The sequence below is a fragment of the Actinomadura violacea genome, from assembly GCF_017573465.1.
GTDB lineage: Bacteria > Actinomycetota > Actinomycetes > Streptosporangiales > Streptosporangiaceae > Spirillospora > Spirillospora violacea.
Window position 1 is genome coordinate 1 of record NZ_JAGEPF010000058.1, and the last position, 42,132, is coordinate 42,132.

Below are 42,132 nucleotides of genomic sequence, written 5' to 3' on the forward strand. Positions count from 1 at the left end.
CCCCGCGACCGTCGCGAACGCGTCACTTAGAGTGAGCACATGGGGGGAACCGAAGAGGGCCGGCTGATCGAGACCGCGACGCGGATCTTCGCCGAACTCGGGTACGACGGGACGTCGCTGCAGATGATCGCCGACGCGGCGGGCTACGACATCGGCGCCGTCCACGGCATCGCCGCGACCAAGGCGGAGCTGTACCGCGCCGTGATGCGCAACGCCGACGAGGTCGAGGAGGCGGCGCTGCGGGACGCGCTCGCCGGGTTCACGCCGGACCTGGGCGGCGTGATCATGCTCGCGGACGCCTACCTGGACTTCTACGTCTCCCACCCGCAGGTGCTGGCGCTCTGGCAGCACCGGTGGATGGGCGACGCCGCCGACCTGCCCGACCTGGAGGAGATCTACACCAGGCCGCTGTCGCGCGACATCGCCGACACCGTGCGCGGCCTCGTCCCGCCCGACGTCGACCCCGACTACCTGATCTGGTCCGTCGTCTGGTGCGTCTACGGCTTCCTCACCGGCGGCCTGGTCCGCAGCGGGCCGGAACAGGCGCCGCAACGCCACACGCCGAGCAGCGCGCCCTGCCCTCACGACGACGTCGCGGGCTTCCGCGCCTTCCTGCACACCATGCTCGACCACATGTTCACGCCGCTGCCCTGACGCCCCGTCACCCCGTCTCCGCGGCCGCAACGAATCGCCGCCCAGCCACCGGAACGCGCAACGAATCCGCAGGTCAGCGCAAGGTCGACGCATTGGAATGCGGTGCTTTCGTTTCTAGGCTTTCGCTCAGTCGAGTCCCTTTGGAAGCCCAGGAGACGAGCATGACCGTGATGCCGGCGACGGAGCCGACCACCCCGCGGCGCACCGCGCTGCGGCGGCACTACCTGATGTGCCGTCCCGACCACTTCGCCGTGACCTACGCCATCAACCCGTGGATGGACCCGGCCGCCGGCGCGGACGCGGGGCGGGCCGTCGAGCAGTGGGAGGCGCTGCGCGCCGCCTACGCCGCGCTCGGGCACGAGGTCAGCCTCATCGATCCGATCGAGGGCCTTCCGGACATGGTGTTCGCCGCGAACGGCGCCCTCGTCGTCGGCGGGCGCGCCTACGGCGCGAAGTTCACCTTCCCCGAGCGGTCCGCCGAAGGCCCCGCCTACACCGACTGGCTCCGCAAGAACGGCTTCCCGGACGTCCTCCCGCCCGAGCACACCAACGAGGGCGAGGGCGACTTCCTCACGCTCGACCACGTCATCCTCGCCGGGACGGGCTTCCGCACCGACATCGCCGCCCACCAGGAGGCGCAGGAGTTCCTCGGCCGCCCCGTGGTGACCCTGCGGCTGATCGACCCGCGCTTCTACCACCTGGACACCGCGCTGTTCCCGCTCGGCGGCTCGAACGTCGCCTACTACCCGGGCGCCTTCTCCCCCGGCAGCCGCGCGGTCCTCGAACGGCTCTTCCCGGACGCCCTCATCGCCGGCGAGGCCGACGCGGCCGTCCTCGGCCTCAACGCCGTCTGCGACGGCCGCAACGTCGTCATCAACGCCGAGGCCGCGGGCCTGATCGGCACGCTGCGCGAGCACGGGTACGAGCCCGTCCCGGTGGACCTGTCCGAACTCCGCAAGGCCGGCGGCGGCCCCAAGTGCTGCACGCTGGAGCTGCGCGCCTGACTCACCCGCCCGGCGGCGGCTCCTCGTCCCCGCCGCCGGGCCACCACGCCTCGCGCAGCTCGGCCTCCCGCTTGCGCATCCGGGCCCGATCCTTCGGCGAGTCCGGCTCCCACCCGAGGAAGTCCCGGACGGCCGCGTCCACGTCGTGCTCGACGATCTCGCTCTCGTCCTCGAACCCGGTGAGCGGCACCAGAACCGGCTGGTAGAGACTCAGCGACGACCGGGTCCCGGAATCCGCCGTCGCCCCGCCGTAGTGGTAGGAGTGCTGGATCCCGTTGTAGACGAGATCCCAGAGCCGCCGGTTCTTGCCGAACTCTTTCAGCTCGATCTTGACCTCCCGCTCACCCCTGTCCTTGAGCCGCAACTCCTGTCCAAGGGTGACCTCGATCTCGGCCAGCTCGTACAGCTTCACCCACCTCCAGGCGCAGCGAAGCCAGTCGGCCCCGCAGTCGATCCGCCATTCGATGAGGCCGAAAAGCGCCCCCAGGCCCGAGAGCGCGAACAGCAGAACCCACATGCGCCAGTCCAGCGTCCAGCCGAAACCCCGGTTCGCGATCGCGAGGTAGATCGCTCCGATGACGCCGAGAGTGAGGAACGCCCCGAGGACCTTGTGGTCCCGCTGCCGCGGCGTCCATTCCAAGGTGACGCCCCGCCCGCGAGGCGGCCGCGGACGCCGCCTCCTCGGAGCCCTCAATGGCCCGTCCCATTCGCGGAGGTCCGGAGCCTCCGGCGGCCTCGGCAACCCGGTCAGCGCGTCCGGCCTCGGAGGCAGTTTCCCCCTTGTCGGTCCTTTCACCGGAACCTCGGCCAAGAGAGCTCCTTGGCGCCGTCGGCGGCGCCATGGAGCAGCCCGCTTCCCGATTCGGCGAACTTGGAGGCGACCGTCCCGCCCCACTTGTCGACGCCGAAGGCCACGCCCGCCCCGACGATGACGCCGGCGAGCCCGCCGATCACGGCCCCCTCGGGCCCCGTGATCGCCCCGTCCACTGCGCCGGTGACGGCGGAACCGGCCACGGTGCCGCCGATCTCGGCCGCGGCCGACTTCACCGGCTTCTTTCCCTGGCGGATGTCATTCCCGATGGCGAGCCCTGTGACGATCCAGCCGGCGACCGGGATGCCCTTGCTCGCCAGTCCGACCTTCCCCAGGCCCGGGACCTCGGTGAGGCTCCGCGGAATCTGGTCACCGTCGAGCAGCCATTTCCCGCCGGGCACGTGCTCCAGAGCCGTCAAGATCTTGTTGTCCTGGCTCAACTGCCGGTACCGGTTGGCTTCGACGTCGTAGGTGGCCTTCCTGATGATGACGCTCCGCCTGGTGACCGGTGGCAGGTCCTTATCGAGGAGACTGGCTCCTTCGAGCGCCTTCTCCTCCCACGCCTTCGCGAGTTCCGCGAATCTCCGGCTGCGGGCTATGAGGCCCCCGGCGTAGCCGATGCCGAGGTTGGCGACGTTGAAGGGGGTCGTTTCGTTGAAGCCCTCCAGGAACTGCAGCAAGGTCTTCTGGGAGGCCGTCTCCTTCTTGCGGCATGCCGAGACGATGAGTGCGGCGTCGGTGTACGCGCGCACCTTGCCGGCATAAGCCAGGAGTTCGCCTTCGTAGGCCTTCTGGGCACGGGCCACCGGCGTTCCCGGGGCGTAGGGGTAGGGGCCCTGCGCGCCGGCGAGGCCGGTGCGCGGTGGGGGTGGGCCGGGCTCGTGGATGGTGTAGGCGTCGACGCGGAGGCCGGCGCCGGTGGCGATGTCCCGGGCGCGCTTCATGGCGGCCCGGCAGTCGTCGAGGTCGCGGGCGTGCTCGTCGAGGGCCTTGCCGGTGCGGCCGAGGTCGCTGGAGACGCCGTCGATCCTGGTGCCGAAGTTCGCCATGACGTAGCGGTAGCCGCTCGCGGCCGTCCCGCCCCACCCGGGCTGCGACTGCGTGCGGGTGCGCTGGAGCTCGGCGGACGCCTGGCCGGCCGCGCCGGAGGTCCGCTGCAGCCAGGTGCCGGTGGCGCGGAGGGCGGCGGGATCGCCCTTGATCTCGGTGTCGAGGGGCATCTCAGAAGATCCCCCGGACGATCTTGCAGCCTTCGGGGGTGTTCACGTACTTGATGGTCTGCTCGGCCTTGGCGTAAATGCCCTGGTTGTGGACGACGGTGTCGGCGGACACGGAGAACGCGTCCACGACCCCGCCGAGGGACTCGGCGAACAGTTCCAGGACTGAGGCGACCGCCGCGGTGCAGACGCCGGCGTCGGGGGCGTCGGGCGCGGTCGCGGCCTGGCCGTCCAGCTTCGCGCCGGTGGTGTGGAGGCGCTGGGCGAGCTGCCCGAGGGCGCCGTTGTAGAGGAGGTAGCCGCCGCCTCCACCGGGGATGAGGCCGTCGGTCATGGGGCGTCTCCTTCCACCTGGGTGAAGTCGACGTCCCAGAGGACGACGTCGGCTCCGGCGATCTCGGCGAGTTCCTCGATGCCCTCGGGCGCCTGGAGCTGGACGGCGACCCAGGGCTGGTCCTCGCCGCAGCCGGCGACGAGGAGTTCCAGGGAGGAGTACATGGGCAGGACGCGGCGGCCGTCCTCGAAGCGGCTCAGCGCGAATTCGGCGGCGGTGTCGCCCTGCTGGAAACGGCGGGACGGGACGTAGACGACCTGCGTCCAGATGGCCGTGCGGTCACCGTCGTCCGCCATTCTCGCCCCCATCTTGATATGGCACGAAACGGCTCAACTCTACACAGCGTCGTCTACGGGCCGTCAACGCATATCTGACCACCGCCGGAACGGATTTCGGTCGGCGGGAAAAGGGTTTTCCGGCGGCGTCTCAGCCTTCGGAGAGGGCGAGGTGGCGGCGGGTGAGGTGGCGGGTGCGCAGGACGCCGGCGACGCCGACCGTCCAGATGAGGACCTGGACGGTCCAGGCGGCGCGGAACGCGGCCGGGGTGAAGTCCTTGCCGGGCGACAGGGCGTCCAGCACGAAGCCGATCAGCAGGATGGTGATCAGCGCGGCGACGAAGCCGCCGACGTTGACGATGCCGGTGGCGGTGCCCTGCCGGGCGGGCGGGTTGAAGGTGCGGGCGTAGTCGAAGCCGATCATGGCGCCGGGGCCGCCGAGCGCGACGCAGACCACCAGCAGGACCAGTAGCCAGGCCGGGGCGGGCGGCGGGCAGGCGAGGACGGCGGCCCAGGCGCCCGCGTTGACCGCGACGATGCCGAGGACGAGCCGGGAGCGCCGCATCGGGTAGCGGGCGACGAGCCGCCCGACGAACGGCCCGGACACGACGTTGGCCAGCACGAACAGCGTGAGCAGGGTGGACGCGGCGGACGGTCGCATGCCCTGGCCGGACACCAGGTACGGGTAGCCCCACATGAGCGCGAAGGTGTTGGACGAGAACTGGGTGACGAAGTGCGTCCAGAGGCCGAGGCGGGTGCCGGGGTGCCGGAAGGCGGCGCGCAGGTCGTGGCCGACCTGCCGCGGCGACGGGGCGGCGGGGCGGACGGCGCCGGGCGCGGAGTCGCGCAGGACGGCGATCGACAGCACGCCGACGAGGACGCCGAGGGCGGCGGCGGAGCCGAACGCGGTGGTCCAGCCGGGGCCGTGCAGGAGCGCGACGAGCGGGACGGCGCTGAGCACCTGGCCGAGCTGCCCGAGCAGCCCGGTGAGCTGGGTGACGACGGGCGCCTGCCGGCCGGGGAACCAGGTGGCGACGATGGACAGCACGCTGATGAAGGTCATCGCGTCGCCGGCGCCGACCAGGACGCGGGCGGCGACGGCGGCGCCGACGGAGCCGGCGACGGCCATCAGCGCCTGCCCGGCGGCCATCAGCAGCGCGCCGCCGGCGATCATCCGGCGGGGCCCGACGCGGTCCAGCAGGAGGCCGACGGGGATCTGCAGGCCGGCGTAGACGAGGAGCTGGAGGACGGTGAAGGAGGCGAGCATGCCGGCGGACGCGCCGAAGCGGTGGACGGCGTCGATGCCGGCGACGCCGAAGGACGTCCGGTGCAGGACCGCCACGATGTAGGCGAGGACGCCGACTCCCCACAGCGCCCAGGCGAGGGGCGCGGCGCTCTGCTTCTCCAGGGGTTCCAGGGGGTTTTCGGTACTTTGGGCGGTCTGCACGTAAAGTTACTTTAGGTGACGTTCGCCGGTGGCCCGGCGCCGGACCCGGCGGTCCCCGATGGCCTACGGTCGGACGTGATGAACCCTGACGAGGAGCGCTGGCGCGCCGAGCGGGCACTGCTGCACACCGGCCGCGACCGCCTCGGCCGGCTCGCGAGCGGCCTCTACCCCGCCCACCCGCGCGTCGCGGGGACCCGGCTGATGTGCGGCCCGGAGTGGATCCCGGACGCGCCCGTCCCGCTGGAGGACGTCCGGCTCGAATGGGACCCCGCACCCGTCCCGCCCGCCGTGGCCGCGCCGTCCGACGGGCTCCCGGATGGCTACGGCACCTACGCCGAGGCCATGGCCGCGCTCGCGCCGCCGAGGATCTTCGACGACCGGCCGAGCTACCGCCTCCTCGCCGCCGCCCCTCCCGTGCTGCGGTTCGGTCCCGGCCGGTACTTCGAGGGCGTGAACGTCGGCGAGGCCGCCGCGCACGAACTCGCCGCCGGCCGCGACGGCCTGCGCGAACGCGTCGGCGACCCGTGCGACCTGCGCCGCCGGACGGCTCTCTGCGCGATCACGACGCTGACCGTCACGACGTCCGGCTCGTACGTCCTGCACTGGCGCGACCCGGCGAAGGTCGCGCACGCGGGCGGCCTCCACCAGGTGATGCCGGTCGGCGTCTTCCAGCCGCTGAAGGACGAACGGGAAGACCTCGACCTTTGGCGCTGCATGGTCCGCGAATACGCCGAGGAACTGCTCGGAATGGACGAGGACTACGGCGACGACTTCGTCCAGCAGGAATGGCCTTTCCATCAGGCGATGACACGAGCGCGGAACGAGCGCCGCATCCGCGCCCATTTCCTCGGCCTCGGCGTCGACCCGCTGACGTTCGCCCTCGACGTCCTGACCGCCGTAGTGATGGACGACGAAGCGTTCACGGAACTGTTCGGCGGCCTCGTCACCGTCAACGACGAGGGCCGCGTCTCCACGGCGCACCTCGACGCACCGGACCCCGAACCGATCCAACCGGCCGGCGCCGCCGCACTGGCCCTGGCCCGCCGGCACCGCACCGCCCTGGGCGTCAGGTCTCGCCGCGGGCCTACCGGCTGAGCGACCTCAGCTCGTCCAGCGCGTCCTCCAGGTGGTCGATGATCTCGGAGGGGTCGGGCACCAGGTCGCGGCAGGCGACGATGCCGACGTCCACCTTGCCGTCGTAGGAGAAGACCGTGATGTTCATCCCGCCGCTGACGTCCGTGATGACCGAGATCGGGTAGTAGCCGAGCACCCGCGCGCCGCACAGGTACAGCGGGAACTGCGGGCCCGGCACGTTCGACACCACCAGGTTCACCGGGCGCAGCGCCACCGCCGACGCGGCCTGCAGCGCGAACCGGGTGGCGACGGACGCGAGCGGCGCGGGCAGCAGCCCGCTCAGCTCCCGCACCCAGCCGCCCGACGAGGCGCTGAACCGCCGCTTGACCAGGTCCATGTCGCGCCGGACGGCGGCGTACCGCTCCGCCGGGTCGGGGACGTGGGTGGCCAGCGGCGTGCTCATGATCGACACCTGGTTGCCGCCGGGGCCGGCACCGCCCGCGAGCCGCAGCGACACCGGCACGCCCGCGACGAGCGGCCCGTCCGGCAGGTCGCCGCGCTTGTCCAGCCACTGCCGCAGCGCGGTCGCGCACAGCGCCATGACCACGTCGTTCACGCTGCCGCCGAGCCCCCGCCGGATCTCCTTGACGTCCGCGAGCGGCAGCTCGCCGAAGGCGACGGCGCGGCGCCGCCCCACCGGCCGGTTGAACGGGGTCGGCGGCGCGGCGACCCGCGGCACCGGCGGGGCCGCGGGCCGGCCGAGCGCGCCCTGCACCAGCGACGCCATGGACCCGACGCCCGGGATGGACGCGAGGCCCGGGATCTCGTCCAGGTACGGGACGGTGCGCGCGAGCGACAGCGCTGTCCGGACCGGCTGCACCACCGCCCGCACCAGGCCCGCCCCGATCATGCTCGCGGGGCTCGGTGCGCGGTCGGGCTCGGCGTCGTCCGGCGGCAGTTCCCTCGGCTCGGGCGCCAGGTCGAGGAGCGCGGCCAGCGTCTCGGCCGCCAGCACCCCGTCGATCGCCGCGTGGTGCACCTTCACGTACACGGCGACGCGCCCGCCCCGCAGACCCTGGATGAGCGCGATCCCCCACAGCGGGCGGGACCGGTCGAGCGGCTGCTCGTGCAGCATCGCGACCGCGTCCGCGAGCTGCCGGTCGTCGCCCGGCGACGGCAGCCCGATCTCGACGATGTGCTTCTCCGGCGCGAAGTCCGGGTCGTCCTCCCAGTACGGGAAGTCCAGGCCGAACGGCACCTGGACGAGCCGCCGCCGCAGCGGCGCCGCCAGGTGGGCGCGGTCGCGCACCAGCTCCGCCACCATCTCGGCGGTGAGCCGCCCGCCCGGGCAGGACGCGGGATCGAGCACCCCGAGCCCCGCGATGTGCGCCTGCACGTTGCCCACCTCGGCGTTCAGGAAGGTCGCGTCCACGCTGGTCAGCTGCGTCATCCGTTGGTCCCGTCCGCTCGTCCGGCAGTCGCCCGCCCTTCCAGGTTTCGGCGGCGGACGCGGTGGGTCAACGCCCCGCGCCGGAAAGTAACACCGACTTAACGGGACGTTTCACTCGGTTCATCTGCCGATTCGGGCAACCAGGGAACCTTTTCCCGATCCGGCGTCCCGATGCGGTCAGCGAACGGCACAGGCCTGATCAAGAAACGGTTCGCCCTCCGGCCCGGTGATCACCGCACTAGGCTGGGGCGCCATGACGGCACGCCCCCTCACCGAGATCGTCGAAGCCGGCTGGGCGCAGGCCCTCGCCCCCGTCGCCGGGACGATCGCGGCCGCCGGCGACTGGCTGCGCGCCGAGGTCGCCGCCGGACGCCGCTACCTGCCCGCCGGCAACCTCATCCTGCGCGCCTTCACCCAGCCGTTCGACGAGGTCCGGGTGCTGATCGTCGGCCAGGACCCCTATCCCACGCCCGGCCACCCGGTCGGCCTCAGCTTCTCGGTGGCCCCGGACGTCCGGCCGCTGCCCGCCAGCCTGGTCAACATCTTCCGCGAGTACTGCGACGACCTCGGCCACCCGGAGCCGTCCAACGGCGACCTCACGCCCTGGGCCGAGCGCGGCGTCCTGCTGCTGAACAGGTCCCTGACCGTCATGCCGCGCAAGCCCGGCTCGCACCGCGACAAGGGCTGGGAGCAGGTGACCGAGCAGGCCATCCGCGCCCTCGCCGCCCGCGACCGCCCGCTCGTCGCGATCCTGTGGGGCCGCGACGCCCGCAACCTCAAGCCGATGCTCGGGGGCGTCCCCTGCATCGAGTCGCCGCACCCGAGCCCCTACTCCGCCAACAGCGGCTTCTTCGGCTCCCGCCCCTTCACCCGCGCCAACCAGCTCCTGGAGCAGCAAGGCGCCCAGCCTCTCGACTGGAAACTCCCCTAAGAGCCGGCTGAACACGCATACGAAAGAGCAGACCCCAGCCCCCGGCACGGGCGTGCACGCGGAGCGAGTGCAGCGAGCGCAGCGGGCACGCCCGACGACGGACGAGGCGTTTCACGCGGAGCGCCAGCGGAGCGGGAAACGCCTCGTCCGTCGCAACGGGGGTTCCAGGGGGTCGCCCCCCTGGGCTAGCTCGGCAGGCGGCGGAGGAGGGCGGCGAACTCGTCCGAGGCGTGCGCCGGGGCGTCGGCGGGGAGGGGGGTGAGGCGGCGCTCGCCGTGGCTCCAGTAGACGCCGGGGGCGCACGGGTCGTCGGCGGCGGCGTGCATCTCCCGGACGACGTCGGCGAAGACGGGGAGCACCTCGCGGACGGCCTGGGACGTGATCGGGTACAGCAGCAGCGTGCTGTGGCACGGGGCGCCGACGAGCGCGCCGTGCTCGTTCGGCCCCGGGAGGAACTGGTCGACCTCGCTGAGCAGCGCCGACACGTACCGGCTGCCGGGTTTGGTCACCACCCGGACGTCGCGTCCGGGCAGCAGGGGCTGGTCGTGCACGCAGACGTCCGACAGCTCGCGGTCGTGGGTGTTCGTCATCACGTAGCCGAGCTTGTGCAGGCCGAGCAGGCCGGCGCGGGCCTTGGTCAGCGGGCCGCCGTAGCGCGGATGCTCGATCATCACCATCGCGTCGAAGTGGTCGCCGGCGGGGACGACGACGAGGCCCTCCCGGTCGCGCGGCGCGAGCTTCGGCACGATCCGCAGCCGCAGCAGCTCGCGGACGTCGCCGAACAGCTCCATCTCGCCGACGGCGAGGAACGCGCGGTCGCCGACCTCGCGGACCCACTCGTCCACCACCTGCGGCCACGCCGAGCGCGGCTCGCGGCTACAGCGCTCCAGGACCGTCCAGCTGGAGGCGCGCGCCTCGGACCGGCCGAGCGGCAGCACCACCTCCGAGGTCCCGGAGTCGAACCAGGCGCTGGGCGCCAGCGCCGGGAGCACGTCGCGGATGAGCGCGTGCACGTCCGCCGCCGCGTCCAACGGTTCCATGCTCATCCCCCTTCACCATCGGCGGATCACGTCACACCCCCCACCTTCTCAGAGTTCCGGCCGCTTGTGGGATCCATCGCGATCCCGGCGCCGCACTCGCTGATCATGGCGTCGCTCAAGTACGGTGCTGACATGTCCGAACGCGTGTACCCGCCAGTGATCAAGACGGCTCTTGGCGTGTTCAAGGCCCTGAACATCAAGTTCCGCCTGGAGGGGACCGAGCACATTCCCGCCGAGGGCGGTGCCGTGCTCGTCAGCAACCACGTCAGCTACCTCGACTTCATCTTCGCGGGGCTGGCCGCGCACCCGGCCGGGCGGCTGGTGCGGTTCATGGCGAAGAAGGAGATCTTCGACAACCGGGTCGGCGGTCCGCTGATGCGCGGGATGAAGCACATCCCGGTCGACCGGGAGGCGGGCGCCTCGTCGTACGCGGCGGCGCTGAAGGCGCTGCGCGGCGGCGAGATCGTGGGGGTGTTCGCGGAGGCGACGATCAGCCGCTCCTTCACGGTGAAGGACATCAAGAGCGGCGCGGTGCGGATGGCGGTGGCGTCGAAGACCCCGCTGATCCCGGTCGCGCTCTGGGGTCCGCAGCGGCTGTGGACGAAGGGCCGCAAGCGCCGGCTGCTGCAGCGCAACGTGCCGGTGACGATCCTGGTCGGCGAGCCGCTGTACCCCAAGCGCGGCGACGACTACGACCAGGTCACCGAGGACCTGCGGGCCCGGATGTCGGAGCTGCTGGAGAAGGCGCAGCGCGAGTACCCGGACGTCCCGAAGGCGGGCGAGAAGTGGTGGCAGCCCGCCTATCTCGGCGGCTCCGCGCCGACGCCGGAGGAGGCCGAGAAGCTCGACTTCCAGGAGGCGGAGGCGCGCCGGGCGTCCCGGCTGGAGCGCGAGGAGCGCGCGCAGGGCGAGGGCGGCGCCTCCTGAGCGGCGTGTCCCTAATTCGGTGGACGCGCCCGCCCGGCACGCCTGATGATCAGTGATATGACCATGTCGCGGGAGAGGCCGCAGGACGTCCTGCATCTCGTCGGGCCCGGGGAGAACGTGTCCGATCCGGGGCCGGAGTCGACGCTGCCCGTGGTCTTCAACCTCAGCGACAACAACTCCCCCGCCGACGTGATGGACGTGCTGTCGCTGCGCCCGTTCGCGTCCGGCGAGCAGCCCTGGTCGCGGTCGGCGCGGCTGGACCACGTCCGCCCGGAGGCGCCGCTGCGCCCGGACGGCGCGCGCCTGGTCCGGGTGGCCCGCGAGAAGGGCAAGGAGTCGGTGCTCGCCGAGGGCGACGGCTGGACGCTGCTGACCAACCGGTGGAAGAACGGCAGCGCGTACCTCGCGGTGTCGGCGGTGTCGGACGCGCTGGCCGAGTCCGTGCTGGACGCGTCGGTGAAGGACGCGACGGACCCGCCGAAGACCGACGAGACCAGCGTCGAGATGGGCTTCTGGCACATGGGGATGCACGGGCCGTCCCGGGACGAGCGGGCGATCTCCGCCGACACGTGGGAGGAGATCCGCGGCAACTACACCGGCAGCGTCGCGGAGGCCCTCGACCAGGTGATGAGCCTCACCCGCGACGAGGTGGCGGGCCGGCTCCTGCTGCTGCACGGCCCGCCGGGCACCGGCAAGACGACGGCGCTGCGCGCGCTGGCGCGGTCGTGGGGCAAGTGGTGCCAGGCGGACTGCGTGCTCGACCCGGAGGCGCTGTTCGGCACGCCGAGCTACCTCATGGAGGTGGCGGTCGGCGACGACGAGGACGAGAACCGCCGGTGGCGGCTGCTCATCCTGGAGGACTGCGACGAGCTGATCCGCGGGGAGGCGAAGCAGTCGACGGGCCAGGGCCTGTCGCGGCTGCTGAACCTCACCGACGGGATGCTCGGGCAGGGCCGGGACGTCCTGGTGGCGATCACCACGAACGAGGACCTGGCGATGCTGCATCCGGCGGTGGTGCGGCCGGGCCGGTGCCTGGCGCAGATCGAGGTGGGCCGGCTGTCCCGCGAGGAGTCGGTGGCGTGGCTGGACGGCTCGGACGCCGCGGCCGAGATCGGCCCGGACGGCGCGACCCTCGCCGAGCTGGTCGCGCTCCGCAAGGGCGAGCACCGTCCCGAGACCCACGCCGCGCCGTCCACCGCGACCGGCTTCTACCTCTAGGCTCCGCCGGCCTGCGGCGTGCCGTCCTCGTGGCGCTCTTGAGGACGGCACGCGTCGCGATTAATGGGTCAGGTCGCCTTGGCGAGGGCCTGCTCGATGTCGGCCCACAGATCGCCCGGGTCCTCCAGGCCGACGGCCAGTCGCACGGTGCCTTCGCCGATGCCGGCGGCGGCGAGGGACGCGGCGTCCATCTGCCGGTGCGACGTGCTCGCCGGATGCATGACGAGCGTGCCGGTGTCGCCGAGCGACGGGCTGAGCGACACCAGCCGCACCGACTCGCTGAACACCCGCCCGGCCTCGCGCCCGCCGGCCAGCTCGAACGACAGGACGCCGCCCGCGCCGTCCGGCAGCAGCCGCCGCGCGGCCTCGTGCTGCGGGTGGTCGATGAGCCCGGGGTAGTGGACGCGGTCGACGGACGCGTGCCCGGCGAGCCGGCGGGCGAGGTCGAGGGCGTTCGCGCTGTGCCGGGCGACGCGCATCGGCGCGGTCGCGAGGCCGCGCAGGGTCAGCCAGGCGGCGAACGGGTCGGCGGTGGAGCCGAGCTCGACGGCGTGGTCCCAGACGCGGCGGTGCACGTCCGGGTCGGCGAACACGGCGGCGCCGCCGACGACGTCGCCGTGCCCGCTGAGGTACTTGGTGACGGAGTGGACGACGATGTCCGCGCCGTGCTCGATGGGCCGGCACAGCAGCGGCGCAAAGGTGTTGTCGACGACGGTGAGCACGCCCGTCCCGCGGACGGCCTCGGTGAACGCGGGGATGTCGGTGACGTGCGTGGTCGGGTTCGCGACCGTCTCCAGGTAGAGCAGCCGCGTTTCCGGGCGCAGCGCGGCGCGGACCTCGGCGGGGTCGTCGCCCGTGACGTGGGTCAGCTCGATGCCCCACCGGTCGGCGAGGTCGTGCAGCAGCGCGTACGTGCCGCCGTACAGCGACGACTGGGCGATGACGTGGTCGCCGGACTTCAGCAGCGCCATCAGGACGGCGTTGATCGCGCCCATCCCGGCGGCGGTGGCGAGGGCCCCGGCACCGCCCTCGATTCCGGCGAGGGCCTCCTCCAGGGCGCGGACGGTCGGGTTGCTCATCCGCCCGTACAGGAACGCCTGCCCGGGGCCGTGGAACGCGGCGGCGAGGTCGTCGGCGCCGTCGAAGGCGAACAGGTGCCCCTGGTAGATCGGCTGGCCGAGCGGGCGGCTGCCGGACGGCGTGATCACGGGCGGGTGGACGGCTCGGGTCTGCGGATGGTGTCCGGTCATGTGTCCAGCCTGCGGTGCGGCGGCGGGCGGGCGGCAGAGCCAATCGCGGGCAGTGGCCTGGAGCCGGGCCCGCGGTCCCCTGGCCAGTGGTCCGGACCACGCCCCCGGCCTCCGCTCCGCGGCGCCGGACCACCGGCCCGGCCGGGGCCGCCGGCGCCGGATCGCCCGGAACGGTCCCCGTCCGCCGGATCGCCCACCCCGCGAGGGCGAGCCGGCGGCCGGGTGCGTTCCGGGCGGCCGACGGGCGGCGTCCCGCGGCCGGAGACCCGAGCATGTCCCGGCGGGGACGGTCCGCGCCATCCGTGAGATCACGGCCATATGACCGGATACGTCGGTGTTCGTCCCGTACGGGTTACGGGGTCGCGTGCGCGAACAGGTGCCGGTACACCCGGCGCAGGCCGTGGAGATCACTGACCGGCTCACCGAACGTCAACCGCAGATCGAACGTCCCGCCGTCGTCCGGCGACGGCGCGCGGCAGCGCAGCCACATTCCGTACCGGTCCAGCGCGAGCGGCCGGACCTCCGGCAGGCCGCCCGGATCGCCGGTCGGCGACGCCGACACCGGCAGCAGGCCCTTCATCTCGTCGCGGTGGCAGGAGTCCAGATGGGTCAGGATGCCCGCGCCGATGGCGACGAACGGGTCCGGCGCGCCGGCCGCGTACTCCTCCGGTTCGAGGGTCGCGCCGCCCCAGGCGTCCTCGATCTCGACCTGCGCGACGTCCAGCGTGAGGACCGTCCACCCCCCGTCCCGCGGCGGCTCCTCGGCGGCGAGGTCGAGCAGCTCCGGCCGCGGATGCGGACGGGCCAGCCGCAGCGCCGCGCTCCGCAGCCCGGCCGGCGGCAGCTCGGTCAGCCACCCGTGCAGCCAGGCCCGGCCGCGCACCCGGTCGGCGAGCGGGACCGGCGCGACGTCGCACAGCCGCAGCGTGGCGGGCAGGTCGTCCTCCCCGTCCAGCGCCCTGACCAGCGCGGACCCCTTCGGCAGGAGCAGCAGCGGCCGCCCGTCGAGGTCGGTCGCGTACGCCGTGACCGGCGCGTGCGGGACGCCCGGCGCCGCGAGGACCGCGTCCCCCATGCCGTAGGCGAGCGTCCGCGCCCGTTCCGCCGCCGTGGGCCCGCCCACCGGCGTCCCCGTCGTGTCCGCTCGCCCCACCATGGCCTCCCGACATATTAGATTAGGCTCACCTAACTAAGCCTTACCTAACCACCAAGGAGCGCGATGAACAACCGTCCCTAACCAGCGCCCAGAGGGGGTTTGGACCCATGTCCCGGTGCTGCGCGCATCCCGAACGGTGTTGGATGCGCTGGTCGCCCGCGTTCCTCTCGTCCCGGCCGGGAGGCGTGCATCGTGTGCGCGTTCCGTGCCGGGGTGGCGGGGTCCCTCACGCCCGAAGGTGCCCGGTTCGGCCTGGACGGTCCGATGCCCCGCACGATCACTCCGGTCGTGCGGGGGCGGTGCCGTCCGTCGCCGGATCGGGTGCCCTAGGGCGCGTCGCCCGATCGCGATGCTCGCCGCATCGTGCCGGGAAACCCTTCTACTCTTGCTGGTCATCGGCTTCTGCCAGTGTTGTGCACCCCACTTGGAGGTGTAGGCAGGGTCCACGGCCACGACCGCCAACCCGGCCTCGGCGGCCATCGCCACCAGCCGGGCCCTCAACTTCCCCGTCGGCATCCCGGAGATCAGAGCCCGGAACCTTCTGCGACGCCCGTGCTTCTCCCTCGTCTTCTCGGCCGCGAAGTTCAGGTCCTCGATGCCGATCGCGACGACCCCGCGACGGCAGGCCCAGTGCAGCAGGCCGGTGATGGCATGCCGGATCTGGGCGTCACGGTGGGCGGCCGGGCCGGACAGGTCGTAGCCGAACCGCCGGGAGTTGCCGACGGGGTTACCGTGACGGTCCAGTTGCCAGGCAGCCAAATGGTCGACGTTGACGTCCACCCCTACCATGCCCTCGGCACGCGCGGCCGGCAGGGGGATCGTGGGTGCGACGGCGCGCCGCCAGGACGCCGTGACGTACCAGCGGGCTCGGTCGACGTCGAGGTGGATGCGGTAGGCGACCGCCCGATTGCTCTCGATGCGGTCGGCCCACTCACCCTGGTGCTTGAAGGCAACGCAGGCCGACAGGACGTACCGGCCATGTGGCGCGTTGGCCAGATGCGCAAGCGGGGCCGGGAGCCGGATCGACACCACGCCCTGCGGCGTGATGCGGATGGTTTCATTGCCGTACCGCTTGCCCGACTCACCATCGGCATGCAGGAACCATCGCGCGGCCTCCCACCACTCCCGCCACTCCTCCGCTGTGAGCCCGGCGTCCTCCAAGTGGTGCCGGGTATTGAGAAAGCGACGGCCGCCCCGCACCACGTCCACACGGCCGGCGTCCCAGTCGGCCTGCTCGGCGGCCAGCCGGTCCCTCAGTACACCCAGGCGGCGCGACTTGGCGAACCACTCCTTACGGGAGCGGTAGCCGCCGGGTGCCCTTTTGCTGCCCGGCGCGCCGATGGGCTGACCCCATCAATGCGAACAGACTGCGACATAGTCGGTACTTTAAGTTACTTCTCTCGAACGTGCAATCGACATGCGGCCGGCCACGCCCCAGCCGCACGCAATGACGAACCCCCGCCTCAATGTCCCGCCCCGGCCTCCAGGGCCGCCCCTGGGAAGGCACAGCGAGCCGCGGCCGGGGGATCGAGAATCCCTGGCTCAGCGGAGGTCGCCGAGCACTTTGCGGGCGGTGGTGCTGAGGGTTCGGAGGGTCGTGACGAGGGCGCGGCGCTCGTCTTCGGTGAGGGGGCCCGCGAAGTGCTCGCGGAGCGTCTCGGCGTGCACGCGCATCGCCTCGTCGAGCTTCGCGCGGCCCGCGTCGGTGAGCTCTACCAGGTGGCGGCGGCGGTCGCCCACGTGCGCGCGGCGCCGGACGAGACCGGCCTCCTGCATCCGGTCGACCAGCCGGGTCATGCCGCCGCTGGTGAGGATCAGCTCGCCGGCCAGCCCGCCCATGTCCGGGCACTCCGGGGCGGCGTCCGACAGCCGCAGCAGCACCTCGAACACCGCGTGCCGGATGCCGCAGCGGCGCTCCAGCTCGCGGCCCGCGATGCGCTCCAGCAGGGCGGCGGCGCCGAGCAGCGCACCGAACTCGTGGATGACCTCGTCCCGCTCCGTCACCGTCGACATTCTGCCCGCCCCCTGAGACATCCCGCCCCGCACAACGCGCGGCGCCCCGCACGGCTTCCACCGTGCGGGGCGCCGCGACGCGGCGGGCACGTCAGTTCTTCGGCTTGCCGCTGCCGGTCGTGGTCGGGTTCGGGGACGCGGCGCTGCTCCCCGGCACCAGGCCGTTGCCGCCCTGGTTCTGGTTGCTGTCGTTCACCCCGGACGGGTACTGCTTGGTGACCTTCCACTTGCCGTCGACCTTCGCCAGGGCGAGGCGCAGCAGCGTGGACGGCTGGTTGACCTTCCCGTCCTTGGTCTGCAGGCCGATGTCGACCATGACGACCACCGTCGCGAACTTGCCGTTCACGCTGCCGACGAAGACGTCGGTGCTCTTGGACGACATCCCGACCTGGGCGTCGGCCTTGAACGCGGCGGTGAGTCCCGGCAGCGTCGACTGCTTGAACTGGTCGAGCAGGTCGCCCGCCATCAGCTTCTCGGCCTTGGTCGACTGCTCCTGGTAGTTGGACGCGTTGTAGTTGAACGCCACGTCGCCGTACTGGAGCGCCACCTTCGAGACGGCGGCGCGGTCGTCCTGCTTGGAGGACAGGCCGCTCGCCCTCGTCCACTGCCAGATCGCGAGGCTCGCGAGCAGCGCCACCACGACGACCGTGACGACGATGCGGACCAGCGCGGAGCTGTCCGCGTTCTCCTTCGCCGGACGCGTCGGGGTGTAGGAGAACGGGCCGACCTTGCGGGCGGGACGCGCCTCCCAGTGGTCCGCGGACTCCTCGGCGTCCTCCGCCGGGGGCTCGAGCCGTTCGGGCCGGGGCTTCGCGGCGGCGGGCGCGGCCGGGGACGCCTTGGCCGCCGGCTTGGCGGCGGGCTTGGCGGCGGCCTTCGCCGCGGGCTTGGCGGGACGGGCCGGGGCCTCCTCCGCGTCGTCCTCGGCGTCGATCGCCTCCAGGACGTCGTCGAGGTCGTCATCGTCGTCGATGACCTCGATGACCCGGACCCGCCGCTTGCGCTTGGGCCGGGCGGCCGCCGGCCGCTCGGCGCCCTCCGGCGCGGCCTCCTCCTGCTCGCTCTCCTCGTCCTGCGCGGACGCGCCGGCCTGCACGGCCGCCGCGTCCTCGACCGCCTCGTCCTGCTCGGACGCGACCGCCTCGACCTCGTCGGCCCCGCCGTCCGGCTCGTGCTCCCGGGCGGCGTCCGCGGCTTCCTTGGTGGTCTTGGCTGTCACTTCGGTACTCCTACGGGGATTGGGGTCAGTCCTTGCCGCGGCGGCGAAGCCGGGACAGGCGGGACACCACGGGCACCGAGCCCATCATGACCCTGATCAGCACCATCAGTGCCAGAACCGGGGGAATGTAGATTAGCCAAACCGGCGGCCCACCAGAAGAGTCCTTGCCGCTGTTCGCGGCGTTGCGGGCCTTCAGCGGCTTGTCGAGCGCGGGATCGTGGGTCGGGATCACGTCGCCCGGGTTCTTCGCCCGGTAGGTGTTCTGCTTGACGTTCAGCGCGGGCGTCCGGCCCCCGGCGCAGGTCGGCACCGTCGCCAGCTGCGGCTGCGGCAGCGGGTACTTGTACTCCAGCGCCGCCCGGTGCTTCAGCGTGATCTCGAAGATGACGTTCAGCACCGGCTTGCCCTGGTCCAGCCCGATGACGTTGTCGAGGACGGTCTTGAGCTGCGGCGCGACCGCGAGGGTGGTCTTCAGGTCGGACAGGTAGTTCGGGTTGTAGGCGGCGATGCCCCAGTTGCCGAGCATGTCGACGGTGCAGTCGAAGTTCGGGCCGGTCTCGTCCAGCAGGTTGTTGACCGTGGACAGCAGGCCGGGGCCGGTGTCGCGCAGCTCGGCGAGCTGGCCGCGCATCTGCGCGAGCGCCGAGGTGAGCGCCGCGACGTTGTCGATGCCCGCGCCGAGCGCGCCCCGGTTCTTGTTCAGCACGCTGGTGATCTTGCCGAGGTCCTTGGTCAGCCCGTCCAGCAGCTCGGTGTTCTGCGCGAACGTCTGGGTGAGCTGGTCGCCGCCGTTGACGATCTGGCGGATGGAGTCCTCGCGGCCCGCGAGGCCCTCCGCCAGCTCGTGCGTGAGCACCTTGGCGTCGTCGGGGTTGATGGCGTCCAGCGACTTGATGACCGCGCCGAACAGGTCGCTGTACTTCGGCGGGACCTTGGTCTGCGACACCGGGATGACGGTGCCGGGCCGCATCGGCGGCGCGCCCGCCTGCCCGGGGCCGGGGGTCAGCTCGACGACCGGCTCGCCGACCGCGGACTTGCGGGCCGCCGCCGCGGTGACGCCGCGCGGGATCTTCACGCCGCGCTCCATGTCGAGCCGGACGACGACCTTGTTCTTCTCCAGCTTCACTGAGTCGATCTTGCCGACCCGCAGGCCGAGGTAGTCGACCTCGAAGTTCGGGTGCAGGCCCGGGGACGACTCGAACTCGGCCGTGATGTGGTACGGCCGCTCGATGAAGTCGAAGTGCACGACGTTGCGGAACGCCCACACGATCATGATCACGGCCAGTGCGCCGAACACCGCCAGGTTGATCGTCACTCGCCTGGTCACTGCCGCCCCTCCAGGATCTTGTCGAGGTCCGGAAGCGCGGTCCTGAACGGCTTCGGCAGCTCGGTGCCGCCGGAGCCGTTCGAGCCGCCGGCGCCGCCCGCCGCCTTGCCCTTCTTCTTGGCGTTCTTGCCGCCGCCGCCGAGCACCGGCGTCCCATCCGGCCAGGTGATGGTCAGCAGCGGGTACAGCAGCAGCTGCCCGTCATAGCTGGCCTTCGGCAGCTTGTCGCTGAAGGTGACCAGCCCGTTGACGAGGTTCGTCAGCCGGGTCCGGTTGTTGCCGAGCTGCGCGAGGACGGGGTCGAGGTCGTTGAGCAGCTTGCGGAACCGCGCGACCCGCCCCTCCAGCACCTTGTCGTTCAGCTGCCGGGCGGCCTCGGTGAGGCTGCTGACCGTCTTGAGGATCTTCTGCTTGTCCTCGTTCAGCAGCCGCGTGGTGCGCTCGATCTGGACGGGCGCCTCGTTCAGCGCGTCGTCGCCGGCGGCCAGCGACCGGCCGAGCTTCGCCAGGTGGTCGACCGACTCGCCGAGCTGCTCGCGCTGGTCGGCGACCAGCTTCAGCAGGCTGGTCGCCTTGGCGATCGAGGTGTTGATCCGCGTGCCGTTGCCGTCGAGCGCGGTCGCGCCGGCGTTGACGACCGTCGCGACGTCGTTGCCCGCCAGCGCCTGCACCAGCGGGCCCGCCTGCCCGACGACCTGCTCGAACGCCGGCTGCACGCTGGTCTGCGTGATCGCCGCGTGGTTCGCCAGGAACGGGCCGCGGTCCATGCTGGCGCCGGGCGGCATCTGCAGGTCCACGTAGTTCTCGCCGAGCAGCGACGTCACCTTGATCTCGGCGCGGGTGCCCTGCGGGATCTTGATCCCGTCCTCGATGGACATCGTCGCCTTGGCCCGGTAGCCGTCCAGCTGCACCTTGGTGACGCTGCCGACCGTGATGTCGGACATCTTCACGCTGTGCCCGGCGACCAGCCCCTGCACGTCGCTGAACTCGGCCGTCAGGGTCAGGTGCCCCTTCGGCGCGCCGATCGTCTTGTAGTCGCAGCCCGAGAGCGCGAGCACCGCGGCGACGACGAGCAAGATCGCCTTCCTGCCCATCAGTTGCCTCCGTTCTGCCAGGGACAGTTGGAGTTGGGCGCCGGAAGCGGGCAGGCGACCTCGTCGGAGTCCATCAGGCCCTTCAGCCACGTCCGCACGAACGCGTCGGTGGCGAACCGGATGTGCAGCGACTTGTCCTTCTTGCCGTAGCCGCCGATGAGGGCGTCACTGACGCCCGGGAGCACGTTCAGCAGCTGCGCGAGCTGCTTGGCGTTGCCCTTCAGGATGAGCGCCACCCGGGTGAGGACGGCGAGGTCGTAGGGCAGCTGCCCCTTGTACTTCTTGATCAGCTTGCCGCCGTTCCTGGACAGGTCCAGCACCGCGCCGATCAGCTGCTGCAGGTCGCCGCGCTCGGAGGCGAGCACCTGCGTGGCCTGCCCGAAGTCCTGGATCATGGTGCCGAGCACCTGCTCCCGGCCCCGCACGACCCCGGCCATCCGGCTGAGGTTCTGCGCGACCTCGATCAGGTCCTTGTCCTGGCCGGCGACGTTCTCCACCAGCCGGGCGCTCTGCTCCAGCGTCGCGTTGAACTCCTTGCCGTTCCCGTTCACCGAGTCGGCGGCCTTGCCGAGCGCCGTCTGCATCTTCGTCGGGTCCAGCGCGTTCGCCAGGTTGGTGAAGGAGTTCAGCGCGTCGTCGACCTCGACCGGGACGGTCGTCCGCTGGATCGGGATGACGTTGGAGGTCTCCTTCGGCTGGCCCGGCCGCCACGCCGGGTGCAGCACCAGGTTCCGCTCGCCCACCAGGTTCAGCGGGACGATCGAGGCCTGCACGCCCTGCGGCAGCGGGACGTCCCGGCCGATGTGGAACGTCACCTTGATCCGGTCGTCCTCCTGCTTGACCGTGTCGACCCGGCCGACGTCGACGCCCATCACCAGGACCTTCGACTGCGGGTAGAACGAGCGCGCCTTCGGCACGTAGACGGTCATCGTGCGCTCCCCGCCGCCCGTGCCGAGCGAGCAGCCGCCGAGCGCGGCGGCCAGCGTCAGCGCGATCGCGGCCGCGGCGGCCCTGGTCCTGCCGTTGAGGCGGCCCATCAGTTGCCTCCCTGCCCGGCGGAGCGCCGCGTGGAGATCGGGCCCGGCGGCTGGATCGGCCCGAGCCCGGTGAGCACGCCCTCGATCCAGGGCCCGTTGCCCTTGAGGTTGGCGACCTGCTGGAACGTCGGGCCGAGCAGCGAGAAGTCGGTGTTCAGCGCGTCCATGTTGGGCGCGAGCCGGGTCGTCAGCAGGTGCAGGTTGTCCAGCAGCGTGTCCAGCTTCTTCTGGTTCCTGGAGATGACGTTGTCGAGGGTGCGGACCGTCCGGTTGCCCTGCCCGATCGTCGCGGCGAGCTCGTTGCGCCGGTTCACCAGCGACTGCAGCAGCACCTGGCTGGAGTCGATGATCTGGCGGAGCTTGTCGTCCTTGCTCGCCAGCGTGCCGGTGATGGTCTTGCTCGCCTCGATGAGGTTCTGGATCTGCGGGTAGGAGTCGTTGAGCGTGCGCGAGAGGTCCTGGATGTTCTGCAGGATCCGGTGCAGCTTCGCGGCGCCCGGCGACTTGATCGCCGACACCTCCGTGAGCAGCTTCGTCATGCTCTTCTCGTCGAGCTTGCCGACGATGTTCTGGGTGTTCTGCAGCGCCTCGGGGACGGTGAACGGGACCCCGGTGTGCTCCAGCGGGATACGCCGCCGCGACTCCGGCATGCTCGCCAGGTACGGCTTGGCGACCGGCCCGGACAGCTTGAGGTACCGGCCGCCGAGCAGCGTCGTCGTCTCGATCTCCGCGCGGGTGTCGCGGCCGAGGTCGATGCCGGCGTTCACGTGCCAGGTGATGACCACCCGGCCGTGCGCGAAGTCCGGTTCCACCGCGGTGACCCGGCCCGACTTCACGCCGGCGACGCGCACGTCGTCGCCCTTCTTGATGCCGGCCTGGTCGGAGAAGTAGCCGCTCATCGTGTAGCCCTGGTCGAACAGGTGCAGCTGGCCGATCGCGAACGCGAAGATCAGCGCGACGGCGAGCACCGCCAGCGTCACGATCGCGACGAGCTTCTGGTTGACGTCCCGCAGGGACTTGAGCGCCATCAGCCGCCACTCCCCGTCAGCATCGCCTTCAGCTTGGCCAGGTCCTGCTTGGACGGCTGCTTGGTGCCGGGCGCCTTCGGCAGCTGCATCGGGAAGGGGCACGGCCCCTGCACGATGTTCAGGCACAGCGCGTTGGTGCGCAGGAAGTGCCCGCCGTTGGCGGCGGCGAACAGCTCGCGGAGGGTCAGCGGCAGCTGCTGCACCATCTTCTCCAGCTGGTCGACGTTCAGCCGGAAGGTGTCGCTGAACTTGCCGAGGTTGTCGATGATGCGGGCGAGCTGCGCGTCGTTGCCGCCGAGCACCGCGTTCAGGTTGGTGGTGACGCCCGAGATCTGCACGACCGCGTTCTCCAGCAGCTTGCGGTTGTCGGCGAACACCCCGGTCAGCGACGCCAGGTTGTCGACGCTGGCGGCGATCTGGGTGTCCCGCTTGGAGATCGCCTGGCTGACCGTCTCGTAGTTGTCGATCATCCCCTTGATCGTGTCGCGGCGGGCCTCGAAGGTCTGCAGCAGCGCGTCGAGGTTGTCGGTCAGCAGCGAGACGTTCTGCTCGTTGCCGTCCAGTGCCTGCGAGAACGAGAAGAGGATCTTGTTGAGCTGGTTCGGGTCCAGGCTCTGGGTGAGCGGGCCGAGGCTGTTGAGGATCTCGCCGAGGTCCACCACCGACCGGGTGTGCGGCACCCGGTCCCCGTTGCCGAGCCTGCCTGGGCTGCTGCCCGGCTCCAGGTAGATGACGCGCTGGCCCATCACGTTGCGCCACCGGACGGCGGCGGTGGAGTCGGCGGGGAGCCGGACGTCCTTGTCGACCGCCATCCCGACCACGGCCTTGCCGCGCACCACCTTGATGCTCTTCACCTGGCCGACCGGCGTGCCCGCCACCTTCACCTCGTCGCCGGTCAGCAGGCCCGTGACGTCGTCGAACGTCGCGGTCAGCTTGTAGCGCGAGTTGAAGCTGGTGCCGAGGATCTGCTGCCCGATGTAGAAGGTCAGCAGGACCGTCACCACGAGGAAGATCGCGAACTTCGCGATCGTGGTGTACTCCGGGCCGCGGGCGGCCTTGCCGCGCACCGGGCTCATGGCCGTCCTCCCGCCGTGGTCTTCGTCTTGCCCTTGGGCTGGAACGGGTCGGTGGTGCACACGTCGATGAAGACCTGGCACAGGTCGAGGGAGAGGACCTCCTTGGCCTGGGCGATCGTGGTGCCCGACGGACCCGGGATCCGGATGATGCGCGCCAGCAGGGCGAAGAACCCGTTGAGGCTGTCCATCAGGACGGGCAGCTTGTCGTTCTCGGAGTGCACCGTCGCGGCGATCCCGCCGACGTTGTCGATGATCTTCCCGAGGTTCGCGCCGTGCCCGCGCATCGTGGTGCCGACCGTGTCGCCCAGTTGGCTCGCCTGCGCCAGCAGCTGGTTGATCTTGTCGGGCTTCTCCGTGATCACCTGCGACAGCGTGTTGAAGTCGCCGGTGAACCGGACGGCGTTGTCGCCGTGCGCGGCGAGCGTGCCCGACAGCCCGTTGATGTCGTTCAGCAGGGCCTGGATGTAGGCGCGGTCCTTGTACGTCGCGTCCACCACCGTCGACCCGTTCTGGATCATGCGGCGCGCGGCCGGCCCCTCACCGGACAGCCCGGCGCCGAGGGTGTGCAGGATCGTCGCCACCTCGTCCGGGTTGATCGCCTTGGTGAGGTTGTAGGCGGGCCACGCCGTCTGCGACAGGTCCTGCGGGTCGGCGGTCTTGACGACCCGCCCGCCGTCCTTGAGGTACGGGCCGGACAGCTCGTGCGCGCCGGGGTCCAGCACCAGGTCCTTCGGCCCGAACACCGAGACCGGCTCGATCGTCGCGGTGGCCGTGTCGGGGACCCGGACCCCTTTGTCGACGCGGAGCTTCACCGTCACCCGGCCGTCCCGGTCCAGCTTGATCTTGTCGACGCTGCCGACCGCGATGCCTCGGATCTTCACGTCCGACTTGCCGGGGTCCAGGCCCTGGCCGGCGGTGCCGAAGGTCGCGTCGTAGTAGGTGGAGCCGCCGTACGACGGGGTGGTGGAGATCCCGACGGTGACCGCGGCGACCGCGATCACGCCGGCGCCGACCAGCCCGAAGATCGTCCGGGACCGGGAGGAGAGGCTCTCGTCGCTCATCCGGTCAGCCTCACCGTGCTGCCGTGGCCCCAGAAGATGTACGACAGAAGCAGGTTCATCAGGATCATCAGGATGGTGGACTCCCGGATCGCGCGGCCCGCGGCGACGCCGACGCCGACGGGGCCGCCCGAGGCGTAGTAGCCGCGGTAGCAGTGGATGAACATCACGATGAACGCGAAGATCGCGACCTTGATCACGCTGTAGAGAACGTCGATCGGCGGCAGGTACAGGTGAAAGTAGTAGTCGTAGATGCCGGGCGACAGCCCGAAGTACTGGATCGTGATGAACCGGGTGGCGAAGAACGCCATGAACAGCGAGACCAGGTAGAGCGGGACCAGGGCGATGACGCCGGCCGCGACCCTGGTGCACACCAGGTAGGCCAGCGAGTTGATGCCCATGACCTCCAGGGCGTCGATCTCCTCGGAGATCCGCATCGCGCCGATCTCCGCGGTGAAGCCGGTGCCGACCTGCGCGACCAGCGCGACCCCCGCGATGATCGGGGTGACCTCGCGGACGTTGGAGTAGCTCGCGACCAGCCCGGTGAACGCCTCCGCGCCGATGCGTTCGAGTCCGGGATAGCCCTGCAGCCCGACCATCGCGCCGGTGGCCAGCGACATCGTCGCGATGACGAAGATCATGCCGCCGCCGATCACCAGCGCGCCGACGCCGACGGTGATGTCGCTGACCTGCTTGGCCAGCGTCTTGCCGTACTTGCGCCGGATGACGATGTCGAAGAGCAGGTGGTAGAGCACCCGGCCGAGGAAGATCGGCAGGTTGGCCGAGGCCGACAGCCCGGCCGTGCGGCCCTTGAAGGCGCGGCCCAGCTTGCGTACGGGGGAAATGGCGACCATCAGAACCTCGGGGGGAACAGGACCTGGTAGATCATGGTGAGGATGTAGTTGGTGGCGAACACCACGATCGAGGTGACCACCACCGCCTTGTTCACCGCCCGGCCGACGCCGACCGGGCCGAGGTCGCAGTTCATGCCCATGTAGCACGCGACCGCGGCGGCGATGAATCCGAAGATCCACGCCTTGAACAGGGTGATCACCAGGTCCGAGAACTGCAGCAGGGTCGTCGCGCCGTCGAAGAACGCGCCGGGGCTGACGCCCTGCTGGATGACGTTGAAGTAGTAGCCGCCGAGCACGCCCGCCAGGATCACCACCGAGCAGAGCAGGCCGGAGACCATGCTCGCCGCCCACAGCCGGGGGGTGACCAGGCGGTGGATCGGGTTGATGCCCATGACCTCCATGGCCGCGAGTTCGTCGCGGATGTTGCGGGCGCCCATGTCCGCGGTGATGGCCGAGCCGCCGACGCCGGAGACCAGCAGCGCGGCGGCCAGGGGGGCCACCTGCTGGATCATCGCCGCGGTCAGCAGCGCGCCGGTGCCCGACTGGGCGCCGAGCTGCCGTGCGATGTCGCCGACCTGCAGCGAGATGGTGGCGCCGAGCGGCACCGCGATCAGCATCACGGGCACGCTGGTCACCCGGGCGAGGAACCAGCACTGCTCGACGAACTCGCCCCACCACTGGCGCAGGTCCCAGGTGCGGCGCAGCCCCTCCAGGAGGGTCACGCACAGCAGCCCGGTCTCGTCGAGCGCGCGCTCGACCCGTCTGCGTGCCAGGTCCGGGGCCTTCGTCAGGCTCAGGGCCATCAGCCGGTGCCCTCCCCCGCGGGGGGTGCGTGAAGGGTCATCCCAGCCTCCTTCGTTCTCGGACGTCGGCGCCCATCCGATACTCCGGTTCCCTTGCCGGGTCACGGGGGCGCCTCTGCTGTCACGCTGGTGTTCCGCGCCACCGTGGTCTCGGTCGAGACCGGTATCACTCACGGGACCACCAGGGTCACACGGACACAGTCGTCCCGCTTGTGATCTGGAGCACTCTATTGGAAGAAGTTCTAAGAAGCGAGTACTTACATCATGATTTGTCCGAAGCTACGATCTCCGGCGTGCACATCGAGGCGCAACGAGGCGCGGAACACCCCCGGGAGGACGGCGTGGACCCGCTGGTCACCGGCATCAGGGACCGCTGGGCGGGGCAGGGCATGGCCGGCGGGCCGTGGCCGTTCATGGCGATCAGCTCGGTCGAACGGCTGCACCAGATGCTCAAGAGGGCGCTGGACACCGAGCTGAAACGGTTCGGGCTGAGCCGCACCGGCTACTTCCTGCTGACCACGCTGGCGCTCATCGGCAACGGCAACGCGCGGCTGAGCACCCTCGGCCGGATCCTGATGATGCATCCGACGACCGTGAAGCTGACCGTCGACCAGCTGGAGGCGGCCGGGCTCGTCGAGCGCGCCCGGCACCCGAGCGACCGGCGCGCCACGCTCGTCCAGATCACCGCGGCGGGACGCGACCAGGTGAACGCGGCGAACCTCGCGCTGGAGGACCCGGCGGGCGCCCTCGCGCCGTTCGACGGCATGCACCGCGCCCTGTTCGAGGCGCTGCAGCCGGCCCGGCTCGCGGCGGGCGATCTCGAACTCTGATGCCGCGATCCGGGGGTGGGCGGGCGTCCGCCCTCCGGAGGCTCTAGCATCGCCGTCGAACGTGCCCGCGCCGGCCATCCCGGCCGGACGGGCGGCGGTGAACCGGCTGTGACATCGCCTGCGTACATCGTCATCGAGAACACAAGACCCGGGCGATAAGGCAGTCTTCTCCTATGCCACAGAGTCACGGCACGCGCAGACGCACCGGTTCCACCTCCGGCCGCAGCCGCTCCGAGCAGCGGCGCGGCGGCCGGCGGCGGGCCGGCGACCGGGGCGCCGGGGGGCGGCGGGCGGACCGGGTCCCCGCGCCCAGGCCGTCCCCGGAGGCGCCCGGCACGCTCGCCTCGTCCGACCCGTACGGGCCGTCCGATCCCCCCGGGCCGCACGCGGAAGCGGCGCGGGACCTTCCCGAGCGCCACCGCCCGTCGAGGCGGCGGCGCGCCTGGACGCTGCTCACCCACAACGTCACCATCACCGTCGCGGGCATCGCGGTGCTCGCGGGCGGCGTCGCGTTCGTGGACTGGAACAAGGTGCTGGGCGACGCCTCCCCGCCGAAGGCCGCGGCGAACGGGCCCGTGTCGACCAACGACATGCTCGCCCACCTCCAGGGCTTCGACATGGACGCCATCACCGCCGACTCCATAGCGACCGCCAAGGAGCGGGCCTACAAGGAGCACCAGGCGTACATGAAGAAGCTCAAGGAGCAGGCCAAGAAGGACGCGGCCGCCCGGGCGAAGCTGAAGGCGGAGAAGGAGAAGGAGCGGCTCGCCAAGTCCAACCCGAGCGCCGGGCAGAACAAGGCGTACGGCAAGAAGATGAACGCGGCCAAGGGCTGGGGCAACTGCTGGTCGTCCCTGCTGACGCTCTGGAACCACGAGAGCGGCTGGAACGAGCGGGCCACCAACCCCGGCAGCGGCGCGTACGGGATCCCGCAGGCGCTGCCCGGCTCCAAGCTCGCGAGCGCCGGCTCCGACTGGCGCACCAGCTCGCCCACGCAGATCGCCTGGGGCCTCGGCTACATCAAGGCCCGCTACCACGACCCGTGCGGCGCGTGGTCCTGGTGGTCCTCGCACCACTGGTACTGAGACCGGCACCGGGACGCGCGGTATCGGGACGCCCGGTAGCGGGCCGGCGCCGCCGAGTGCTGGTGGCCCGGCCGCGATCCGGGCACGATGTGGGGATGACCACGAGCAGGGCGCGCCCGGCGGGCGGCGCGGGCGAGGCCGGCGGCGACCGGCGGCAGTGGGCGCGCGCGGACGCGACCCGGCAGGCGCTGCTGACCGCCGCGCAGCAGGTGTTCGCCGACCGCGGCTACGCCGACGCGGGCATCGCCGAGATCGTCGAGCGGTCCGGCATCAGCGTCGGCAGCCTGTACCACCACTACGGCGGCAAGGCCGGGCTGTACGTGGCGCTGTGGGAGGAGCTCACCGGCGAGCAGGAGGAGGCCGCCGCGCGGGCGGTGTCCGCCGCGCGCAAGGGCGGCGAGGACGACCCGATCGCGCTGTTCATCGCCGGCGCCCGCGCCTACCTGCGGGTGTGCTGGGAGCGGCGGGAGGCGGCCCGGCTGTTCCACGGCGGCGAGGGGCCGTCCGGCTCGTCGCTGATGCGGCGCAGCCGGGCCCAGCACTGGATCGCGCAGAACACCAAGCTGCTGCGCGGCACGTCCGGTACCCCGGCGGGCCGCGCCGGGCAGGTGCTCAGCCTGGTGCTGACCACCGTGATCGGCGAGGCCGGGCGGGAGATCGCGACGGCGGAGGGCGAGGCGGAGGCCGCCGAGATCATCGACGAGGTCTGCCGCATCCTCATCCGGCTGGCCCGCTGAGTGGCTAGCGGGCGCGGGCGGGGAGCAGCGCCAGCCGCGGGCCGCGGCGGGCGTGCCTCCCGCGGTGGCGGGCGGCGGGGCGCCTCTCCGGCTCCGGTTCCCGCCATTCCACCTTCGGCGCGGCCTCCGCGCGCAGCGCCGCCTGCGCCTCCGGTGCCGCCCACGAACCGGCCGCCCAGACCGCCACGGGCCTCGGGTCGGCGGGCCGCGGCCGCGGCCGCACCGGCTCCGGCGGGACGGGCAGCACCGGCCCCGCCGCGCGCCCGCTTCCCGCGAGCCGCGGGCGGGCACGGCGCAGGTGGAGGCGGCCGGACCGCCGGGGCGAAGCGCCCTCCCGGCGGGCCAGCCGCAGTCTGAGCAGCAGCAGCGTCACCGAGGAGGCCATCGCGGCCAGCACGCCGGCCTGCAGCGCGGTCAGGTCGTCGAGGTCGGAGGCGCCGCTGGGCAGCGCGCGCAGGTCCGCCATCTGCACCGGCGCGATCGGCGCGGGCGCGGTCCGCGGCCCGACGACCGGGGGCAGCACGACGTCGGGCCCGGTCACCCCGCCCGGCACTCCCGGCGCGCCGCCGGGGGCGACCGGCGGGACGCCGGGCGGCAGGTTCCCCGCGGTGATGCCGGGCGGCAGCGCGCCCGACGGCCCGGTGACGACGAGCGTGTAGGTGCGGGTGCGGGTCGCCGCGTGCGACGCGGAGACGACGACGGTGAGCCGGATGGTGCCGGGCCTCGCCCCGGACGGGACCCGGACGGTCACCGTCGCGGACGTCCCGCCGGCCCCGACGCTGCCGAGGCCCTGCTCGGACGGTGCGGTGGTGGCGCCGCCCGTCGCCGACGCGCGCAGCACGGTGCCGGAGGCGGTCGCGCCGGACGCCGCCACGCGGACGGTGGCGGTGATCGAGCCGCCCGGGGCCACCGTCGCCGACGACACGGTGGCCGCGACCGACAGCACCGGCCTCGCCGGCTTGCCCGGATGGTGCGGAGGCGTCGGTGTCGGCGTGGGGGTCGGTGTCGGTGTCGGCGTGGGTGTGGGCGTCGGGGTGGGAGTCGGCGTGGGCGTGGGGGTGGGCGTCGGCGTGGGGCTGTCCGTCGGGACCGGCGACCCGTCCGTCGGCGACGGCGTGGGTTCGGCGATCACCGGGGCCGCCCCGGAGACGGCGAGCACCGCCGCCACCCCGAGCCCCGCGAACAGCGCACCGCCGGCCGACCGTGAGCGCACCTGTCCCCCACCTCCACCCTTCGGGTTCCGTCCCGTTCGATGTGGCGATCGAATCAGCTGCGGAATGCCGCTTCAAGGTGCGGGGGAAAGGTTGTCAGCGGGCGACGAATTACCGCCGCGGGCCCACCGGACGCATTATCAGGTATTGCGCATCAGGAACGCGCGGACGGCGCGAGCCGCTCGATCCGGTCGGTGCGGCCGGCGAGGAGGTCCGCGTAGGCGATCGCGAAGTCGCCGTTCGGCGCGGCGCCGGAGAAGTAGCCGCCGGTCACCGTGTCCGGGAGGTATTCGCGCAGGCTGTAGCGCATGTGGCCGGGGTAGGCGACGGGCTCGCGCGGCCCGCCGGACGCGCCGTCGGCGCCGAAGACCACCCAGTGGTCGGTGGCGACGGGCTCGTCCAGGCGCGGGGCGCCGCCGGTGTGGCAGTCGAGCGCGGGCACGACGAGCCGCTCGGGATCGGCGGGTTCGTACCACATCAGCAGCGGTTTCGCCCGCCGCGCGTCGGCATTGTCGAAGCAGCAGAGAATGATCACGTGCCGCGGGAAATGCGCCGCGTAGAAATCCATGAGCTCGGGGTCGGGGCGCGGCCTGCGGTGCGGCGGCACGCGGTCCAGCGCGGCCGGGATCAGGGTCGGGTCCTCGGCGATGAGGACGGTGTAGACGTCGTGGTCGAACACCCGCACGTCCGGTTCCGCGGCGTCCATCCAGCTCATCACGGCGGCGCCGGCCGCGGCCGACCGGGGCGCCAGCGCGTCCACCATCAGGTCGAGCACGTCCGCCTCGTCGTCGCGGAGGGCGAGGAAGTTGTCCGGGGACAGGGCGCGCGCGGGCACGTGCAGCAGCATCGCGTTCGGCCCGTCCGCGAGGTTCGCGGCCGTGTTCCGGTAGCCGAGCACCTCGATGAGGCCGTGGTCGGGATGGTGCCGCCGCCCCGCGTAGAGGGTCGTCCCGGAGAACACGGCCGGTCCCGTCGATACGCACATGCGGACGAACCTAGACGAGCCTGCCGGTCACCGCGCCGGGACCGGCTGGGAGACTCGGGGCATGACACTCGGAAGGATCGTGCTGACGGGGGCGGCGGGACGCGTCGGGAGCGCCGTGCGGGGGCCGCTGCGCGAGGCGGCGGACACGCTGGTGCTGGCCGACCGGGCGCCGCTGGAGGCGGAGGCGCCGAACGAGGTGGTGCACCGCACCGACCTGTCGGACGCGGTGGAGGTCGTCGCGGGCGCGGACGCGGTCGTGCACCTCGCGGGGGTGCGGGACGAGGCGCCGTTCCCCGAGCTCGTCGAGGGCAACATCCTCGGCACGCAGCGGATGCTGGAGGCGGCGCGGGTGACCGGCGTCCGGCGGGTGGTCCTGGCGAGCAGCAACCGGCTGACCGGCCTGTACCCGTCCACCGAGACGGTGTCGGCGCAGATGCCGCCGCGCCCGGACGGGATGTACGGGGTCAGCAAGGTCGCGGTCGAGGCGCTCGCCCGGCTGTACGTCGACAAGTTCGGGCTGGACGTGGTGTGCCTGCGCATCGGCAGCCTCGACGCGCTCCCGAACGAGCCGCGGCACCTGGCGACCTGGCTGAGCCACCGGGACGCGGCGGGGTTCGTACTGGCGGCGCTGACCGTCCCGGACCCCGGTTTCCTCGCGGCGTACGCGGTGTCGGCGAACGCGCGCCGCTTCTGGGAGCTGGACGAGCGGCTCGGCTACCGGCCGCAGGACGACGCCGCGGACTTCGGCATCCCGGACACGTTCGTCGGGCCGGGCGTCCCGCAGGGCGGCGACTTCGCGTCCCGCGAGTTCACCCTCCGGTACCTCGAGCCGGCCGCGGGCACGGAGGCCGACGCGCGAGAGTGACATTTGGTTCACACGGGAACCGGGAGACGGTTATCCTGACCTCCCGGTTACCGGTTCCTGACGGAAAGTCGAAGGGGTCCATGCCAACGTCCACGTGGTTCCGCCTCAACGTCGCCAAGCGGGAACGGGTCCTGGAGGTGGCGATGCGCGAGTTCGGGGAGCACGGGTACTCGACCGGCAGCCTGAACACCATCGCCCGCGAGGCCGGGATCGCCAAGGGCTCGCTGTTCCAGTACTTCAGCGACAAGCTGGAGTTCTTCGCGTTCGTCTGCGACGAGGCGTCGCGCCGGATCCGCGAGGAGATGGAGCGGCGGATCGCCCGCGTGGACTTCGACCAGGCCTTCGACGAGTGGCTGTTCGACGTGCTGTGCGACTGGACCGAGTACATGGCCGACCACCCGCTCGAGCGGTCCGTCACCGCGGCGACCAACTTCGAGCTGGACAACAGCGTCCGCTCGGTCGTCCGCGACACCGCGAACCAGCACTACCTGGGGGTCATCCATCCGACGCTGGACCTGTGGAAGGCGGAGGGCGGCATCCGCGAGGACGCCGACCTGCAGGTGCTCGCGACGACGATCCTGACGCTGCTGCCGTTCCTGGCGCTCGCCCCCTACTACGACGGCCTCGACCCGATCCACGACCTGCGCGGCCGCACGCCGGACGAGCAGCGCCCGGTGGTCCGGCAGCTCGTCGCGGGCATCCGCCCGATGTTCGCGCCGGAGAAGTGACGCCCTAGCCGTCGAGGTCGGCGACGAGCACGTCCATGTAGCGGGTGACGGGCCGGATGGGGGACGGCAGCTCGGCGGCGTCGGCGGCGGTGAGCACGCGCGGACCGCTGATCCGCCGGACGCGGCCGAGCCGCTCCACGCCGCCGCGGCCGGCGGCGAGCAGGTTGCGCACCCAGTCGGTGTCGGTCCCGTACGGCAGGCCGATGATGATCCGGCCACCGCTGCGGAACGCGGTGACGGGCGTGCGGTACTCGCGTCCGGACGTGCGGCCCTTGTGCACGATGACGGCGAGGGGCGGCAGGTAGGGGGCGTAGACGCCCTGCACGCGGTTCGTGACGGCCTTGTTGATGCGGCGCAGCCGCCGCGGCATCAGTGGCCTCGGCATGCTCCCTGCCTAGCACGCCCGGGGCGCCCCCGTGCCCCGGGCGCGCCCTTCTCAGCGGGTGAGGAGGTACTCCTCGGGCCTGGCCTTGCGGTTGCCCGCCCAGAACTCGAAGGTGTGGCCGGGCCAGAGGGTGCGGTTGACGCCCTGGTCGTCGAGGTACCAGCTGCTGCAGCCGCCCTCGTTCCACACGGCGCGGCGCAGCCGGCGCTGCATCCGGTCGTTGAACCGGCGGGACGCCTCGGGCTTGGGCTCCAGCGCGTCGGCGCCCGACTCCTGCAGCAGCCGCAGGCAGCCGAGCACCTGCTGGATCTGCACCTCGATCATGAACACGACGGAGTTGTGGCCGAGGCCGGTGTTCGGGCCGAGCAGCATGAAGAAGTTCGGCATGCCCGGGATCGTGGTGCCGCGGTGCGCCTCGATGCCGTCCGCCCAGATCTCCTGGAGCTTGACGCCGTCGCGGCCGGTGACGCGCAGCTCGTTGAGGGCGTCGACGACCTTGAAGCCGGTGCCGTAGACGATGCAGTCGACCTCGTACTCCTCGCCGTCCTTGGTGACGATCGAGTTCTCCCGCACCTCGGCGATGCCGGACGTCTCGACGGTCACATTCGGGCGGGCCAGGGCCGGGTAGTAGTCGTTGGACAGCAGGACGCGCTTGCAGCCGATGGTGTAGTCCGGGGTGACCTTGGCGCGCAGCTCCGGGTCGGGGATCTGCTTGTCCAGGTGCCGGCGGGCGAGCTTCTCCTGCGGCAGCGACAGCCGCGGGTCGATGGTGAAGCCGACCGCGCGGGCCTCCAGCGCCCAGTAGATGCCGTTGCGGAACGCGCGGGCGGCGCCGGGCACCTTGGCGAACGCGGTGCGGACGGGCCTCGGGAAGGTGAAGTCGGGCTTGGGCTGGATCCACGGCGGCGTCCGCTGGAACAGCACCAGCTCGCCGGCCTCCTTGGCGATCCGCGGGACGAACTGGATCGCGGACGCGCCCGTCCCGATGACGGCGACGCGCTTGCCGGCCAGGTCGTAGGAGTGGTCCCACTCGGCGGAGTGGAACGTCGCGCCCTGGAACCTCTCGATGCCCGGCAGGTCGGGGAACGAGGGGATGTGCAGCGCGCCGATGCCGGAGATGACGGCCCGGGGGGTGAGGACGGTGCCGTCGGTGAGGGTGACGTTCCAGCGGCGGGCGTCGTCCTGGTACTCCATGGTGTCGACGGTGCTGCCGAAGCGGATGTGCTCGCGGACGCGGTACTTGTCGGCGGTGCGCTCCATGTAGGAGCGGATCTCGGGCTGCGGGGCGAACATCCGCGACCAGCCCGGGTTGAGCTCGAAGGAGAAGGAGTACATGTGCGACGGGACGTCGCAGGCGCATCCGGGATAGGTGTTGTCGTGCCAGGTCCCGCCGAGGGCCTCGCTCTTCTCCAGGATCACGAAGTCATGGAAGCCGGACTGCTTGAGCCGGATGGCCATGCCGAGCCCGGCGAAGCCGGAGCCGATGATGACGATCGCCGGGGCGCGCTCGCTCATTTCCCGTCCTTTCGCGATAACCTACTCCCGGTAAGTTACTAGGAGTAGATTACTGACGGTAGGTCCAACAGAGAGGATTCCGCTGTGAGTGCCGCCACACCGCCGCCCTCCCCGCGCCGCCGCCGGATGTCCCGCGCCGAGCGCGAGCGGCAGATGCTGGACGTGGCGGAGAAGGTGTTCGGCGAGCGCGGCTACCAGGGCACCTCGATGGACGAGATCGCCGAGCGCTGCGGCGTCTCCAAGCCGATGCTCTACGAGTACTTCGGTTCCAAGGACGGCCTGCTCGTCGCGTGCGTGAGCCGCTCCAAGGCCGAGCTGCTGGACGTCACCCAGAAGGCCATGGCGGGCGCGACCGACCCCAAGGACATCCTGTGGCGCGGGATGGTCGCCTACTTCGGCTTCATGGACGCGCACAGCGAGTCGTTCGCGATGCTGCTGCGCGAGCCCGCCGCCGAGTCGCGCGAGGCCGTCGAGGCGGTGGAGGCGACCCGGCGGCAGCAGAGCGAGCTGATCTCCGGGGTGCTGGCCGCGTTCGCGCCGAACGCCGGCGGGCCCGCGATCGCCGCGTTCACCGAGATCATCATCGGCGGGTGCGAGCGGCTCGCCCAGTGGCGGACCTGGCATCCCGAGGTCGGCGTCGAGGACGCGGCGCGGCACATGACCGACTTCTGCTGGCAGGGCCTCAGCCCCTACCTGGCCTGACCGGTCAGCGGCGGGGCAGCGCGTCGAGGGCGGTGATGAGCAGGTCGAGGCCGAACTCGAAGTCGGTCTCCGGGTCGTGGCTGGCGAGCTCCTCGCCGAGCGCGACCACGTGCGGGAACTCGGCCGCGTCCAGCTTCGCCCACGACTCGGCCTGCGTCTCGACGAGGTTGTCCAGCGTCTTCACCACGCCGGTCTCGCGCAGCTGCGCGCCGAGCGCATAGGCCATCAGCGCGCGCATGATGCGCACCGAGGTCGGGCCGTCGAAGCCGGCGGCGTCGGCGAGCGCGAGCGCCCGCTCGGCGGGCCGCAGCCCGAGCTGGGTGTCGATCCTGTGGGTGAGGACGATCGTCATGCAGCGCGGGTAGTCGTGCGCGACCTTGCGGAACGCGCGGACCAGGGCGCGCGCCCGGGTCTGCCACGGCTCGTCCGGGTCGTCCTCCAGCTCCAGGCCCGCGATGACGTGCTCGGCGACGCCTTCGAGCAGCGCGCTCTTGTTGGGGACGTGGTTGTAGAGCGACATCACCGCGACGCCCAGCTCGGCCGCGACGCGGCGCATGGACAGCGCGTCGGCGCCCTCCCGCTCGATCAGCCCGACCGCCGCCTGCACGATCCGCGCCCTGGTCAGGACGGGGCGCGGCGCCGGCGTGTCGGACGTCACGTCGCCGTCCATCGGGCCCGCCCCTTCCCGCCGTTGACACCCGTAAGTGCACCGTGACACGGTACGTACAACGTACGCCAGACGTACATCGTACGTGACGCGCCCTCGGGGAGGAACGCCCGTGTCGACCCATGACCTTTACACCGAGCCCGTCGACAAGTCCACCTGGAACATCCCCATGGCCGGCGACACCCGGTTCATTTGGGAGTACGACGACGGCCGCGACCGGCTCCTCGCCCTGTACCAGAAGGGCAAGGACAAGCAGTGGGACTCGGTCAAGCGGATCGACTGGGACCTGGAGGTCGACCCGTACGACGTCCTCGGCGTCCCGGACCAGTCCCTCGCCATCTACGGCACCAAGCACTGGGACAAGCTGACCGAGAAGCAGCGCGGCGAGCTGCGCCAGCACTCCACGTCCTGGCAGTTCTCCCAGTTCGTGCACGGCGAGCAGGGCGCGATGATCACCGCGGCCCGGATCGTCGAGGCGGTGCCCGACCTGGACTCCAAGTTCTACTCCGCCACCCAGGCCATGGACGAGGCCCGGCACGTCGAGGTCTTCTCGAAGTTCCTGCAGGAGAAGGTCGGGATGGTCTACCCGATCAACACCAAGCTGCAGGACCTGCTGAACGAGACCCTCACCGACTCCCGCTGGGACATGCCCTACCTCGGCATGCAGGTGCTCATCGAGGGCCTCGCGCTCGCCGCGTTCGGCGTCATCCGCGACATCACCACCAAGCCGCTGCCCAAGCAGATCCTCGCCTACGTCATGCAGGACGAGGCGCGGCACGTCGCGTTCGGGCGGCTCGCCCTGCGCGACTACTACAAGCAGCTGTCCGCCGCCGAGCTGAAGGAGCGCGAGGAGTTCGTCATCGAGGGCTGCTACCTCATGCGCGACCGCATCCGCGGCAGGGAGATCTGGACCAACTTCGGCATCGACCCGAAGGAGGTCGACGAGATGGTGGAGAACTCCCCCTACATGAAGATGTTCCAGAGCCTGCTGTTCAGCCGGATCGTCCCGTGCGTGAAGGACATCGGCCTGTGGAGCGAGCGCATCCAGCGGACCTACGACGACATGGGCGTGCTCGACATGTCCAAGGCCGACCTCGACGCCCTGATGCACCAGGACGAGGACATCGCCGACAAGATCGACGCCGAGCGGTTCGCCGCCGAGGAGGCCGAGCGCAAGGCGGAGGTCGACGCGGTCATCGCCGACGCCGCGGCGGGCTGAGTACGGTTGGAGATCATTCCGCTCGGGACATCTCGGAGGTCTGCATGCCACTCGCGCACTTCGACGGGGCGCTCGCCGTGGTCACCGGCGCCGGCAGCGGGTTCGGCCGCGCCATCGCGCTCGCGCTCGCCGAGCGCGGCGCGACCGTCCTCGCGGCCGACATCGACCTGCCGTCCGCCGAGCGGACGGTGACGCTCGCCAAGACCCTCGGCCCGGGCGGCGGCGCCTACGAGGTGGACGTGGCGGACGCCGCCGCGATGGAGGCGTTCGCCGCCGAGGTGCGGCAGGCGCACCGCGTCCCCGACATCGTCGTGAACAACGCCGGGATCGCGGTCAGCGGCCCGTTCCTCGACCACGGCGTCGAGGACTGGGACCGCATCCTCGGCGTCAACCTGTGGGGCGTCATCCACGGGTCGCGGCTGTTCGGCAAGCAGATGGTGGAGCGCGTCAACGCGCTGCCGAACAAGCCCGACAAGCCCAACCTCGGCGGGCACATCGTCAACATCGCGTCCGCCGCGGCGTTCGCGCCGACCCGGTCGCTGCCCGCCTACTGCACCACCAAGGCCGGCGTGCTGATGCTCAGCGAGTGCCTGCGCGCCGAGCTGGCGTCCTCGCGCATCGGCGTCACCGCCGTCTGCCCCGGCTTCGCCAGCACCAACATCGTCAAGAACGGCACGTTCGTCGGCGGCGACGCCGCGCACCGCGAGCGCGTCCGCGCCCGCGGCGAGAAGGCGATCCGGATGCGCCGCTACCCGCCGGAGAAGGTCGCCGAGCGGGTCGTCGACGCCATCATCAAGAACAAGGCCGTGGTCCCGGTGAACTTCGAGGGCCGCCTGCTGCGCACCCTGTCGCGCGTCTCGCCGGCGTCCACCCGCCTGCTCGCCAGGATCCCCGTGCAATAGGGCCGGCCCCGCCGTGCGGTGCACGGCCGCGCGGCCCTCCTCGACCCCCCAGGAGAGGAGAACGACCGATGCCCCCCGAACTGCTCACCGATCGTCCGACCACGTGGACCGCGCGGATCCGCTGCAAGGACGGCGACCACGCGCTGGAGCTCACCGACCGGGAGGTGGTCGCCGAGCGGCTGCTGCGGACCTCGCGCAAGCACTCCTTCGACCCGGACGCGGACGTCGACTGGGACGCCCCGCAGGACCCCGACGTCTGGTACATGGCGCCGCAGCTGGCGTCGATCTACGAGACGCCGCTGTGGGACGGCCTGACGCACCGGCAGCGGGTGGAGCTGACCAAGCGGGAGATGTGCAGCATCGCCTCGTTCGGGATCTGGTCGGAGATGCTGCTGATGCAGGCGCTCGTCCAGCACGCCTACCGGAGCCGCTACGACAGCGAGCACGTCGCGTACGCGCTGACGGAGATCGCCGACGAGTGCCGGCACTCGAAGATGTTCGGCCGGATGGTGCGCACCTGCGGGCTGCGCACCCACCGCCCGCGGGCGCTGGAGTACCACTTCGCCAAGCTGGTCGGCGCCGTGTACGACCCGATGCCGATGTTCGCCGGGACGCTGGTGGTGGAGGAGTTCACCGACGCGTTCCAGCGGCTGACGTTCCCCGACGAGGGCGTGCAGCCGGTGATCCGGCAGGTCACCCGGATCCACGTGATCGAGGAGGCGCGGCACATCAGGTACGCGCGCGAGGAGCTGAAGCGGCTCGTCGCGCGCGCGTCGCCGGTGCGGCGGCGGGCGGCGGCGTACGCGCTGGCGCAGAGCACCCGGCTGATGGCCGCGCAGGTGATCCACCCGTCCTGCTACACCGCCGTCGGGCTGGACCCGAAGCTCGCCCGCCGGGTCGCGGCGCGCAGCGAGCACCGCCGGGAGACGATGGCGTGGGCGTTCCGCAAGTGCACCGCGTTCTTCGACGAGGTCGGATTCCTGGACGGCCGGGCCCGTGACGTGTGGGTTCGTGCGGGACTCGCGAAATCATAACCGGTTCCACTTCGCGGCCATTCCGTCCGGCATCGAAACGAATTCGGTTCACAATGGCGCGGCCGAATACCGCACGGTTTTCCAATGGTCCCGGAAACGGGTACGCGAAGGGCCGCGGAGCGGGGTCCACTCCGCGGCCCCATCGACGAGAACGGGCTGCCGACCTGGGCTCACCTCACCCAGGACACTCCAACCGCGGACACGGTCACGTCGTCGACCTCCTCCTCCCCATGCACCGCAAAGCGCACCGGCCACCGGACGCGAGTGGGAGCGCGGCCGGCGCACTTCCTCCCCTTTACCGGGAACACCTTAGAAGGTCCTGACAGAAAATAAGGCGCGATCGGCCGATTCAGGTCAGAAATGCGCCAACGTCGCCAGTACCTCCCGCGCGACGCCCTCCGCCGCGCCGAGGCACGCCCCCTCCCGGGCGGCCGCGCGGCCCTTCGCCGCCTGCTCGCTGTAGCTCACCGTCACCAGCACGTTCCGGTACCGCGTCGTCACCTCGCCGACCACCGTCGGCTGCCCGTCGTCGGACTTGAACCAGCGGAACGCCTCGTCGCCGATCCCCCGCTGCGGCCGCAGGCTGATCGTCCGCACGAGCGGCGCGTCGTGCGCCTGCGCCCACGACGCCCGGTAGTCGGTCTCCGCGTCCCGCACCGGCGTCGGCGACTTCGCGGGCGCGTGCAGGTTCACCTCGACCCGCAGCCACCGGAACCGCGGCTCCTGCGCCGTGTACGTGCACGTCGTGAACGTCGAGTTGGAGCTCTCGTCCTCGCGGGCCTTCGGGATCGTCCGGCGGACGGTCTTGTCCGGCACCATCGCGCACGGCTTCGGCAGCGACCCCACCGTCTGCTCCTGCATCGGCGACTCCGACGGCCTCGACGGCTCCGCCGACCGCCCCGGCGACGGGGAACCGGACCGCGGCGCCGCCGCGTCCCTCCCGTGCTCGGGCATCAGCAGGAACACCGCCACCGCGGCACCGCCGAACGCCACCAGCGCGACCAGCAGCACCAGCAGCCGCGGCCGGCGCGACGGCGACGGCGGCTCCGGCGCCGAGTACACCCGGTGGAACGGCTCGCGCTGCAGCCCCACGCCCCGCTCCTCACTCCCCCGCGCCATCGGCCCGCCACTGGTCAACGTAGTCAGGACCGCCGCCGGTGACCAGGGGTCCCGCCGGGATCGAATGTCAGACCCCGTGGTCACAATGGACGGGTGCTGATAGCGGAGATCGCGCGGACGTCGGGAGAGGTGGCCGGCACCTCCGGCCGCAAGGCCAAGGTCACGGCCCTCGCCGGGTGCCTGCGCGCCGCCGGGCCCGGCGAGGCCGCGATCGTCGTCGCCTACCTGTCCGGGGAGCTGCCGCAGCGGCAGATCGGCGTCGGCTACGCGTCGCTGCGCGCCGTCCCGCCGCCCGCCGCCGAGCCGTCGCTGACCGTCCCCGAGGTCGACGCCGCGTTCACCGAGATCGGCGCGGTGTCCGGCACCGGCTCGGTCGCCCGGCGCCGCGAGCTCGTCACCGCGCTGCTCGGCCGCGCCACCCGCGCCGAGCAGGACTTCCTCATCCGGCTGCTGGCCGGCGAGCTGCGCCAGGGCGCCCTCGACGGCGTGATGGCCGAGGCGATCGCCGCCGCCGCCGGCGTGCCGTCCGCCGAGGTCCGCCGCGCCGCCATGCTCCGCGGCGCCCTCGGCCCCGTCGCCACCGCCGCGCTCGCCGACGGCGTCGACGGGCTGCGCGGGTTCACCCTGGAGGTCGGGCGCCCCGTCAAGCCGATGCTCGCCGCGTCCGCCCCGTCGGTCGAGGAGGCGTTCGCCAAGCTGAAGGCCGAGGCCGCCGTCGAATGGAAGCTCGACGGCATCCGCGCCCAGATCCACGTCCGCGACGGCGGCGTCCGCGTGTTCACCCGCACCCTCGACGACATCACCGCCCGGCTCCCCGAGGTCGTCGCCGCCGTGCGCGAACTGCCCGTCCGCGACGCCGTGTTCGACGGCGAGGTCATCGCGCTGCGCCCCGACGGCGCCCCCCACCCGTTCCAGGTCACCGCCGCCCGCACCGCGACCCGCACCGCCAGGACCGCCGAACCCGTCCCGCTCACCGTGTTCCTCTTCGACGTCGTCCACCTCGACGGCGACGACCTCCTCGACGCGCCCGGCGCCGAACGCAACGCCGCGCTCGTCCGCGCCGTCCCCGAGCCCCTGCGGATCCCGCGGATCGTCACCGCCGACCCGTCCGCCGCCAAGGACTTCTTCGACGACGCCGTCGCCCGCGGCCACGAGGGCGTCCTCGTCAAGTCCCTCGACACCCCCTACACCGCCGGCCGCCGCGGCGCCGGCTGGATCAAAGTCAAGCCCCGCCACACCCTCGACCTCGTCGTCCTCGCCGTCGAATGGGGCCACGGCCGCCGCCAGGGCCTGCTGTCCAACCTGCACCTCGGCGCCCGCGACCCCGAGACCGGCGGCTTCGTCATGCTCGGCAAGACCTTCAAGGGCCTCACCGACGAGCTCCTCGCCTGGCAGACCGAGAAGCTCCGCGAGCTCGCCGTCCGCGAGGACGACTGGACCGTCCACGTCCGGCCCGAGCTCGTCGTCGAGATCGCCTTCGACGGCGTCCAGCAGAGCCCCCGCTACCCCGGCGGCATCGCCCTCCGCTTCGCCCGCGTCCTCCGCTACCGCCCCGACAAAACCGCCGCCGAAGCAGACACCATAGAAACCGTCCGCGCAGTGGCGCCCGTGCTCTAGCGGCGGGTGGGGAGTTTGCGGCGGGGGTCGGGCGGCGGGGGCGGGGGGTCGTCGGTGCCGAGGCGGCGGGACAGGCGGCGGGCGGCGGCGCTCGTGCGGAGGCGGGAGACGGTGCGGGCGCGCGCGAAGGCGCGGCGCTGGAGGCGGTCGGCGATCACGCTCCGGGCGCCGCGGTCGGCGGCCCGGCGGCCCTCCCGGCGCCGGTCGCGGGCCGCGGCGCGGCGGCCGTCCCGG

43 protein-coding genes are annotated in these 42,132 nt (G+C 71.9%); 16 read left to right on the forward strand and 27 right to left on the reverse strand.

Features of this window, described 5'->3' with window-relative positions; translation table 11 throughout:
• The first annotated feature begins 39 nt into the window (after positions 1–39).
• Both J4709_RS51795 and ddaH read left to right on the forward strand, forming a co-directional pair.
• On the forward strand, positions 40–654 hold the full coding sequence (locus tag J4709_RS51795) for a TetR/AcrR family transcriptional regulator (protein ID WP_208252907.1): 615 nt from the start codon (positions 40–42) through the stop codon (positions 652–654).
• Positions 655–815: 161 nt separating this feature from the next.
• Positions 816–1,658 carry a dimethylargininase gene (ddaH, locus tag J4709_RS51800; protein ID WP_208252908.1) on the forward strand — a complete coding sequence of 281 codons (843 nt, stop codon included), beginning with the start codon at positions 816–818 and terminating at the stop codon, positions 1,656–1,658.
• A gap of 1 nt (position 1,659) precedes the next feature.
• On the opposite strand, the gene J4709_RS51805 is transcribed toward ddaH, so the two are convergent.
• The 5 genes from J4709_RS51805 to J4709_RS51825 form a co-directional block, all read right to left on the reverse strand.
• Positions 1,660–2,298, reverse strand: a complete 639-nt coding sequence (locus J4709_RS51805; protein ID WP_208252909.1) for a hypothetical protein — start codon at positions 2,296–2,298, stop codon at positions 1,660–1,662.
• 152 nt (positions 2,299–2,450) lie between these two features.
• Positions 2,451–3,689, reverse strand: a complete 1,239-nt coding sequence (locus J4709_RS51810; RefSeq protein WP_208252910.1) for a WXG100 family type VII secretion target — start codon at positions 3,687–3,689, stop codon at positions 2,451–2,453.
• A gap of 1 nt (position 3,690) precedes the next feature.
• The gene (locus J4709_RS51815) at positions 3,691–4,020 is read right to left on the reverse strand and encodes a hypothetical protein (RefSeq protein ID WP_208252911.1); all 330 of its coding nucleotides are present in this window, start codon (positions 4,018–4,020) and stop codon (positions 3,691–3,693) included.
• Positions 4,017–4,316 carry an SAV_915 family protein gene (locus J4709_RS51820; RefSeq protein ID WP_208252912.1) on the reverse strand — a complete coding sequence of 100 codons (300 nt, stop codon included), beginning with the start codon at positions 4,314–4,316 and terminating at the stop codon, positions 4,017–4,019. Before J4709_RS51820 ends, J4709_RS51815 begins: the two co-directional genes overlap by 4 nt.
• 130 nt (positions 4,317–4,446) lie before the next feature.
• On the reverse strand, positions 4,447–5,742 hold the full coding sequence (locus J4709_RS51825; RefSeq protein WP_307802170.1) for an MFS transporter: 1,296 nt from the start codon (positions 5,740–5,742) through the stop codon (positions 4,447–4,449).
• Between the two features lie 78 nt (positions 5,743–5,820).
• On the opposite strand from J4709_RS51825, the gene J4709_RS51830 reads away from it, so the two are divergent.
• Positions 5,821–6,837, forward strand: coding sequence for a hypothetical protein (locus J4709_RS51830; protein WP_208252913.1), 1,017 nt, complete (start codon positions 5,821–5,823; stop codon positions 6,835–6,837).
• On the opposite strand, the gene J4709_RS51835 is transcribed toward J4709_RS51830, so the two are convergent.
• Entirely contained in the window at positions 6,827–8,266 is a 1,440-nt protein-coding gene (locus tag J4709_RS51835; RefSeq protein WP_208252914.1) for a WS/DGAT/MGAT family O-acyltransferase, read from the reverse strand. The two genes, J4709_RS51830 and J4709_RS51835, sit on opposite strands and share 11 nt — an antisense overlap.
• A gap of 253 nt (positions 8,267–8,519) precedes the next feature.
• Here J4709_RS51835 and J4709_RS51840 point away from each other — a divergent pair, with 253 nt between their 5' ends.
• Positions 8,520–9,197, forward strand: coding sequence for a uracil-DNA glycosylase (locus J4709_RS51840; protein WP_208252915.1), 678 nt, complete (start codon positions 8,520–8,522; stop codon positions 9,195–9,197).
• Positions 9,198–9,382: 185 nt separating this feature from the next.
• On the opposite strand, the gene J4709_RS51845 is transcribed toward J4709_RS51840, so the two are convergent.
• On the reverse strand, positions 9,383–10,237 hold the full coding sequence (locus J4709_RS51845; protein ID WP_232385393.1) for a hypothetical protein: 855 nt from the start codon (positions 10,235–10,237) through the stop codon (positions 9,383–9,385).
• A 132-nt stretch (positions 10,238–10,369) separates the two neighbouring features.
• Here J4709_RS51845 and J4709_RS51850 point away from each other — a divergent pair, with 132 nt between their 5' ends.
• Together J4709_RS51850 and J4709_RS51855 are read left to right on the forward strand one after the other, a co-directional pair.
• Positions 10,370–11,164, forward strand: a complete 795-nt coding sequence (locus J4709_RS51850; RefSeq protein WP_208252917.1) for a lysophospholipid acyltransferase family protein — start codon at positions 10,370–10,372, stop codon at positions 11,162–11,164.
• Positions 11,165–11,221: 57 nt separating this feature from the next.
• Positions 11,222–12,382, forward strand: coding sequence for a DUF5925 domain-containing protein (locus tag J4709_RS51855; RefSeq protein ID WP_232385394.1), 1,161 nt, complete (start codon positions 11,222–11,224; stop codon positions 12,380–12,382).
• Between the two features lie 68 nt (positions 12,383–12,450).
• On the opposite strand, the gene J4709_RS51860 is transcribed toward J4709_RS51855, so the two are convergent.
• From J4709_RS51860 to J4709_RS51920, 13 genes are all read right to left on the reverse strand, one after another.
• The gene (locus tag J4709_RS51860) at positions 12,451–13,632 is read right to left on the reverse strand and encodes a trans-sulfuration enzyme family protein (RefSeq protein ID WP_208252918.1); all 1,182 of its coding nucleotides are present in this window, start codon (positions 13,630–13,632) and stop codon (positions 12,451–12,453) included.
• Positions 13,633–13,984: 352 nt separating this feature from the next.
• Positions 13,985–14,755, reverse strand: a complete 771-nt coding sequence (locus J4709_RS51865) for a DUF2470 domain-containing protein (protein ID WP_307802171.1) — start codon at positions 14,753–14,755, stop codon at positions 13,985–13,987.
• 66 nt (positions 14,756–14,821) lie between these two features.
• Positions 14,822–15,997, reverse strand: a complete 1,176-nt coding sequence (locus tag J4709_RS51870; RefSeq protein ID WP_208252920.1) for a hypothetical protein — start codon at positions 15,995–15,997, stop codon at positions 14,822–14,824.
• 333 nt (positions 15,998–16,330) lie between these two features.
• Entirely contained in the window at positions 16,331–16,792 is a 462-nt protein-coding gene (locus J4709_RS51875; RefSeq protein WP_307802172.1) for a MarR family winged helix-turn-helix transcriptional regulator, read from the reverse strand.
• 100 nt (positions 16,793–16,892) lie between these two features.
• Positions 16,893–18,020: a hypothetical protein gene (locus J4709_RS51880; RefSeq protein WP_208252922.1), complete on the reverse strand. Its 1,128-nt coding sequence runs from the start codon at positions 18,018–18,020 to the stop codon at positions 16,893–16,895.
• A 25-nt stretch (positions 18,021–18,045) separates the two neighbouring features.
• Entirely contained in the window at positions 18,046–19,347 is a 1,302-nt protein-coding gene (locus J4709_RS51885; protein WP_208252923.1) for an MCE family protein, read from the reverse strand.
• The gene (locus J4709_RS51890; protein ID WP_208252924.1) at positions 19,344–20,441 is read right to left on the reverse strand and encodes an MCE family protein; all 1,098 of its coding nucleotides are present in this window, start codon (positions 20,439–20,441) and stop codon (positions 19,344–19,346) included. Before J4709_RS51890 ends, J4709_RS51885 begins: the two co-directional genes overlap by 4 nt.
• Complete coding sequence (locus tag J4709_RS51895; protein WP_208252925.1) at positions 20,441–21,478, reverse strand: MCE family protein; 1,038 nt, start codon at positions 21,476–21,478, stop codon at positions 20,441–20,443. Before J4709_RS51895 ends, J4709_RS51890 begins: the two co-directional genes overlap by 1 nt.
• Positions 21,478–22,506: an MlaD family protein gene (locus J4709_RS51900; RefSeq protein WP_208252926.1), complete on the reverse strand. Its 1,029-nt coding sequence runs from the start codon at positions 22,504–22,506 to the stop codon at positions 21,478–21,480. Before J4709_RS51900 ends, J4709_RS51895 begins: the two co-directional genes overlap by 1 nt.
• Positions 22,506–23,582, reverse strand: coding sequence for an MCE family protein (locus J4709_RS51905; RefSeq protein ID WP_208252927.1), 1,077 nt, complete (start codon positions 23,580–23,582; stop codon positions 22,506–22,508). Before J4709_RS51905 ends, J4709_RS51900 begins: the two co-directional genes overlap by 1 nt.
• Positions 23,579–24,643 carry an MCE family protein gene (locus J4709_RS51910; protein ID WP_208252928.1) on the reverse strand — a complete coding sequence of 355 codons (1,065 nt, stop codon included), beginning with the start codon at positions 24,641–24,643 and terminating at the stop codon, positions 23,579–23,581. The genes J4709_RS51905 and J4709_RS51910 overlap by 4 nt, the downstream gene beginning before the upstream one ends.
• Positions 24,640–25,494, reverse strand: coding sequence for an ABC transporter permease (locus J4709_RS51915; protein WP_208252929.1), 855 nt, complete (start codon positions 25,492–25,494; stop codon positions 24,640–24,642). Before J4709_RS51915 ends, J4709_RS51910 begins: the two co-directional genes overlap by 4 nt.
• Positions 25,494–26,297, reverse strand: coding sequence for an MlaE family ABC transporter permease (locus J4709_RS51920; RefSeq protein WP_151543100.1), 804 nt, complete (start codon positions 26,295–26,297; stop codon positions 25,494–25,496). The genes J4709_RS51915 and J4709_RS51920 overlap by 1 nt, the downstream gene beginning before the upstream one ends.
• A gap of 269 nt (positions 26,298–26,566) precedes the next feature.
• On the opposite strand from J4709_RS51920, the gene J4709_RS51925 reads away from it, so the two are divergent.
• The 3 genes from J4709_RS51925 (at position 26,567) to J4709_RS51935 (ending at position 28,949) form a co-directional block, all read left to right on the forward strand.
• The gene (locus tag J4709_RS51925; protein ID WP_232385395.1) at positions 26,567–27,127 is read left to right on the forward strand and encodes a MarR family winged helix-turn-helix transcriptional regulator; all 561 of its coding nucleotides are present in this window, start codon (positions 26,567–26,569) and stop codon (positions 27,125–27,127) included.
• A gap of 173 nt (positions 27,128–27,300) precedes the next feature.
• Positions 27,301–28,212: an aggregation-promoting factor C-terminal-like domain-containing protein gene (locus J4709_RS51930; RefSeq protein WP_208252930.1), complete on the forward strand. Its 912-nt coding sequence runs from the start codon at positions 27,301–27,303 to the stop codon at positions 28,210–28,212.
• A 95-nt stretch (positions 28,213–28,307) separates the two neighbouring features.
• Positions 28,308–28,949 (forward strand): TetR/AcrR family transcriptional regulator, encoded by a 642-nt coding sequence (locus tag J4709_RS51935; protein WP_208252931.1) that lies wholly within the window; start codon positions 28,308–28,310, stop codon positions 28,947–28,949.
• Between the two features lie 4 nt (positions 28,950–28,953).
• On the opposite strand, the gene J4709_RS51940 is transcribed toward J4709_RS51935, so the two are convergent.
• Together J4709_RS51940 and J4709_RS51945 are read right to left on the reverse strand one after the other, a co-directional pair.
• The gene (locus tag J4709_RS51940; RefSeq protein ID WP_208252932.1) at positions 28,954–30,162 is read right to left on the reverse strand and encodes a COG1361 family protein; all 1,209 of its coding nucleotides are present in this window, start codon (positions 30,160–30,162) and stop codon (positions 28,954–28,956) included.
• A gap of 152 nt (positions 30,163–30,314) precedes the next feature.
• A complete protein-coding gene (locus J4709_RS51945; protein ID WP_208252933.1) occupies positions 30,315–31,145 on the reverse strand; it encodes a hypothetical protein in 831 nt (276 codons plus the stop codon).
• Between the two features lie 61 nt (positions 31,146–31,206).
• On the opposite strand from J4709_RS51945, the gene J4709_RS51950 reads away from it, so the two are divergent.
• On the forward strand, positions 31,207–32,010 hold the full coding sequence (locus J4709_RS51950; RefSeq protein ID WP_232385396.1) for an NAD-dependent epimerase/dehydratase family protein: 804 nt from the start codon (positions 31,207–31,209) through the stop codon (positions 32,008–32,010).
• 80 nt (positions 32,011–32,090) lie between these two features.
• Complete coding sequence (locus J4709_RS51955) at positions 32,091–32,738, forward strand: TetR/AcrR family transcriptional regulator (RefSeq protein ID WP_208252934.1); 648 nt, start codon at positions 32,091–32,093, stop codon at positions 32,736–32,738.
• Between the two features lie 4 nt (positions 32,739–32,742).
• On the opposite strand, the gene J4709_RS51960 is transcribed toward J4709_RS51955, so the two are convergent.
• Both J4709_RS51960 and J4709_RS51965 read right to left on the reverse strand, forming a co-directional pair.
• Entirely contained in the window at positions 32,743–33,123 is a 381-nt protein-coding gene (locus tag J4709_RS51960; RefSeq protein WP_208252935.1) for a nitroreductase family deazaflavin-dependent oxidoreductase, read from the reverse strand.
• Positions 33,124–33,174: 51 nt separating this feature from the next.
• A complete protein-coding gene (locus tag J4709_RS51965) occupies positions 33,175–34,638 on the reverse strand; it encodes a flavin-containing monooxygenase (protein ID WP_208252936.1) in 1,464 nt (487 codons plus the stop codon).
• A gap of 84 nt (positions 34,639–34,722) precedes the next feature.
• Between J4709_RS51965 and J4709_RS51970 the strand changes: the two genes are divergently transcribed.
• Positions 34,723–35,340: a TetR/AcrR family transcriptional regulator gene (locus J4709_RS51970; RefSeq protein WP_307802173.1), complete on the forward strand. Its 618-nt coding sequence runs from the start codon at positions 34,723–34,725 to the stop codon at positions 35,338–35,340.
• A gap of 4 nt (positions 35,341–35,344) precedes the next feature.
• Here the strand turns inward: J4709_RS51970 and J4709_RS51975 are convergent, their stop codons facing one another.
• Positions 35,345–36,010: a TetR/AcrR family transcriptional regulator gene (locus J4709_RS51975; protein ID WP_208252937.1), complete on the reverse strand. Its 666-nt coding sequence runs from the start codon at positions 36,008–36,010 to the stop codon at positions 35,345–35,347.
• A gap of 109 nt (positions 36,011–36,119) precedes the next feature.
• On the opposite strand from J4709_RS51975, the gene J4709_RS51980 reads away from it, so the two are divergent.
• The 3 genes from J4709_RS51980 (at position 36,120) to J4709_RS51990 (ending at position 39,162) form a co-directional block, all read left to right on the forward strand.
• Positions 36,120–37,226, forward strand: a complete 1,107-nt coding sequence (locus J4709_RS51980; protein WP_208252938.1) for a ferritin-like domain-containing protein — start codon at positions 36,120–36,122, stop codon at positions 37,224–37,226.
• A 44-nt stretch (positions 37,227–37,270) separates the two neighbouring features.
• Positions 37,271–38,128 carry an SDR family NAD(P)-dependent oxidoreductase gene (locus J4709_RS51985; RefSeq protein ID WP_208252939.1) on the forward strand — a complete coding sequence of 286 codons (858 nt, stop codon included), beginning with the start codon at positions 37,271–37,273 and terminating at the stop codon, positions 38,126–38,128.
• Positions 38,129–38,196: 68 nt separating this feature from the next.
• Positions 38,197–39,162: an AurF N-oxygenase family protein gene (locus J4709_RS51990; protein ID WP_208252940.1), complete on the forward strand. Its 966-nt coding sequence runs from the start codon at positions 38,197–38,199 to the stop codon at positions 39,160–39,162.
• A 354-nt stretch (positions 39,163–39,516) separates the two neighbouring features.
• On the opposite strand, the gene J4709_RS51995 is transcribed toward J4709_RS51990, so the two are convergent.
• Positions 39,517–40,254, reverse strand: coding sequence for a hypothetical protein (locus J4709_RS51995; RefSeq protein WP_208252941.1), 738 nt, complete (start codon positions 40,252–40,254; stop codon positions 39,517–39,519).
• A gap of 120 nt (positions 40,255–40,374) precedes the next feature.
• Here J4709_RS51995 and J4709_RS52000 point away from each other — a divergent pair, with 120 nt between their 5' ends.
• Entirely contained in the window at positions 40,375–41,898 is a 1,524-nt protein-coding gene (locus tag J4709_RS52000; protein ID WP_208252942.1) for an ATP-dependent DNA ligase, read from the forward strand.
• Here J4709_RS52000 and J4709_RS52005 read toward each other — a convergent pair.
• On the reverse strand, positions 41,895–42,132 hold a 238-nt coding region (locus J4709_RS52005), incomplete at its 5' end, for a hypothetical protein (protein WP_208252943.1). The two genes, J4709_RS52000 and J4709_RS52005, sit on opposite strands and share 4 nt — an antisense overlap.

Excerpts from the sequence above, each read along its gene's own strand:
- J4709_RS51820 (WP_208252912.1), bottom strand. The coding sequence starts at position 4,316 with ATGGCGGACGACGGTGACCGCACGGCCATCTGGACGCAGGTCGTCTAC.
- ddaH (WP_208252908.1), top strand. The coding sequence starts at position 816 with ATGACCGTGATGCCGGCGACGGAGCCGACCACCCCGCGGCGCACCGCG.
- J4709_RS51935 (WP_208252931.1), top strand. The coding sequence starts at position 28,308 with ATGACCACGAGCAGGGCGCGCCCGGCGGGCGGCGCGGGCGAGGCCGGC.
- J4709_RS51890 (WP_208252924.1), bottom strand. The coding sequence starts at position 20,441 with ATGGGCAGGAAGGCGATCTTGCTCGTCGTCGCCGCGGTGCTCGCGCTC.
- J4709_RS51950 (WP_232385396.1), top strand. The coding sequence starts at position 31,207 with ATGACACTCGGAAGGATCGTGCTGACGGGGGCGGCGGGACGCGTCGGG.
- J4709_RS51910 (WP_208252928.1), bottom strand. The coding sequence starts at position 24,643 with ATGAGCGACGAGAGCCTCTCCTCCCGGTCCCGGACGATCTTCGGGCTG.
- J4709_RS51960 (WP_208252935.1), bottom strand. The coding sequence starts at position 33,123 with ATGCCGAGGCCACTGATGCCGCGGCGGCTGCGCCGCATCAACAAGGCC.
- J4709_RS51990 (WP_208252940.1), top strand. The coding sequence starts at position 38,197 with ATGCCCCCCGAACTGCTCACCGATCGTCCGACCACGTGGACCGCGCGG.
- J4709_RS51955 (WP_208252934.1), top strand. The coding sequence starts at position 32,091 with ATGCCAACGTCCACGTGGTTCCGCCTCAACGTCGCCAAGCGGGAACGG.
- J4709_RS51965 (WP_208252936.1), bottom strand. The coding sequence starts at position 34,638 with ATGAGCGAGCGCGCCCCGGCGATCGTCATCATCGGCTCCGGCTTCGCC.
- J4709_RS51945 (WP_208252933.1), bottom strand. The coding sequence starts at position 31,145 with ATGTGCGTATCGACGGGACCGGCCGTGTTCTCCGGGACGACCCTCTAC.
- J4709_RS51900 (WP_208252926.1), bottom strand. The coding sequence starts at position 22,506 with ATGGCGCTCAAGTCCCTGCGGGACGTCAACCAGAAGCTCGTCGCGATC.
- J4709_RS51975 (WP_208252937.1), bottom strand. The coding sequence starts at position 36,010 with ATGGACGGCGACGTGACGTCCGACACGCCGGCGCCGCGCCCCGTCCTG.
- J4709_RS51830 (WP_208252913.1), top strand. The coding sequence starts at position 5,821 with ATGAACCCTGACGAGGAGCGCTGGCGCGCCGAGCGGGCACTGCTGCAC.
- J4709_RS51850 (WP_208252917.1), top strand. The coding sequence starts at position 10,370 with ATGTCCGAACGCGTGTACCCGCCAGTGATCAAGACGGCTCTTGGCGTG.
- J4709_RS51810 (WP_208252910.1), bottom strand. The coding sequence starts at position 3,689 with ATGCCCCTCGACACCGAGATCAAGGGCGATCCCGCCGCCCTCCGCGCC.
- J4709_RS51985 (WP_208252939.1), top strand. The coding sequence starts at position 37,271 with ATGCCACTCGCGCACTTCGACGGGGCGCTCGCCGTGGTCACCGGCGCC.
- J4709_RS51835 (WP_208252914.1), bottom strand. The coding sequence starts at position 8,266 with ATGACGCAGCTGACCAGCGTGGACGCGACCTTCCTGAACGCCGAGGTG.
- J4709_RS51905 (WP_208252927.1), bottom strand. The coding sequence starts at position 23,582 with ATGAGCCCGGTGCGCGGCAAGGCCGCCCGCGGCCCGGAGTACACCACG.
- J4709_RS51815 (WP_208252911.1), bottom strand. The coding sequence starts at position 4,020 with ATGACCGACGGCCTCATCCCCGGTGGAGGCGGCGGCTACCTCCTCTAC.
- J4709_RS51930 (WP_208252930.1), top strand. The coding sequence starts at position 27,301 with ATGCCACAGAGTCACGGCACGCGCAGACGCACCGGTTCCACCTCCGGC.
- J4709_RS51840 (WP_208252915.1), top strand. The coding sequence starts at position 8,520 with ATGACGGCACGCCCCCTCACCGAGATCGTCGAAGCCGGCTGGGCGCAG.
- J4709_RS51915 (WP_208252929.1), bottom strand. The coding sequence starts at position 25,494 with ATGGTCGCCATTTCCCCCGTACGCAAGCTGGGCCGCGCCTTCAAGGGC.
- J4709_RS51795 (WP_208252907.1), top strand. The coding sequence starts at position 40 with ATGGGGGGAACCGAAGAGGGCCGGCTGATCGAGACCGCGACGCGGATC.
- J4709_RS51845 (WP_232385393.1), bottom strand. The coding sequence starts at position 10,237 with ATGGAACCGTTGGACGCGGCGGCGGACGTGCACGCGCTCATCCGCGAC.
- J4709_RS51895 (WP_208252925.1), bottom strand. The coding sequence starts at position 21,478 with ATGGGCCGCCTCAACGGCAGGACCAGGGCCGCCGCGGCCGCGATCGCG.
- J4709_RS51855 (WP_232385394.1), top strand. The coding sequence starts at position 11,222 with ATGACCATGTCGCGGGAGAGGCCGCAGGACGTCCTGCATCTCGTCGGG.
- J4709_RS51920 (WP_151543100.1), bottom strand. The coding sequence starts at position 26,297 with ATGGCCCTGAGCCTGACGAAGGCCCCGGACCTGGCACGCAGACGGGTC.
- J4709_RS51860 (WP_208252918.1), bottom strand. The coding sequence starts at position 13,632 with ATGACCGGACACCATCCGCAGACCCGAGCCGTCCACCCGCCCGTGATC.